Source organism: Rhodococcus sp. IEGM 1372, assembly GCF_030056835.1.
Taxonomy (GTDB): Bacteria; Actinomycetota; Actinomycetes; order Mycobacteriales; family Mycobacteriaceae; genus Rhodococcoides.
Window position 1 is genome coordinate 400,505 of sequence record NZ_JASHKS010000002.1, and the last position, 57,671, is coordinate 458,175.

49 protein-coding genes and 4 tRNA genes (2 of these 53 running past the window's edge) are annotated in these 57,671 nt (G+C 64.8%); 23 read left to right on the forward strand and 30 right to left on the reverse strand.

Annotated features, from left to right (window positions below; translation table 11 throughout):
- Together QM590_RS04395 and QM590_RS04400 are read right to left on the reverse strand one after the other, a co-directional pair.
- A protein-coding gene (locus QM590_RS04395) for a sugar phosphate isomerase/epimerase and 4-hydroxyphenylpyruvate domain-containing protein (protein ID WP_269593766.1) crosses the window boundary here: on the reverse strand, positions 1–1,300 show its 5' portion. The gene continues 590 nt to the left of window position 1, outside the view; the window shows 1,300 of its 1,890 coding nt (coding positions 1–1,300); it begins with the start codon at positions 1,298–1,300; its stop codon lies beyond the left edge, outside the window.
- The gene (locus QM590_RS04400; RefSeq protein ID WP_269593765.1) at positions 1,297–2,184 is read right to left on the reverse strand and encodes a shikimate dehydrogenase; all 888 of its coding nucleotides are present in this window, start codon (positions 2,182–2,184) and stop codon (positions 1,297–1,299) included. The genes QM590_RS04395 and QM590_RS04400 overlap by 4 nt, the downstream gene beginning before the upstream one ends.
- Positions 2,185–2,293: 109 nt before the next feature.
- Here QM590_RS04400 and QM590_RS04405 point away from each other — a divergent pair, with 109 nt between their 5' ends.
- The 3 genes from QM590_RS04405 (at position 2,294) to QM590_RS04415 (ending at position 5,329) form a co-directional block, all read left to right on the forward strand.
- Positions 2,294–2,971 carry a TetR/AcrR family transcriptional regulator gene (locus QM590_RS04405; protein WP_068052526.1) on the forward strand — a complete coding sequence of 226 codons (678 nt, stop codon included), beginning with the start codon at positions 2,294–2,296 and terminating at the stop codon, positions 2,969–2,971.
- A 178-nt stretch (positions 2,972–3,149) separates the two neighbouring features.
- A complete protein-coding gene (locus QM590_RS04410) occupies positions 3,150–4,508 on the forward strand; it encodes an MFS transporter (protein ID WP_149406248.1) in 1,359 nt (452 codons plus the stop codon).
- Between the two features lie 8 nt (positions 4,509–4,516).
- Positions 4,517–5,329 (forward strand): N-acyl homoserine lactonase family protein, encoded by an 813-nt coding sequence (locus QM590_RS04415; RefSeq protein WP_269593764.1) that lies wholly within the window; start codon positions 4,517–4,519, stop codon positions 5,327–5,329.
- 79 nt (positions 5,330–5,408) lie between these two features.
- Here QM590_RS04415 and clpX read toward each other — a convergent pair whose 3' ends face one another.
- The 5 genes from clpX to QM590_RS04440 all read right to left on the reverse strand — a co-directional run bounded on the left by clpX (position 5,409) and on the right by QM590_RS04440 (position 9,975).
- On the reverse strand, positions 5,409–6,689 hold the full coding sequence (clpX, locus tag QM590_RS04420; RefSeq protein ID WP_032394600.1) for an ATP-dependent Clp protease ATP-binding subunit ClpX: 1,281 nt from the start codon (positions 6,687–6,689) through the stop codon (positions 5,409–5,411).
- A gap of 297 nt (positions 6,690–6,986) precedes the next feature.
- A complete protein-coding gene (locus QM590_RS04425; RefSeq protein WP_269593763.1) occupies positions 6,987–7,628 on the reverse strand; it encodes an ATP-dependent Clp protease proteolytic subunit in 642 nt (213 codons plus the stop codon).
- Positions 7,629–7,675: 47 nt separating this feature from the next.
- Positions 7,676–8,326, reverse strand: coding sequence for an ATP-dependent Clp protease proteolytic subunit (locus QM590_RS04430; RefSeq protein ID WP_082898933.1), 651 nt, complete (start codon positions 8,324–8,326; stop codon positions 7,676–7,678).
- A gap of 83 nt (positions 8,327–8,409) precedes the next feature.
- Complete coding sequence (tig, locus tag QM590_RS04435) at positions 8,410–9,789, reverse strand: trigger factor (RefSeq protein WP_094640229.1); 1,380 nt, start codon at positions 9,787–9,789, stop codon at positions 8,410–8,412.
- Between the two features lie 112 nt (positions 9,790–9,901).
- Positions 9,902–9,975: transfer RNA gene (locus tag QM590_RS04440), tRNA-Pro, on the reverse strand.
- A 170-nt stretch (positions 9,976–10,145) separates the two neighbouring features.
- Here QM590_RS04440 and QM590_RS04445 point away from each other — a divergent pair.
- Together QM590_RS04445 and QM590_RS04450 are read left to right on the forward strand one after the other, a co-directional pair.
- Positions 10,146–10,219 (forward strand) — tRNA-Gly (locus QM590_RS04445).
- 108 nt (positions 10,220–10,327) lie between these two features.
- Positions 10,328–11,101: a DUF1542 domain-containing protein gene (locus QM590_RS04450; protein ID WP_269593762.1), complete on the forward strand. Its 774-nt coding sequence runs from the start codon at positions 10,328–10,330 to the stop codon at positions 11,099–11,101.
- On the opposite strand, the gene QM590_RS04455 is transcribed toward QM590_RS04450, so the two are convergent.
- Positions 11,098–11,892 carry an Fpg/Nei family DNA glycosylase gene (locus QM590_RS04455; RefSeq protein ID WP_094669414.1) on the reverse strand — a complete coding sequence of 265 codons (795 nt, stop codon included), beginning with the start codon at positions 11,890–11,892 and terminating at the stop codon, positions 11,098–11,100. The two genes, QM590_RS04450 and QM590_RS04455, sit on opposite strands and share 4 nt — an antisense overlap.
- Complete coding sequence (locus QM590_RS04460; RefSeq protein ID WP_068052539.1) at positions 11,893–12,372, reverse strand: ribose-5-phosphate isomerase; 480 nt, start codon at positions 12,370–12,372, stop codon at positions 11,893–11,895.
- A gap of 16 nt (positions 12,373–12,388) precedes the next feature.
- On the opposite strand from QM590_RS04460, the gene QM590_RS04465 reads away from it, so the two are divergent.
- Positions 12,389–13,051, forward strand: coding sequence for a DUF429 domain-containing protein (locus QM590_RS04465; protein WP_269593761.1), 663 nt, complete (start codon positions 12,389–12,391; stop codon positions 13,049–13,051).
- A 63-nt stretch (positions 13,052–13,114) separates the two neighbouring features.
- Here the strand turns inward: QM590_RS04465 and QM590_RS04470 are convergent, their stop codons facing one another.
- On the reverse strand, positions 13,115–13,732 hold the full coding sequence (locus QM590_RS04470; protein WP_068052542.1) for a mycothiol-dependent nitroreductase Rv2466c family protein: 618 nt from the start codon (positions 13,730–13,732) through the stop codon (positions 13,115–13,117).
- Positions 13,733–13,890: 158 nt separating this feature from the next.
- On the opposite strand from QM590_RS04470, the gene pepN reads away from it, so the two are divergent.
- Positions 13,891–16,464, forward strand: a complete 2,574-nt coding sequence (gene pepN, locus QM590_RS04475; protein ID WP_269593760.1) for an aminopeptidase N — start codon at positions 13,891–13,893, stop codon at positions 16,462–16,464.
- A gap of 89 nt (positions 16,465–16,553) precedes the next feature.
- Here the strand turns inward: pepN and QM590_RS04480 are convergent, their stop codons facing one another.
- The 3 genes from QM590_RS04480 to QM590_RS04490 all read right to left on the reverse strand — a co-directional run bounded on the left by QM590_RS04480 (position 16,554) and on the right by QM590_RS04490 (position 18,012).
- Positions 16,554–17,030 carry a DUF5130 family protein gene (locus QM590_RS04480; RefSeq protein ID WP_149406254.1) on the reverse strand — a complete coding sequence of 159 codons (477 nt, stop codon included), beginning with the start codon at positions 17,028–17,030 and terminating at the stop codon, positions 16,554–16,556.
- A complete protein-coding gene (gene ctaJ / locus QM590_RS04485; protein WP_068052560.1) occupies positions 17,017–17,268 on the reverse strand; it encodes an aa3-type cytochrome oxidase subunit CtaJ in 252 nt (83 codons plus the stop codon). The genes QM590_RS04480 and ctaJ overlap by 14 nt, the downstream gene beginning before the upstream one ends.
- 81 nt (positions 17,269–17,349) lie before the next feature.
- The gene (locus QM590_RS04490; protein ID WP_176460278.1) at positions 17,350–18,012 is read right to left on the reverse strand and encodes an HNH endonuclease; all 663 of its coding nucleotides are present in this window, start codon (positions 18,010–18,012) and stop codon (positions 17,350–17,352) included.
- 264 nt (positions 18,013–18,276) lie between these two features.
- Here QM590_RS04490 and QM590_RS04495 point away from each other — a divergent pair, with 264 nt between their 5' ends.
- Together QM590_RS04495 and QM590_RS04500 are read left to right on the forward strand one after the other, a co-directional pair.
- Positions 18,277–19,203 (forward strand): mechanosensitive ion channel family protein, encoded by a 927-nt coding sequence (locus tag QM590_RS04495; protein WP_269593981.1) that lies wholly within the window; start codon positions 18,277–18,279, stop codon positions 19,201–19,203.
- Positions 19,204–19,253: 50 nt separating this feature from the next.
- Positions 19,254–19,649: a globin gene (locus QM590_RS04500; protein WP_094640235.1), complete on the forward strand. Its 396-nt coding sequence runs from the start codon at positions 19,254–19,256 to the stop codon at positions 19,647–19,649.
- Between the two features lie 21 nt (positions 19,650–19,670).
- Here the strand turns inward: QM590_RS04500 and QM590_RS04505 are convergent, their stop codons facing one another.
- The gene (locus QM590_RS04505; RefSeq protein ID WP_094640429.1) at positions 19,671–20,138 is read right to left on the reverse strand and encodes a cupin domain-containing protein; all 468 of its coding nucleotides are present in this window, start codon (positions 20,136–20,138) and stop codon (positions 19,671–19,673) included.
- 211 nt (positions 20,139–20,349) lie between these two features.
- Between QM590_RS04505 and QM590_RS04510 the strand changes: the two genes are divergently transcribed.
- Positions 20,350–21,933 (forward strand): glycoside hydrolase family 13 protein, encoded by a 1,584-nt coding sequence (locus tag QM590_RS04510; protein WP_269593759.1) that lies wholly within the window; start codon positions 20,350–20,352, stop codon positions 21,931–21,933.
- On the opposite strand, the gene QM590_RS04515 is transcribed toward QM590_RS04510, so the two are convergent.
- From QM590_RS04515 to QM590_RS04550, 8 genes are all read right to left on the reverse strand, one after another.
- Complete coding sequence (locus QM590_RS04515; protein ID WP_269593758.1) at positions 21,930–22,619, reverse strand: DUF8010 domain-containing protein; 690 nt, start codon at positions 22,617–22,619, stop codon at positions 21,930–21,932. The two genes, QM590_RS04510 and QM590_RS04515, sit on opposite strands and share 4 nt — an antisense overlap.
- Positions 22,612–23,076, reverse strand: a complete 465-nt coding sequence (locus QM590_RS04520) for an acyl-CoA thioesterase (RefSeq protein ID WP_068052572.1) — start codon at positions 23,074–23,076, stop codon at positions 22,612–22,614. Before QM590_RS04520 ends, QM590_RS04515 begins: the two co-directional genes overlap by 8 nt.
- A gap of 64 nt (positions 23,077–23,140) precedes the next feature.
- On the reverse strand, positions 23,141–27,979 hold the full coding sequence (locus tag QM590_RS04525) for an NAD-glutamate dehydrogenase (protein ID WP_269593757.1): 4,839 nt from the start codon (positions 27,977–27,979) through the stop codon (positions 23,141–23,143).
- Positions 27,980–28,106: 127 nt separating this feature from the next.
- Positions 28,107–28,517, reverse strand: coding sequence for an acyl-CoA thioesterase (locus tag QM590_RS04530; RefSeq protein WP_269593756.1), 411 nt, complete (start codon positions 28,515–28,517; stop codon positions 28,107–28,109).
- 1 nt (position 28,518) lies between these two features.
- Positions 28,519–30,198 carry an energy-dependent translational throttle protein EttA gene (ettA, locus tag QM590_RS04535; protein ID WP_032402531.1) on the reverse strand — a complete coding sequence of 560 codons (1,680 nt, stop codon included), beginning with the start codon at positions 30,196–30,198 and terminating at the stop codon, positions 28,519–28,521.
- A gap of 115 nt (positions 30,199–30,313) precedes the next feature.
- Positions 30,314–30,787, reverse strand: coding sequence for a single-stranded DNA-binding protein (locus QM590_RS04540; protein WP_269593755.1), 474 nt, complete (start codon positions 30,785–30,787; stop codon positions 30,314–30,316).
- Positions 30,788–30,953: 166 nt separating this feature from the next.
- Positions 30,954–31,586: an IMPACT family protein gene (locus QM590_RS04545; RefSeq protein WP_269593754.1), complete on the reverse strand. Its 633-nt coding sequence runs from the start codon at positions 31,584–31,586 to the stop codon at positions 30,954–30,956.
- A 10-nt stretch (positions 31,587–31,596) separates the two neighbouring features.
- Positions 31,597–33,345: an ABC transporter ATP-binding protein gene (locus tag QM590_RS04550; RefSeq protein WP_283278821.1), complete on the reverse strand. Its 1,749-nt coding sequence runs from the start codon at positions 33,343–33,345 to the stop codon at positions 31,597–31,599.
- Between the two features lie 130 nt (positions 33,346–33,475).
- Between QM590_RS04550 and QM590_RS04555 the strand changes: the two genes are divergently transcribed.
- A complete protein-coding gene (locus QM590_RS04555) occupies positions 33,476–33,901 on the forward strand; it encodes a MarR family winged helix-turn-helix transcriptional regulator (protein WP_231893809.1) in 426 nt (141 codons plus the stop codon).
- A 12-nt stretch (positions 33,902–33,913) separates the two neighbouring features.
- Here the strand turns inward: QM590_RS04555 and QM590_RS04560 are convergent, their stop codons facing one another.
- The gene (locus QM590_RS04560; protein ID WP_269593980.1) at positions 33,914–35,827 is read right to left on the reverse strand and encodes a bifunctional copper resistance protein CopD/cytochrome c oxidase assembly protein; all 1,914 of its coding nucleotides are present in this window, start codon (positions 35,825–35,827) and stop codon (positions 33,914–33,916) included.
- A 209-nt stretch (positions 35,828–36,036) separates the two neighbouring features.
- On the reverse strand, positions 36,037–37,194 hold the full coding sequence (locus tag QM590_RS04565) for an XdhC family protein (RefSeq protein ID WP_269593752.1): 1,158 nt from the start codon (positions 37,192–37,194) through the stop codon (positions 36,037–36,039).
- 146 nt (positions 37,195–37,340) lie between these two features.
- Here QM590_RS04565 and QM590_RS04570 point away from each other — a divergent pair.
- The 3 genes from QM590_RS04570 (at position 37,341) to QM590_RS04580 (ending at position 39,750) form a co-directional block, all read left to right on the forward strand.
- Positions 37,341–37,413: transfer RNA gene (locus tag QM590_RS04570), tRNA-Arg, on the forward strand.
- A gap of 70 nt (positions 37,414–37,483) precedes the next feature.
- Positions 37,484–38,626, forward strand: coding sequence for a N(5)-(carboxyethyl)ornithine synthase (locus tag QM590_RS04575; RefSeq protein ID WP_149406282.1), 1,143 nt, complete (start codon positions 37,484–37,486; stop codon positions 38,624–38,626).
- 14 nt (positions 38,627–38,640) lie between these two features.
- On the forward strand, positions 38,641–39,750 hold the full coding sequence (locus QM590_RS04580; protein ID WP_269593751.1) for a methyltransferase: 1,110 nt from the start codon (positions 38,641–38,643) through the stop codon (positions 39,748–39,750).
- A 63-nt stretch (positions 39,751–39,813) separates the two neighbouring features.
- Here QM590_RS04580 and QM590_RS04585 read toward each other — a convergent pair whose 3' ends face one another.
- The 3 genes from QM590_RS04585 to QM590_RS04595 all read right to left on the reverse strand — a co-directional run bounded on the left by QM590_RS04585 (position 39,814) and on the right by QM590_RS04595 (position 42,431).
- Entirely contained in the window at positions 39,814–40,047 is a 234-nt protein-coding gene (locus tag QM590_RS04585) for a hypothetical protein (protein ID WP_032394788.1), read from the reverse strand.
- A gap of 23 nt (positions 40,048–40,070) precedes the next feature.
- Complete coding sequence (locus QM590_RS04590) at positions 40,071–41,255, reverse strand: fatty acid desaturase family protein (RefSeq protein WP_068050025.1); 1,185 nt, start codon at positions 41,253–41,255, stop codon at positions 40,071–40,073.
- 63 nt (positions 41,256–41,318) lie between these two features.
- The gene (locus tag QM590_RS04595) at positions 41,319–42,431 is read right to left on the reverse strand and encodes a ferredoxin reductase (protein WP_094670061.1); all 1,113 of its coding nucleotides are present in this window, start codon (positions 42,429–42,431) and stop codon (positions 41,319–41,321) included.
- Positions 42,432–42,626: 195 nt separating this feature from the next.
- On the opposite strand from QM590_RS04595, the gene QM590_RS04600 reads away from it, so the two are divergent.
- Together QM590_RS04600 and QM590_RS04605 are read left to right on the forward strand one after the other, a co-directional pair.
- Positions 42,627–43,253, forward strand: a complete 627-nt coding sequence (locus QM590_RS04600; protein WP_149406285.1) for a TetR family transcriptional regulator — start codon at positions 42,627–42,629, stop codon at positions 43,251–43,253.
- Positions 43,254–43,282: 29 nt separating this feature from the next.
- Positions 43,283–44,107, forward strand: coding sequence for an alpha/beta fold hydrolase (locus tag QM590_RS04605; RefSeq protein WP_269593979.1), 825 nt, complete (start codon positions 43,283–43,285; stop codon positions 44,105–44,107).
- Here QM590_RS04605 and QM590_RS04610 read toward each other — a convergent pair.
- A complete protein-coding gene (locus QM590_RS04610) occupies positions 44,104–45,426 on the reverse strand; it encodes an MFS transporter (protein ID WP_269593750.1) in 1,323 nt (440 codons plus the stop codon). The two genes, QM590_RS04605 and QM590_RS04610, sit on opposite strands and share 4 nt — an antisense overlap.
- Before the next feature lie 83 nt (positions 45,427–45,509).
- Between QM590_RS04610 and QM590_RS04615 the strand changes: the two genes are divergently transcribed.
- Genes QM590_RS04615 through cmrA form a run of 3 tightly spaced genes read left to right on the forward strand, consistent with a single transcriptional unit; the run spans position 45,510 to position 48,906 of the window.
- Positions 45,510–46,037, forward strand: coding sequence for a PadR family transcriptional regulator (locus QM590_RS04615; RefSeq protein WP_269593749.1), 528 nt, complete (start codon positions 45,510–45,512; stop codon positions 46,035–46,037).
- Positions 46,034–48,079 (forward strand): NADPH-dependent 2,4-dienoyl-CoA reductase, encoded by a 2,046-nt coding sequence (locus QM590_RS04620; protein ID WP_269593748.1) that lies wholly within the window; start codon positions 46,034–46,036, stop codon positions 48,077–48,079. Before QM590_RS04615 ends, QM590_RS04620 begins: the two co-directional genes overlap by 4 nt.
- Positions 48,080–48,102: 23 nt before the next feature.
- A complete protein-coding gene (cmrA, locus tag QM590_RS04625) occupies positions 48,103–48,906 on the forward strand; it encodes a mycolate reductase (protein WP_068050011.1) in 804 nt (267 codons plus the stop codon).
- Positions 48,907–48,954: 48 nt separating this feature from the next.
- Here the strand turns inward: cmrA and QM590_RS04630 are convergent, their stop codons facing one another.
- On the reverse strand, positions 48,955–50,679 hold the full coding sequence (locus QM590_RS04630) for a helicase HerA-like domain-containing protein (protein WP_269593747.1): 1,725 nt from the start codon (positions 50,677–50,679) through the stop codon (positions 48,955–48,957).
- A gap of 94 nt (positions 50,680–50,773) precedes the next feature.
- On the opposite strand from QM590_RS04630, the gene orn reads away from it, so the two are divergent.
- The 3 genes from orn (at position 50,774) to QM590_RS04645 (ending at position 52,613) form a co-directional block, all read left to right on the forward strand.
- The gene (orn, locus tag QM590_RS04635) at positions 50,774–51,385 is read left to right on the forward strand and encodes an oligoribonuclease (protein ID WP_082898768.1); all 612 of its coding nucleotides are present in this window, start codon (positions 50,774–50,776) and stop codon (positions 51,383–51,385) included.
- Positions 51,386–51,463: 78 nt separating this feature from the next.
- Positions 51,464–51,539, forward strand: a tRNA-His gene (locus QM590_RS04640).
- A gap of 312 nt (positions 51,540–51,851) precedes the next feature.
- Positions 51,852–52,613, forward strand: coding sequence for a M23 family metallopeptidase (locus QM590_RS04645; protein WP_283278828.1), 762 nt, complete (start codon positions 51,852–51,854; stop codon positions 52,611–52,613).
- A 20-nt stretch (positions 52,614–52,633) separates the two neighbouring features.
- Here QM590_RS04645 and QM590_RS04650 read toward each other — a convergent pair whose 3' ends face one another.
- Positions 52,634–53,827 carry a L,D-transpeptidase gene (locus QM590_RS04650; protein WP_094670058.1) on the reverse strand — a complete coding sequence of 398 codons (1,194 nt, stop codon included), beginning with the start codon at positions 53,825–53,827 and terminating at the stop codon, positions 52,634–52,636.
- 259 nt (positions 53,828–54,086) lie between these two features.
- On the opposite strand from QM590_RS04650, the gene QM590_RS04655 reads away from it, so the two are divergent.
- Positions 54,087–57,671 carry the 5' portion of a bifunctional nitrate reductase/sulfite reductase flavoprotein subunit alpha gene (locus QM590_RS04655; RefSeq protein ID WP_269593745.1) on the forward strand. Its footprint extends 549 nt past the window's final position, so the window shows 3,585 of its 4,134 coding nt (coding positions 1–3,585); it begins with the start codon at positions 54,087–54,089; its stop codon lies off the right edge, out of view.

Here is a 57,671-nt window from a genome sequence, read left to right on the forward strand (position 1 = left end):
CCACCTTGGGTGCCAGGTCGAATGCCGATTGCCAGGCACCCGCGCTGTGGCGGGTACGGAGGTCCAGCGACGTCGCGCCGGTCACGGCCAGACGTACCACTGCGTCGGTGGCGTCGGCCACGCCGGGCATGGAGACGGTGGACGCGGTGACTCCCAGCGCACGCGCTCGGGTCAGCCACAGATCCGGCCGCTCGCTGCGAATCCCGATCTGGGCCAACGCCGGTAGGTGAGCCGGGACGCCGGGCGCGGTCCACAGCGTGTCTACGGTGGTGTCGACGGCGACCGCCAGCGGCCCCTGGGTGAACAGGCTGAGTCCGTGTTCGCTGTGTGCTGCGGTCAGATCGAAGCCCAGGTGTCGCAGTGTCGTACCCAGTTGCGCTGCCTTCGCAGGCCCTGCCGCGATTCGCAGGGAGACGACGTTCTCGATCGGACCGGGCGGTGGCGGCGCGAAGAGTTCGTTACCGGCAGAGGGTGTTTCGACGTCGCGCACCTGCTCCTGGAGGTACAGCAGCGATCGATGCGCGTCGGATGCCGTGCGGCCGGTGTCGGAGTGACGGAAGACGTCGTTGAAGATTTCGAGCGACCACGGGCCGGAGTACCCGGAGGCAGCGACATCGGCACCGAACCGCGCCAGATCGAAGCTGCCCTGCCCGGGAAAGCACCGGTGGTGCCTGCTCCACTGCAGTACGTCCATCACCAGGTGCGGCGCGTCGGCCAACTGGAGGAAGAAGATCTTCTCGCCGGGGATCTCGCGGATGCCTGCGGAATCGTCTCCGCGGGACAGGATGTGGAAGCTGTCGAGGCACGTTCCCAGTGCAGGATGATCGACCTGCCGGACGATGTCCCAGGCATGGCGGTAGGTGTTCACGTGGGCACCCCACGCCAACGCCTCGTACGCCAGTCGCATTCCGCGCCGATGCGCACGCTCGGCGAGGGTTGCCATCTGTTCGACCAGCAGGGCGTCGTCGCGGACGGCACCGGCCAGCGGCGAGGAGCAGACCAAAAGCAGATCGCACCCCAACTGTTCCATGACGTCGAATTTGTGCTCGGCGCGAACGAGATTGCGGGCGAACTGTTCGGGATCGGCCGAGTCGGCGTCGCGAAAGGGCTGATACAGATCGAGGGTCAGACCGAGGTCGGCTGCCTTCTTCGCAATGTCCGCGGGAAGATCCGGAGAGCTGATCAAGTCCGGCTCGAACACCTCGAAGCCGTCGAATCCTGCATCGGCGATGGCACGCATCTTCTCGTCCAGCGAACCACTGAGCGATACCGTTGCCACCGATGTGGCGATGCGCGTCATGCGAGAACACCTGCGGCGGCGCGATCCTCCAGCGCGATCAACGCGCCCATGTGGGCGATCATTCGATCGGCGTCGGCGATGCGTCCGGTGAATATCTCGAATGCGTCGGCGGCCTGAAACACTGCCATTCCGGTTCCGCTGAGCGTTCGGCACCCGACTCGGGATGCGGCAGCGAGCAACTCGGTCTCGGCCGGTCGATACACGACCTCGGCAACCCACATCCGCGGATGCAGGAGTGCCTCGGGCACAGCAGATCCGGGGTGTTCGACCATTCCGATCGGGGTGGCGTGCACCAGGCCGGTTGCGGTGTCGAGGACGGCGGCGAGCCGGTCGAGTCCTGCCGAGACAATGTCGACGTCCGGGAACATCACCGACAGGGAATCTCGGAGTTGTCGAGCCCGAAGCGGATCGGCATCGACGAGAGTGAGCCTGCCTGCGCCGCGTCGGGCCATCGCGTAGGCAACGGCCGCCCCTGCTCCCCCGGCACCGAGTTGCACCACGTCACCGATGTCGGCACCGGGTAATCCGCGACCGAAGTTGCGGTCGAATCCGGACCAGTCGGTGTTGTGGCCGACGGCACGGCCGTCGGCGAACAAGACGGTATTGACGGCTCCGAGTCGGGCGGCGTCCTCGGAGAGCCCGTCGAGAGTGGAGATGACGCGCTGCTTGCACGGGTGCGTGATGTTGAGTCCTCGAAATCCGAGGTCCGCGGCGGTCGAGACGAGACGGGGCAGATCTTCGACGGTCAGTCCACGGCTGTCCAGATCGATGATCCGGTACTGGTAGGTCAGCCCGTGCTCGGCACCCTCCCGTTCGTGCATCGCGGGAGTGAGCGACTTGCCGATGCCCGTCCCGATCAGTCCGCAGAGCAGGGATTCCGGCATGTCGATCTCCTCGGGCCTAATGTACGAATTGGTGAATTAGCTCGACGGTACTACGCCTCCGCCTCGCGCCCAACCCTTTTGCCGCAATCGGTGCCGATAGAGTTGATCCATGGCTCCGCGCGCAACCGACACGTCCGACGACAGCAGTGGACCCACCGTCAAGCGTCGACGCAACAGCGACCTGACCCGGCACAACATCCTCGAGGTGGCCACCGAGGAGTTCGCGGACAAGGGCTTCGCCGGGGCGCGCATCGACGAGATCGCCGAGCGTACGCATACGACGAAGCGGATGCTGTACTACTACTTCACCGACAAGGAAGGCCTGTACAAGGCCGTGCTCGAACGGTCGTACCTGCGCATTCGCGAGCGTGAACGAGACGTCGACGTCGAGGGCCTGGGACCGGTCGAAGCCATTCGGGCCATCGCCTCTCTGACGTTCGACCATCACGAGGAGAATCCCGACTTCATCCGTCTGGTCTCCACCGAGAACATCCTCCGCGGCGAACACATCTCCAGATCCGAGGCATTGAGCAACCTCGGCAATCCCGCTGCAGAACTGCTGTCGAGCATCCTCGAGCGTGGACAGGCCGACGGGGTCTTCCGCACGGACGTCGATGCCCTCGACGTGCACATGACGATCAGCAGCTTCTGTGTGTTCCGTCTGTCGAACCGGTACACCTTCGAAGCCCTCTTCGGTCGCGACCTCACCGATCCCCGGCATCGAGAGCGCCTGCGCGCAATGCTCGGCGACATGATCATCGCGTTCCTGACCTCGCCTTCTCGCTGATTTTCGCGTTTGCGCGGTAGGTCTCGTCACTTCAGGGGTTGACACGTGGCATGGATCACGTTCAGTATTCAGGGGCACCCGGTGTTAACCATTTAGTACATTAGCGGTCCGATCGCCGAGAAAGCGTCGTCGACCAGCGCCCGAGCTCCCCCGCCTCACGAAGAGAGACACGAGAACGATGGATTCGCACACCCCTGGCTCCCACCCGACGCCGCTTCGCCCCGGGGCGAACCCGCGCAAAGCGGCGACCGCCGCATGGGTCGGCAGCGCCCTCGAGTACTACGACTTCTTCATCTACGGCACCGCAGCCGCACTCGTCTTCGGCCGCGTGTTCTTCCCGGGCTCCAACCCGGCGACCGGAACCCTGCTGGCCCTGGCCACCTTCGGCGTCGGATACCTCGCACGGCCGCTCGGCGCACTGGTCCTCGGCCACATCGGTGATCGCTACGGACGCAAGAAGGTCATGGTCGCCACCGTCCTGCTGATGGGTATCGCCACCCTCGGCGTCGGTGTCCTGCCCTCGTACGAATCCATCGGCATCGCCGCGCCCATCATCCTGGTGCTGCTTCGCTTGTGCCAGGGATTCTCGGCCGGCGGTGAGCAAGCCGGGGCCAACTCGATGACGCTCGAACACGCCCCTGACGACAGGCGCGCGTTCTTCACCAGCTTCACCCTCAGCGGCACCCAGGGCGGGCAGATTCTCGCCACCGCAGTGTTCCTGCCCGTCGCCATGCTCCCCGAGGAAGCACTGCTCAGCTGGGGTTGGCGAATCCCGTTCTTCCTCAGCGCTTTCGTCGTCGTCGCCGCCTTCGTCATCCGCCGCTCGCTCGACGAGACCCCGGTCTTCGAGGAAGAAGTGGCGTCTACCGAACCGCAGCGCCTGCCCGTGACCGAACTGCTCAGCGAGCATCGACCGGCCGTGGTTCGCGTCATGCTGGCCGCCATGATCGCCTCGGTCAGCACCATCTTCACCGTCTACGCGCTGTCCTACGCCGTCAACACCGTCGGCCTCGAGCGCACCCCGATGCTGTGGGTGGGCGTTCTCGCCAACGTCGTCGCCCTCTTCGCATTGCCCTTCTTCGGTGCCCTGTCGGATCGCATCGGCCGCAAGCCGGTGTTCTTGTTCGGCTCCATCGGTTGCGCGATCCTGATGTTCGGCTACCTGTGGTCGATCTCGAGCGGCAACTACGTCCTGATCTTCGTCTTCGGCATCGTGATGTTCGGCTTCGTGCACAGCGCCACCGGCGGCGTCTGGCCCTCGTTCTACGGTGAGATGTTCCCGGCCCGGGTTCGCCTGACCGGAACCGCACTGGGAACCCAGATCGGCTTCGCCATCGCAGGATTCGCGCCGACCATCGCAGGAGCGATCGCCGGAGCCGAGGTCGGGGCCTGGCTGCCCGTCGCGATCGTCACCGCGGTCTTCTGCACCATCAACGTCGTCATCGTCGCCACGTCGAAGGAGACGTTCCGTACCCCCACCGACGAGCTCGGTCTTCGGACTCGCACCACCGACAGCGCACGCGCCGCGTCGGTCTGACCGAGATCGTGATCGACGCACTTCGACCTGCAGCGGCGGGCACCTGGACGGTGCTCGCCCTGCAGTATGCCAGTCGAACGGCATTGCGCAGCAATCTCTTTCACCAACGCGACGAGCGCAGCACCGAAAGCCAGACGGTCGCCTACTACGTGTGGCTCGCTGTCTCGAAGACCCGCACGGTGCTGATCGACGCCGGAATGTCCCGGTCCACAGCCGAATCGATGGACGGGCTCGACTATCACGGGTCACCCATCGATCTGCTCGGCGAACTGGGGCTTACACCGGATCACATCGACACGTGCATCCTGACCCACCTGCACTACGACCACACCGGGGTCGTCGCGGATCTCCCGTCTGCGCGATACGTGGTGCAGCGCCGAGAACTCGAATACTGGACCGGGCCGTGGGCCGCCCGCATCACCCGAGAACAGTGGTTGCACTCGCAGGCCGACACCGAGCACATCCGAACCGCCGATCGCGGCACTCGGCTCGACCTCGTCGACGGCGATCTCGACCTGTTCCCAGGGCTGTCGGTACACGCCGTCGGCGGACACACCGCAGGCATGCAAGTGGTCAGAGTGCACACCGACCGCGGCCCGGTGGTGTTGGCCTCGGACGCCAGTCATTTCTACGAGAACATCGAGGACGACAGCCCGTTCGCGATCCTGCACGCGCTGCCGGACATGTACGGAGCCTTCGATCGAATCCGTGAGCTCGCCGCCGACCCCGGCATTTTCGTACCCGGCCACGACCCGCTGGTATCGAGCCGATTTCCCGCAGTGACCGCCGCCCCCGGTGCGCACGCCGTGATCATCGGCTGACTACGACGAGAACGAAAAATCCCCGACCTCGCGGATGAGGTCGGGGATTCGTCGTTGTCCAGCAGGTCGATCGGCCGTATCAGGCGGACTTGTCGCGGCGCTCCGGACGCTCGGGCTTGCGCGGCACGATGGTCGGCAGCACGTTGTCGTTCACCGTCTCGGCAGTCACGACGACCTTCTCGACGTCGTCGCGGCTCGGGATGTCGTACATCACCGGCAGCAGAACTTCCTCCATGATGGCGCGCAGTCCACGGGCACCGGTTCCGCGGAGAATCGCCTGGTCGGCAATTGCTTCGAGGGCCTCGGTGGTGAACTCGAGCTCGACGCCATCCATGTCGAACAGGCGTCGGTACTGCTTGACCAGCGCGTTCTTCGGCTCCGACAGAATCGTCACGAGCGATTCCTTGTCGAGATTCGTCACCGACGCGATCATCGGCAGTCGACCGATGAACTCCGGGATCAGACCGAACTTGATCAGATCCTCGGGCATGACCTCGGCGAAGTGATCCTGGGTGTCGATCTCGGCCTTGGAGCGAACCTCGGCTCCGAATCCGAGCCCGCGCTTGCCGACCCGATCGGACACGATCTTCTCCAGTCCGGCGAACGCACCGGCCACGATGAAGAGCACGTTGGTGGTGTCGATCTGGATGAACTCCTGGTGCGGATGCTTACGACCGCCCTGCGGCGGCACGCTGGCCTGCGTTCCTTCCAGGATCTTGAGCAGCGCCTGCTGCACGCCTTCGCCGGACACGTCGCGCGTGATCGACGGGTTCTCGCTCTTGCGAGCGATCTTGTCGACCTCGTCGATGTAGATGATGCCGGTCTCGGCGCGCTTGACGTCGTAGTCCGCGGCCTGGATCAGTTTCAGCAGGATGTTCTCGACATCCTCGCCCACGTATCCGGCCTCGGTGAGGGCGGTGGCGTCGGCAATGGCGAACGGCACGTTGAGCATCTTCGCCAGGGTCTGCGCGAGGTACGTCTTTCCGCACCCCGTCGGTCCGAGCATCAAGATGTTCGACTTCGCCAGTTCGACGGATTCGCCGCGCACGTCGCGCGCCTTGTCACCGGCCTGGATGCGCTTGTAGTGGTTGTAGACCGCAACGGCCAATGTGCGCTTGGCAGCGTCCTGACCGATCACGTAGTTCTCGAGAAAATCCTTGATCTCGGAGGGCTTGGGGAGGTCGTCGAGCTTGACTTCGCTCGATTCGGCCAATTCCTCTTCGATGATCTCGTTGCACAGGTCGATGCACTCGTCGCAGATGTACACCCCTGGTCCAGCGATGAGCTTCTTGACCTGCTTCTGGCTCTTACCGCAGAAGGAGCACTTCAGCAGATCGCCACCGTCACCGATGCGTGCCATTCGGAGGTTCCTACTTCCTTGTCCGCGTACGACCCACGCCGACCGGGTGTGGCCGAAACCTTCGTGGGCTACTTCTCGGTCTGTCGTCATGCCGACTTCGGTCGACCGAGTTCTTGGATGCGACGGTACCCGTGTTCGCCGAACATGGGCGGGTTGTTTCCGGTGATTCGCCACCCGATTTCACCGATTGCGCCATTCGGGTCGCCGATCGCGACCGCCGGGTGGAGTTCTGCACTCACACCCGGCGTCGGATAGTTCTGCCGGACCTACACGGTCCGACCGGTGGTAGTCGCTCTGCTACTTCTGGGCAGAGAGCTTGCGGTACTCGAACACGGTGTCGATGACCCCGTAGTCCTTGGCCTGTTCCGCGGTGAGGATCTTGTCGCGATCGGTGTCCTTGCGGATGACGTCGGGATCCTTGCCGGTGTGGCGGCCGAGGGTGGTCTCCATGAGTCGACGCATGCGCTCGATCTCGGCGGCCTGGATCTCCAGGTCGGACACCTGGCCCTGAATTCCACCGCTCGACGGCTGATGAATCAGCACGCGTGCGTTGGGCAGTGCTGCACGCTTACCGGGAGTGCCGGCGGCGAGCAGGACGGCCGCGGCAGACGCAGCCTGGCCGAGGCAGACGGTCGCGACATCGGCACGGACGTACTGCATCGTGTCGTAGATCGCCATCAGCGAGGTGAACGATCCACCGGGCGAGTTGATGTACATCGTGATGTCTCGATCGGGATCGAGGCCCTCGAGCACCAGCAGCTGCGCCATGACGTCGTTGGCGGACGCGTCGTCGACCTGGACGCCGAGGAAGATGATGCGCTCCTCGAACAGCTTGTTGTACGGGTTCGATTCCTTCACGCCGTAGCTGGAGTGCTCGACGAAGGAGGGCAGGATGTATCGGGAGGACGGCAGCTGATTGGGGTCGAACAGGTTTGTCATCGTTTCTCCAAGATGTAAGTGATCGAGGGTCGCCGGGAGCGGCCGAATTACTCGCCGATTCCGCCGGCCTGCCGCGCACGGCTGACGACGTGATCCACGAACCCGTATTCCTTGGCGGCCTGCGCCGTGAACCAGCGGTCACGATCGGAGTCTTCGGTGATCTGCTCGACGGTCTGACCCGTGTGCAGGGCGATCAGCTCTGCCATCTCGCGCTTGGTGTGCGCGAACTGCTCGGCCATGATGGCGATGTCGGAGGCGCTGCCGCCGATACCGGCCGAGGGCTGGTGCATCATGATGCGCGCGTGAGGCAGGGCGTAACGCTTGCCCTTGGCACCGGCCGAGAGCAGGAACTGACCCATCGAGGCCGCCAGACCCATTCCGTAGGTCGCGATGTCGCACTCGGCGAATTCCATCGTGTCGAAAATGGCCATACCCGCGGTGACCGAGCCACCGGGCGAGTTGATGTACAGCGCGATGTCGCGAGTGGGGTCCTCGGCCGAAAGCAGCAGGATCTGAGCGCACAACTTGTTGGCGATGTCGTCGTCGACCTGGGTACCGAGGAAAATGATGCGGTTTTGAAGCAGACGCTCGTACACGGAGTCGCTGAGATTCAGCCCTGCTGCAGCCGAAGTCATGACGGGACTCTGCTGGTGCGAAGCCGCCGGATTCTGAACAGTCACGGTACCTGCCTTTTCCATAACAAATCGTTGGTTCCTGACACAGACACTAACGAAAGACGGCGGCTCCGGAGTCCCGGAACCGCCGTCGTTCGCTGTGAGCGTTACTTCTCTTGTTCGCCCTCGGAAGAATCTGCTGCTTCGACCTCGTCGGGAGCGTCGGCGGGGCTGCCGAACAGCTCTGCGGTGTCGACGGTCGCGCCGGTGGTGTCGGTCACGTTGACACGCTCGACGACCGAAGCCAGCGCCTTACCGCGCTTGACATCGGCGAACACGGCACCGAGCTGGTTGGCCTGCTGCACCTGCTGAATGAACTGCTCGGGCGGCATGCCGTAGCGCTGCGCCTGGAAGATGATCCGCTCGGTGAGCTCTTCCTGCCCGACCTGCGTGTTCTCGGCCTCGGCGATCGCATCGAGAAGGAGCTGGGTACGTACCGACTTCTCGGCACCTTCCTTGACGTCCTTGTCGAATTCCTCGCGGCTCGAACCCTGCGACTCGAGCAGCTCGGCCAGTGCTTCCTCGTTGTGGTCGAGACCGTGGATGGCCTCGTGCACCTGGGAATCGACCTCGGCCTTGACGACGGCCTCGGGAGCCGGAATCTCGAGCGTGTCGAGCAGGGTCTCGAGCACCTTGTCGCGGATCTGACCGGCCTGCTCGACCTTCGCGACTCGCTCGACGCGCGTCTTCAGATCGGCGAGCAGTTCGTCGAACGTGTCGAACTCGCTGGCCAGCTGGGCGAACTCGTCGTCGGCCTCGGGCAGCTCGCGCTCCTTGACGGACACGACCTTGACCGTGACGACGGCTTCCTTGCCTGCGTACTCACCGGCGACCAGGGTCGAGGTGAACTCCTTCGACTCGTCTGCCGAGACGCCGATGATCGCGTCGTCGAGTCCGTCGATGAGCTGGCCGGAGCCGACCTCGTGGGACAGTCCGCTCGCGGTTGCCTCTTCGACGTTCTCGCCGTCGACGGTGGCCGAGAGATCGATCGAGACGAAGTCGCCCGACTGGACGGGACGATCGACACCGGTCAGGGTGCCGAAACGCTGGCGCAGCGACTGCAGCTGCTCGTCGACGGCCTCGTCCTTGATCTCGAGCGGATCGACGACGACGCTGATGGTCGAGTAGTCGGGCAGATCGATCTCGGGACGAACGTCGACCTCGGCGGTGAACGTGAGCTCGGTGCCGTCCTCGATCTTGGTGATCTCGATCTCGGGCTGGCCGATGACCTTGACCTTCTCGTTGGTCACGGCCTCGGAGTAGCGGGCGGGAAGAGCGTCGTTGACGACCTGCTCGAGAACTGCCCCGCGGCCGACGCGCGCTTCGAGCAACTTGGCCGGAGCCTTGCCGGGACGGAAGCCGGGGAGGCGGATCTGCTGAGCCAAAGCCTTGTACGCGCGGTCGAAATCAGGCTTGAGCTCCTCGAAGGGCACCTCAACGTTGATACGGACTCGCGTCGGGCTCAGCTGCTCGACGGTGCTCTTCACGGAACATGCTCCTTTGGGTAATTCTTGCTTGCTGGTGGTGCTTACGGTGCTGGCTTGCGGTCTTACCTCGCTCGCCGCGAACACGGCGAACCGTGCCTGCGGCCCTCATTTGTCGGGGTGACAGGAATTGAACCTGCGACCCTCCGCTCCCAAAGCGGATGCGCTACCAAGCTGCGCCACACCCCGTCGTACCCACACCATTGAACAGCAACCGATAGTAGCCCCCCATGGGCGCCCCACCGATGACGTTCGGCGCAACCGGTCGCGGCAGGCCGGTTTGGAATCCTGCGTCGGCGTTGGGTACAGTCTTGAAACGCAGGCGACGGAACTGGCGATCCCACGACTGTTGTTTGCACGCCGATGTAGCTCAATGGTAGAGCCCCTGTCTTCCAAACAGGCTACGCGAGTTCGATTCTCGTCATCGGCTCCATCGAGAAGCCCCGCACTGTCAGTGCGGGGCTTTTTCGTGTCCGCGTACTCTGGACGGTGTCCGAATTGTCCGTAGAACCGGGCATGCACCGTCGGAGGAAGGCCCGCAGTGGAAATAATCCTGATCGTCATCGTTGTCGCCGCAGTGGCCCTGTTGGTCCTGCGCAGCAAGAAGAACTCGGCTGCGGCCGCCGAAACCGCGCTGGCCGACGCCAAGGCCGACGCCCGCCAGTCGATCGAACGCCTCGGCGGTCAGGTCTACAACCTGATCGGCACCGACACACCGTCCAAGCAGGCCCTGGCCGATGCATCCGAACGCAACATCGCTGCCGGTTCGCAGATCGACCAGGCCACCACCCCCGAACAAGCCAGACTGGCCAAGCAGACCGCGCTCGAGGGCCTCTATTACATCCGCGCCGCACGACTGGCCATGGGCATGGATCCCGGCCCGGAGGTGCAGGGCATCGACGGCCAACAGCAGGCAGGTCGCGTCACCGAAGAACGCAAGGTCGACTTCGAGGGCCGTGAGATCGCAGCATCACCGGATCCGTCCGATCGCACCCCCAACTACTACCCGGGTGGCCGTGTCGCGGGCCGTCCGGTGCCCGCGGGCTGGTACTCCGAGCCGTGGTGGCGTCCCGCCCTCGTCGCCGGTGCATGGGGAATGGGATCGATGTTCCTGTTCTCGGCGATGTTCTCCGGCATGGCCGGCGTTCCGGCCGAGACCGCGGCCGGCGGCGAGACGGGAGCCGACGGTTCGGACGGCGGTAGCGGCGACGACCTCGGCGGCGATACGGAATACGGTGCCATGGACGACGGTGGCGGCGGCATGTTCGACGGCGGAGGCGATTTCGGCGGGGGCGGCGACTTCGGCGGCTTCTAGGTCGCCTGACAGACCGGGCACCAGAACAGGTTTCGCGCCTGCATCACCGAGTGCAGGATGTCGGCTCCGCACACCCGGCAGGGATATCCCTGCCTGCGGTAGACGTACGAGCGCGGTCGTCGCGCACCGTAGGTGTCGCCGTGATCGTCCTCGGGCCGGATGGTGATGATGCGACCGCGTCGAACACCGATCTTCATCAGTTCCACGAGGTCGAGCCAGATCGCGTCCCACTCCGCTCGATCGAGGTCCTTGCCCGGTCGCATCGGATTGATCTCATGCCGGAACAGAATTTCGGCGCGGTAGACGTTTCCGACGCCGGCGAGCACCTTCTGATCCATCAGCAAAGTTCCGATTGCCGTGCGCGACTTGGAGATTCGTGCCCATGCCCCGTCAGGGTCGGCGTCCTTGCGCAGGGGGTCCGGGCCCAGTCGCGCCACCAGGGCGTCGACCTGCTCCTCGGTGTAGATCTCGCAGGCCGTGGGTCCGCGCAGGTCGGTTCCGTACTTCTCCCCCACCATGCGCAACCGCACGGCACCCACCGGATCGCTCAGCGGCACAGACTGTTCGGTGAACTTCCCGTACAGGCCGAGGTGGATGTGCACGATCAGATCCGACTCGTATCGGTGCAGCAGATGCTTGCCCCAGGCCTCGGCCTTCTCCAGTACGAGACCGTCGATCAGCGCGGCACCGGAGGTGAAGCGCCCCTGCGGACTACTCGCCTCGACCGGTGCCCCGCCGAACCGACGTTGATGCAACCGAGCCAGTCGGTGCAGAGTGTGCCCCTCGGGCACCTACTCGGGCTTTCCCGGCACGACGGGTGCCTCGCCGCTGCGTTCGTACTCGGACAGGATGTCGACGCGGCGCTGGTGGCGCTCCTCGCCCGAGAACGGAGTGCCGAGGAAGGCGTCGACGATGGCGAGGGCCTCGGGAAGGGTGTGCATGCGGCCACCGATGCCGATGAGCTGAGCGTCGTTGTGCTCGCGGGCCAACTTGGCGGTCTCGACGCTCCACGCCAGCGCGCAGCGAGCGCCCGGCACCTTGTTGGCTGCGATCTGCTCGCCGTTGCCGGAACCGCCGAGCACCAGGCCGCGGCTACCCGGGTCGGCGACGACGCGGCGTGCTGCGTCGATGCAGAATGCCGGGTAGTCGTCGACGGGGTCGTAGTCGAAGGCACCGCAGTCGACGGGCTCGTGGCCGGTCGCCGTCAGGTGTTCGATGATCTGATTCTTGAACTCGAGGCCGGCGTGGTCGGCACCCAGGTATACGCGCATGCCTAGAGTCTGACAGGTGAACTCCGAAGCCGAGAAATTCGCCGGTGTGGACGGTGCGAAAGGCGCGTGGGTGGTCGCGGTTCTGGCCGAGACGACGTTGACGTGGACCGCGTGCGCGTCGGTGACGGAGGTGCTCGAGGTGACACGGGACTGCGCACGGGTGGGCGTCGACATGCCGCTGTCGCTGCCCGAGCACGGCTATCGCGTCAGCGAACTGGAGGCGAAGACGTTTCTCGGGACGGCGCGCAGCTCCATCTTCCACACGCCGGTCGCAGGCGTACTCGACGCCGAGTCGTATCCCGAAGCGTGTGCCGTTTCTCGGCAGCTCACCGGCAAAGCGATCAGCAAGCAGACGTGGCACATCCTGCCGTCGGTGAAGGCGTGGCGGGATGCGGACGTCGATCGGGACAGGTACATCGAGGTACATCCCGAATGCTCGTTCCGGGCCATGTCCCCGGCGACGGTCTTCTCGTCGAAGAAGACCGGCCGCGGTGTCGGACAACGACTGGCCACGATCATGCGATGGAGCGAACACGTCGATCTGGCGGATCTACCGCCAGGACCCGCCGTCGACGACTTTCTCGACGCGGCCGCAGCGGCGTGGTCGGCGCGACGCTTCCACCTGGGCGAGCACCTGACGTTCGGTACCGAGGACGGCTCGGATCGAATCGTGGCCTAGCACCCCCTCGTGCGTGAAAGCTGTACTCCTGCTACGAGTTTCCACGCACGAGGGGAAGTGCGATCAGTCGAACTGCGGGTCCTCGTTGCGGCTGCGCTTGAGCTCGAAGAAGTGCGGGTACGACGCGAAGATCACCGATGCGTCCCACAGTTTGCCTGCCTCTTCGCCACGTGGGATTCGGGAGAGCACAGGGCCGAAGAAGGCCACGCCGTTGACGTGGATGGTCGGGGTGCCGACATCGGGTCCGACCTTGTCCATGCCTGCGTGATGGCTGGTCCGCAGGTCCTCGTCGTGGTCGGTGCTCTCGGCTGCCTTCGCCAGGTCACCGGGCAGGTCCAGTTCGGCCAACGACTCCGCGATGACGACGTCGAAATCCTTGTTGCCCTCGTTGTGAATTCGCGTTCCCATGGCCGCGTACAGCGGGTCGAGGATCTCGTCACCCTTCAGCTTGGCTGCGGCGATGGCAACGCGGACCGGCCCCCAGGCCTTCTTCATCATCGCGGCGTACTCCTCGGGCAGATCGCGGCCCTCGTTGAGCACTGCCAGGCTCATGACGTGGAAGTTCACATCGATGTCTCGCACCTGCTGCACTTCGAGAATCCACCGCGAGGTGATCCAACACCACGGGCACAGTGGGTCGAACCAAAAATCCGCAGTGTCTTTCTGTCCTGAACCGGCCACTGTCCTACTCCTTGGAAGTCGAGGTCATCGTGTCTTCATTGCGTAACAACCGCACACCGCGCAGACATTCCGCACGGCCCGTCGGCCAGCGCGGGGTACGCGTGACGTGATGGGATGGACGGCACTACCCATAACTACACGAAGAGGTGTCGACTGAAGTGGTTGCTCCCAACCTGACGCGTGACCAAGCCTCCGAGCGTTCGGCGATCATCGGAGAAACGAAGTACGCGATCGTTCTCGATCTCACCGACGGCGAGGGCAATCCGGGCGAGAAGACGTTCCGCTCGCTCACCACCATCACGTTCGCGGCCACCGCCGGGGCGTCGACTTTCGTGGACATCATCGCGAGCACGATCCGCTCCGCGACGCTCAACGGCACCGGTATCGATACCGCGAACTACGACGAGTCGACGGGCCTCGCGCTCGAGAATCTGGCCGAGCACAACGAGCTCGTCATCGACGCCGATTGCCTCTACTCGCACACCGGAGAGGGTCTGCACCGCTTCGTCGACCCGTCCGACGATTCGGTCTACCTGTACTCGCAGTTCGAGACCGCCGATGCCAAGCGCATGTTCGCCTGCTTCGATCAGCCCGATCTCAAGGCCACCTTCGATGTGAAGGTCACCGCCCCGGAGAGCTGGGCCGTGATCTCCAACGCCGCGCACGCCGCCGAGCCTGCAGCGGGCGAGCACGTGTTCGACACGACCCCGCTGATGAGTACATACCTCGTCGCGCTGATCGCCGGGCCGTACGCGGAGTGGACCGACTCGTACACCGACGACCACGGCACCATTCCCCTCGGAATCTATTGCCGCGCATCACTTGCCGAGCACATGGACGCGGAACGCCTGTTCACCGAGACCAAGCAGGGCTTCGGTTTCTACCACGAGAACTTCGGCACTCCCTATGCCTTCGGAAAGTACGACCAGCTGTTCGTGCCCGAGTTCAATGCCGGCGCGATGGAGAATGCCGGTGCCGTCACGTACCTCGAGGACTACGTCTTCCGGTCCAAGGTGACACGCGCCTCGTACGAGCGTCGCGCCGAGACCGTGCTGCACGAGATGGCACACATGTGGTTCGGCGACCTGGTGACCATGACGTGGTGGGACGATCTGTGGCTCAACGAGTCGTTCGCGACGTTCGCTTCGGTGCTGTGCCAATCCGAGGCAACCGAGTACACGAACGCGTGGACCACCTTCGCCAACGTCGAGAAGGCCTGGGCGTACCGCCAGGACCAGCTGCCGTCGACGCATCCCATCGCCGCCGACATTCCCGATCTCGCGGCCGTGGAGGTCAACTTCGACGGCATCACCTACGCCAAGGGCGCGAGTGTGCTCAAGCAACTGGTGGCGTACGTCGGTAAGGAGGACTTCCTCGCCGGCTTGCGGGCGTACTTCGTCGATCACGCCTTCGGCAATGCCACGTTCTCGGATCTTCTTGCAGCACTGGAGAAGTCGTCGGGACGCGATCTGTCCGATTGGGGCGCCCAGTGGCTGCGCACCACCGGCCTGAACACCCTGAGTCCGGACTTCGACGTCGACGCCGACTGCAAGTTCACCCGCTTCTCGGTGCTGCAGACCGGTGCGGCCCCGGGTGCAGGAGAGCATCGCGTACACCGCATCGCGGTCGGCATCTACGACGACGTCGACGGCAAGCTGGTGCGCACCGACCGCGTCGAACTCGACCTCGATGCCGCCGAGTCGACGACTGTCGACGCGCTGGTGGGTGTCTCGCGCGGCAAGCTCGTTCTGGTCAACGACGACGACCTGACGTACTGCGCGGTGCGTCTCGACCCGGATTCACTCGAGGTCCTGCTTTCCCGAATCGGCGACATCGCCGAACCACTCCCCCGCACCCTTGCGTGGTCGGCGGCCTGGGAAATGACTCGATCCGCCGAGATGAAGGCGCGAGACTTCGTTGCCCTCGTCCAGCGCGGAATCGGCGGTGAGACGGAAGTGGGTGTGGTGCAACGTCTTCTACTTCAAGCACAGACCGCCATCACCAGCTACGCCGATCCGGCGTGGGCAGCCGAACACGGTACCCCCGAGTTCGCCGACGCTCTGCTCGAGCTGGCCCGCAGGGCCGAGGCAGGCTCGGATCACCAGTTGGCCTTCGTCAACGCCCTCACCGGCATCGAACTCGGCGATCGCCACATCGACGTGCTCAAGGCACTGCTCGACGGTGACATCGACGGCCAGGGTCTGTCCGGTCTGGGAGTCGACACCGATCTGCGGTGGCGCATCGTCACTGCCCTGGCCGGTGCCGGGGCGATCGACGCCGACGGCCTGGACTCGCCGGTGATCGACGCCGAGGCGGGCAGGGACAACACTGCCGCCGGAGCCCGGTCGGCTGCGGCGGCACGTGCCGCACGCCCGAGCGCGGAGGTCAAGGAGCAGGCCTGGACGACGGTCGTCGACGACGACGCAGTTCCCAACATCACGGCGCGCTCGATCATCGGTGGCTTCGCCGGCCCAGGTCAGGGCGAGCTGCTCGAACCGTACGTCGCCCGCTACTTCGACGCTGTCGAAGGTGTCTGGGCGCGCCGTTCGAGCGAGGTCGCGCAAACCGTCGTGGTGGGGCTGTACCCATCCTGGTCGATCTCGGAGGAATCCCTCGCTGCGGCGGACGAGTTCCTCGACGGTGATCTGCCGCCCGCCCTTCGGCGATTGGTGATCGAAGGACGGGCCGGCGTCGTCCGGGCTCTCGCTGCGCGGGAGTTCGACGCGAGCTGATCTCGACGGCATCGTCGACGAGGGCCGGTTGCCCACCGCGAGGTGGACAACCGGCCCTCGTCGTGGAAGCGCGGTCTGGAGGTGGAGAGTTACGGGCTGAGGATGGACGCGGTCATCACCCGGACGGCCGTGACCAGACCGTCGATGAGATTGCCGTCGCGGAACGGACCGAGCGCGGCGGTGACACCCAACTGTGCAACCCGGTCGGTCGCACGGTTGGACACTCGCCTGCCGGTGCGGATCTCGAGAGCATGCCGATTGGGGTCGACGGCGATCAGGACCGAACGGATGGCATCGGGTGTGCCGGGGAACACCGAATCCGCACCCGCAGCGGGATCGACGCCGAGATCACCGATGTAGACGTTGAACCGGATCTTGGTCTGTCGAATCGCCTGCGTGAGTGCATCGTCGAGTGCAACCAGGTCCTGCGTCGCGAACGGCAGGTGCTCTGGGTTGGTCGTCCCGAATTCGTGAGCAGCCGAGATGCGGCCGCTCGCGGTGAGGGCAGCACCGACGGGCAGGTCTTCTTCTCTGACGTCACTGCGGACGAGTTCACCACTTGCCACTTGCGGAACCTCCGATCGAGTCGGCTGTGTCGGCACCGTGCGAACCGTGACCTCCGAAAGGAGTCACCTCGTCCGTAGCAGTCCACAGCAATGGCTCGCGCGTCCACTCGTCCGTCAGTCGGTAGGGCGGAACGTCCATACCGGGCTGCTTGTCGGTCAAGTAGGACAACGCGCCGAGGAGTCCGATCACCGCAACCGGAATCACCCCGAATATCAGCGTGGTCTCAAAAATGCTCACAGGGTGTGACGTTAGTCGACAAATGCGCGTCGGACCACGTCGGGGCCGGTGTTGTGACCGAAAAGTGCAGGCGCGCCCGCGTCAGGCAGCGCCCTCACCGAGGTACGCGAGCCAACTGGGATCCAGCTCCTTCGTCGTCGCCAACAGTCGCCAGTGCGGACCCTTCGGCGGCACCAACTGGGCGCGTAACGTCCAGCCGATCTCACTGAGCAGTTTGTCCGCCTTGCGATGGTTGCACGAGGCGCAGCAGGCGACACAGTTCTCCCACGAGTGGCCACCTCCGCGGCTACGCGGAACCACGTGGTCGACGGTCTCGGCCTTGCTTCCGCAGTATGCGCACCGGAACCGATCGCGGTGCATCAGCGCCTGTCGTGTCATGGGTACCCGGGCTCGATACGGAACACGGACGAACGTCCGCAGTCTGATCACCGACGGCACCTGCACCGAGCGGTCGGCCGACCGGATGAACGGCCCCTCCGGATCGTCGTGCACCACGTCGGCCTTCCCACAAACGAGAAGAACCACCGCCCGGCGCATCGGAAGCGCGGTCAGTGGTTCGAAGGTGGCGTTGAGGAGCAGCACACGGCGCTTGACCCACGCCGGTACGGCGTCGTCGCCCGTGGCACTGTGGGCCGTCGGCACCACACGCAGCGGAGAAGCCCCCGAGGCCGTCTCACGCTGGTCGTGCGTGGTGCGGCCCTCAGTGGGCGGGAGTTGTCGATGGCGGTGTTGCGAGTTCTTCATGCGTTGCTCCAGAAACAGTCGGCGCCCGCGCATGGCTTGCGTGGAACACGAGACACAGTGGAACACGAATGCACCCTTCTCGCACAGCCTTTTTCCCGGCATTTTCTGTTGCCGATCGGTGAACATCTCGCATCCTCGCGTTCACGAACGACGAACGACGGCTCCATGCGCTGCGTGACTGGCAAGATTTCTGCGTCTCCGTAGACTTTTCGGGTGTCTGTATCAACCTTCCTGTCCGCATCGTCCCTCTCCGAACCGTCGCTGTTGCGAGATTTCGACACCCGAGCGTTCGAGCTGACGGAGACCGGACGCGACTGGTTGGTCGATCGTCCGCTGCAGGCTCTGGGCTACCTGGCCCTCGCCATCGTGCTGCGCCTCGTCCTGCACAAACTGATCGATCGATTCACCCGCAACAACGTCGGGAAGGCTCCGACGCTGCTGCGTCCGCTGCGCGAGCGTTCGTCGAGCACCGTCAAGGGCGCGATTCTCAACGAGCGACGCAAACAGCGTGCCAACACGATCGGCTCGGTGCTCAAGTCCGCAGTCTCGGTCATGATTCTCACGTGGTTCGTGCTGTCGGTGCTCGACGTCGTGGGGGTCAACGTCGCTCCGTTCATCGCCTCGGCCGGGATCGTCGGCGTCGCCCTCGGCTTCGGTGCGCAGAACCTGGTCCGAGACTTTCTCTCGGGCATCTTCATGCTCCTCGAGGACCAGTACGGAGTGGGCGACGTCGTCGACCTCGGTGAAGCGACCGGCACGGTCGAGAGCGTCGGGCTACGCGTCACGACGATCAGGGACGTCAACGGCACCGTGTGGTACTGCCGCAACGGCGAGGTGCTGCGCGTGGGCAACATGAGTCAGGGCTTCGCGGTCGCCGTGTTGGATCTGCCCGTCTCCCACACGGCCAACATCGACGAGGCCCGCGCAGTCGCCGAACGCACCACGCTGACGGTGGTGGAATCGAAGGACTTCGCCGATGACATCCTCGAACCGCCCGAAATGCTCGGTGTCAACGCGGTCAGCGCCGACACCGTCACCATCCGCATCACGATCAAGACCCGCCCCGGACGCCAGTGGGCCGTACAGCGCAGACTGCACCAGGAGATCCTCCAGGCGTTCGACGATGCCGACATCAAGGCACCGTATGCACTGGGTCGCCCGGGTGGGGTCGTGGCCGAGCGAGGCAGCTGAGGGACAATGGACGTGACCGACGCCGACCAGGAACGAACAGAGAGAGTGTGATGACCGAACCGCAGCAGACGTTCTACGACGCGGTAGGCGGTGCCGAGACGTTCCGGTCACTCACGGCGAAGTTCTACGAGGAAGTCGCCAAGGACGAGATAGTGCGGCCGTTGTACCCCGAGGAGGATCTGGCACCGGCCGAACGGCGGATGCGGATGTTTCTCGAGCAGTACTGGGGCGGTCCGCGAACCTACTCCGACGAGCGTGGCCATCCTCGACTTCGTATGCGCCACAACCCGTTTCGGATCGGACCGATGGAGCGAGACGCGTGGCTCCGCTGCATGCACATCGCGATCGCGTCGATCGCCCCCGAGGTCATGGACTCCGCGCACCGAGCCCAGTTGATCGACTACATGGAGATGGCCGCCAATTCGATGATGAACTCGGCGATCTGACGGCCCCGACAGCGCAGCGGGCTACAGCGATCCGACGCGCTGCGGGCTCTTGCCGCCGACGGCGACCTTGAGCTTGCCCACCCGCGCGCGAACGGAGCCGGCCACCTTGAGCGCGAAGCTCATGGGAGCGGGTAGGTGTTGGCGCAGGATGGCGTGCTTGCGTACGTAGTTCTCCACGTGCCACTCCGACCAGGTGCCCGCACGGAACAGTGCGGCATCGCCGGGAAGCAGGGTGCGCGGTGCGTGGTCGTCACTCGAGACGGTCACCGAACCGTCCATGATGTGCACGATCTCGTCGACGGCGAAGTACCACCGGAAGCGTCCTGCCGTGCAGTCCCACACGTTGGTGGTGGTGGTTCCGTCGATGCTCTTCGACCACTCGGCGAGGCGAGCCTGCGGGTTTCCTTCGAGAATCCAGGTCGGCTCGATGGGGCTGTCGTTCAGCGCGATGTCGCCGAGTCGTACGGCTTCGATGGTCGAAGTGATCATGGTTTCCGTCGCGTCCTCACCGTCGGGCGCGGCTTCCGCCGCTACTGGTTCCAGGAGCAGAACATACAACACTTTCCCAACGAACCGGCAGGAGTCGGTCATGTGAATGAGCACAAAGCTTTACTGTTCGTTGACCTACGAGGCTGCCTCCTGTCGTGCCCGAACGCCCCTGAATCGTTCTGCGGCCGATCGTTTGGCACTATTGCCCCTTGTGACCGATCCGATCGAAAGCTCCGAGCTGTTGTGGTGGCAGGACGCCGTCTTCTACCAGATCTATCCCCGCTCGTTCGCGGACTCCAACGGTGACGGCATCGGTGACCTCGACGGAATTCGCGACAAGCTCGGCTACCTGGAGCTGCTGGGAATCGACGCAGTCTGGATCGGACCCATCACCCGGTCGCCCATGGCCGATCACGGGTACGACGTGTCGGATCCGCGTGACATCGACCCCCTGTTCGGCAACCTGGAGATCTTCGACGCGTTGGTCGACGAAGCTCATGCGCGCGACATCAAGGTCACGATGGACCTGGTGCCCAATCACACCAGCAGCGAGCACCCGTGGTTCCGATCGGCCCTGACGGCGGCCCGCGGTAGCGCCGAGCGAGCCCGCTACATATTTCGAGACGGACGAGGTGACGACGGCGCGCAGCCGCCGAACAACTGGCCGAGCATCTTCGGTGGCCCGGCCTGGACCCGGATCACCGAGCCCGACGGATCCCCCGGCCAGTGGTACCTGCACATCTTCGCGCCCGAGCAACCGGATCTGAACTGGAACAACCCGGAGGTGTTCGACGACTTCGCGCGCACCCTGAGATTCTGGCTTTCCCGCGGCGTCGACGGCTTCCGGCTCGATGTGGCACACGGTATGGCCAAACCCGTCGACCTGGCCGACATGAGTCTCGAACTCAACGCGTTGATGAAGAACGACGACGACGATCCCCGGTTCAACAATCCTCGGGTCCACGACCTGCATCGACGCATCAAAGCCGTCATGGACGAATACCCCGAAGCGGTGACCGTGGGCGAAATCTGGGTGCAGGACAACGTGCGCTTCTCCGAGTACATCAGGCCCGACGAGTTGCACCTGGGTTTCAACTTCCGGCTGGCCAGTGTCGATTTCGACGCCGCAACCATCCGCGACGCCATCTCCAATTCCCTTGCCGCAGTAGAACTGGTCGACGGAACTCCGACGTGGACGCTGTCGAATCACGACGTCGAGCGTGAGGTCACCCGGTACGGCGGTGGGGACCTCGGTCGGGCACGCTCGCGCGCCATGATCCTCGTCGAATTGGCGCTTCCCGGAACGATTTTCGTGTACAACGGTGCCGAACTGGGGCTACCGAACGTACAACTGCCCGACAGTGCGTTGCAGGACCCGGTGTGGGAGCGATCCGGGCACGCAGAGCGTGGCCGCGACGGCTGCCGAGTGCCGATGCCGTGGGAGGGGCACACACCACCGTTCGGGTTCTCCTCCACCGATCGAACCTGGTTGCCGATGCCACCGGAATGGGACGGGTACACCGCCGAGGCGCAACTCGAAGACGTCGATTCGATGCTGAGCCTCTATCGGACGGCGTTCGAGCTGCGGGCTCTACGTCCGGAATTCACAGGTAGCGGAGTCGATTGGTACGGATCTCCTCCCGGCTGCCTGGCATTTCGTCGACGCGGTGGCCTGATCTGCGCCTTGAACGCGTCGGAGGAGTCGATCCCGCTGCCTCCCGGCGAGTTGCTGCTGGCCAGTGCGCCGTTGGTGGACGGCAGGCTTCCGGCGAACGCCGCTGCGTGGCTCGTCTAACGCTCGACGTGGAGCGACAACTGTTGTCCCGCGCGACGAGCGAAGACGGAGCCGTAGCGGGCATCGAGACGTAGCCAGACCTTCGACACCCGCACACGAACCACCTCATCGGGCGCGATCCGATCCGGGTCGACGTCGACGGTCAACGGGTCGCTGCCACTGTGCGGCACGAAACCCATTGCGGTCAAAGCGAATACCGTCCGCATCGAGATCGAGACGTCGTCGTTCTCGCCCGCGACGTGCAGCACCTCCTGTTCGAGCAACGAACTCGGCGGGCCGTGACTGCTGCCGTGCTCCTTGGCCAGTGCCACGCCGCGTTGCGCGAGCCCCACGAGCACCCTGGCCGGCACATCGTCGAGATGGCCGAAGCCGCCGTCCGGTGGCAGGGCTCCGCGCCAGGCGGAATCCATCGAAAATCCCGGGTCGATCACGCCGTCGGTCGCCTGCTGCACAGCCGCGACCAACACGTCGGCACCGGCACTGGTGTCGTCGGGCACCACGGTGCCGGTGATGACCCGAGCCGCGAGAGCATCGAAACCCGTTGCAGCCCAGCAGGACACACCGCCGCCCGCTCGGGTCCGCATACGGATCACCGCAGCTTCGTCCAAACGCAGCGCCCTGGTGCAGAACGTCGCCAGGTTCTCCCGCTCGACCGCATCGGGAACGGTCAGTACGCGCTCATACACGCTGCCAGCTCACGAGAAACTCACGCTCTTCGGGAGTGAGCCGGCGCAGCCGCTGCGCATCGATGTCGAACGCCGCAATCTGCGTCGAGGCCACCACGGCCGCGGGAGTGTCCAACGACGCTCCCCGGGCTCGTACCTCGTATCCGACGACGAAGTCCACCGCCCGCACCGCGTCGATCCACATGAACACATCGAGGGGGCCGTCCTCGTGCCGGAGCTGGCCTCGATACTTCACGTGCAGATCCGCGATCACCGCGCCGTGGCGCAGGTTCGCCGTCGGCCTCCCGTCCACCAACAGCCAGGGAATGCGTGCCTCTTCGAGGAGAGTGACCATCCGGGCATGGTTGATGTGTTGATACACATCCATGTCCGACCACCGCACGTCCACGGTGGCATGAAAGCCCACTCGCTCGGTTTCAGGTCGCTTGTCGGACAGATGGGCGTCGGGCACACTCACGTGGTCGTTTCCTCTTCTCGGTCGAGTATCGGCGGTATCGCCCGTGGCGATGTGGTGCTGAAGGTCAGGGCACCATGTTGCGGACCTGTCGGGCAGCGACCGACAGGGTGGCCAGGTCGAGGGTTCCCGACTCGGCGATTTCGGTCAACGCCGCACGAGACCTCGCCAGACGAGACGAGTTGGTCGACTCCCATTCGGCGATCTTCTCCGCGACCGACTCGTCCGGCTCGCCGCCCGCAAGCACCGCCTGCGTGATTCCCCGCAACGAGGAATACAGATCGTCGCGAAGAGCCAAGCGCGCCAAGGAATGCCAGCGGTCTCCGCGGGCCAGCTTGGACACCGCGGTGAGCAACCAGTCGATACCGATGTGCGCATCGAGGGCGAAGTAGAGCTCGGCGACCTCGGCTCCGTCCCGGTCGACGATGTCCGCGATATCGATGATGTCGAGTAGGCAGTACACATCGAGCAAGCCGTAGATCCGGCGCGCCAGCTCGGCCGGCGCGCCGCGTTCGATCGCCGCAGCCGATCGGGAGTCCAGGTCGCTGGCTTGATGCCCGGAGATCCACCTGGACACCGACGGTTGCAGTGCCCGAACCTGACCGGCGTACCGACTGATCTCGGCACCGACGGCCAGCGGCTGCGGACGGTTGGCGAGCAGCCAGCGCGAGACACGGTCGAGCATGCGGCGAGACTCGAGCAACAGTTCGGCCGAGACCGCAGTCGGCACGTCCGCGGCCCTGATCGAGTTCCACACCTCGTCGAGTCCGAATATCTCGGTGGCGGCGGCGAAGGCACGGATGGCATCGGTGCCTGCCGCACCCGAATCCTCGGTCAATCGGTAGGGGAACGTGATGCCGCCGCAGTCGATGGCCTCGTTGGCCAGCGTCGTGGCCACCAGCTGCCGCCGGAGAGGATGCGTGGTGATCGCGGCGGCATACGGCTCTCGCAGCGGCTCGGGGAAATACTTGGGCAGCCGCGGAGCGAAGACGTCACTGTCGGGCAGTTCACTGTCGAGCAGTTCCGCCTCCAACGCCAGCTTCACGTGAGCCATCAACGTCGCGAGTTCCGGCGAGGTCAGCCCGCGGCCGTCCTGCTTGCGACGCCGTAGATCCGCCTCGGTCGGTAGCGCCTCCAGCTCGCGGTCGAGACCTCGGCGCACTTCCAGATCCTCGATCACCCGACTGTGCACGGTGACCAGGCTCGGTGCGTCGAACCTGGAGGTGCCGAGCAGTTCGTTCTGCATGATGTTGTCCCACAACACCAGCCGGCCCACCTCGTCGGTCATGGACGCGAGCAGCTCGTCCCGATCCTCGCGCGCGAGGTTGCCGTTGGTGATGGCCGTCTCCAACAGGATCTTGATGTTGACCTCGTGATCGGAGCAGTCGACACCCGCGGAGTTGTCGACGGCATCGGTGTTGATCTTGCCTCCGGCAGCGGCGTATTCGATGCGGCCCAGTGCGGTGGCTCCGAGGTTGCCACCCTCCCCCACCACGGCGGCGCGCACGTCGATTCCGTCGACCCGCACCGTGTCGTTGGCCTTGTCACCGACCTCGGCATTGGTTTCGGTGGACGCCTTGATGTACGTACCGATTCCGCCGTTCCACAGCAGATCGGCCGGGGCCCGAAGGATCGCGTTCACCAGCTCCGGCGGTGACAGCGCGACCACGGAATCCCCCAGCCCGAGGGCAGCGCGCGCCGCCGCACTGATCGGGACCGACTTGCGCGTCCGCTCCCACACGCCGCCGCCCGCACTGATGAGCGAGGTGTCGTAGTCCGCCCACGACGACCGCGGCAGTGCGAACAACCGCTCCCGTTCGGCGAACGAGGACTCACGCTCGGGGTCGGGATCGAGAAAGATGTGCCGGTGATCGAACGCGGCGAGCAGGCGAATGTGCCGGCTGAGCAACATGCCGTTGCCGAACACGTCCCCGCTCATGTCGCCGACGCCGACGACTGTGAAATCCTGGCTCTGCGTGTCGATTCCGAGCTCACGGAAGTGGCGTTTGACGCTCTCCCACGCACCCTTGGCGGTGATGCCCATGGCTTTGTGGTCGTAGCCCGCCGAACCACCGGACGCGAAGGCGTCGCCGAGCCAGAAACCGTATTTCGCGGCAACGTCGTTGGCCATGTCGGAGAATGTCGCGGTGCCCTTGTCCGCGGCAACGACGAGATAGGTGTCGTCTCCGTCGCGGCGCACGACGCCGGCGGGAACCGTCACCGTTCCGGTAGCGCGGTCGAGGTTGTCGGTGATGTCGAGCAACCCGGCGATGAACAGTCGGTAGCAGGCCTTGCCTTCCTCGGCATGGGCCTGACGATCTCGATCGGCGTCACCGGTCACCACAGGCGGCCGCTTGACGACGAATCCACCTTTGGCTCCGACCGGCACGATGACCGCGTTCTTGACCATCTGGGCCTTGGCGAGCCCGAGGATTTCGGTCCGGAAGTCCTCACGTCGATCAGACCAGCGCAGTCCGCCGCGGGCCACGGCCCCGAACCGCAGGTGCACACCTTCGACGCGGGGCGAGTACACGAAGATCTCGAATTTCGGCTTCGGCTTGGGCAATTCGGCGATCGACTGCGGATCGAACTTGAGCGAGAGGTACTCGCGATGTTCGCCGTCGACCCCCACCACGAAGTAGTTGGTGCGCAGGGTCGCGCGGATCAACTCGAACATGCTGCGCAGAATTCGGTCGGCGTCGAGACTGACGACCTCGTCGATCAGTTCACTCAGCTGGGTGCCGATCGACTGCGCGTTCTCCTCCGAACTCGCCTCGGGATCGAACTGCGCCTCGAACAACCCGACGAGCAGCCGCGCAGTGCGCGGGTGTGTCAGCAGCACACCCTCGATGTTGAACTGGCTGTAGGGAAAACCGGCCTGGCGCAAGTACTTCGCGTACGCGCGCAACACCACTGCCTGCCGCCAGTGCAGGCCGGCGCGCATGACCAGCTCGTTGAACCGGTCGGCCTCCGCCTCGCCGCTCCACACTGCCGCGAACGCATCGGTGAATCGGTGCTGCACTCGACTCTCGCGATCGGCGGTGCCCGCCTCGGACAACTCCGCGTCGATGTCACCGTCGATTGCCGAACGCAGCATCTCGCGTGAGGCCGAGAGCCCGAAATCGTATATCCAGCACGACATTCCGTCCGGCCGCACCACCGGGTACGGTCGTTCGTCGTCGACCTCGACGCCGAGACTCTGCAGGATGGGCAGCACCTGCGACAGCGAGACACCCGCGCCGCCGATGTACAGCGAGAACCGCCAGCTACCCACGGCCGACTGCTCGTTGCGGTAGAGCTGCATGTCGATCGACTCGTCGCCGAGCCCTTCGAGGCGAGCGATGTCGGTCACGGCCCGAGCCGGGCTGAAGTCCTGCTTGTAGGCCTCGGGGAACGCCTCTGTGTAGCGCTGGATCCGCAGCGGGTCCACGGTGCGGTCCAGCGAGACCGCGTCGCCGAGCGAGTCCTCCCAGGTTCTGGTGGTCTCGGTGAGAGCCGCCTCGATCCGGGTGATGTCCTCGGCGGCCAGCTCCGTCGATGCCGTTCCCGGCGTGCGGCGGACGGTCACGTGCAGCAGCGCCAGGTCCGACTCCGTCACGCGCGCCGTGTAGTCGAGAGAAGTGCCGCCGAGCTCGCGGAGCAGCCGATCCTGAATAGCCAGCCGAACACGAGTGGTGTAGCGATCTCGCGGCAGATACACCAGGGCGGAGACGAAAGACCCGCCGGCATCGGGCCGCACGAACAGCTTGACCTTGCGCCGACGGCCCAGTGCCAGAACAGCACTCGCGGTCTCGAACAGCCAGGCCGCCGAGGTGGCGAACAGTTCCGAGCGCGGCATCGACTGCAGCACTTCGAGCATCGCCTGACCCGAGAACGACCCGAGATCATGGCCGGCCCTGGCGATCACCGAGCGCACCCGACGCTCGATCACCGGAATGTCGAGCACGTTCTCGTGCAGCGCCGTCACGGTGAAGACGCCGACGAAACGGTGTTCGGCGGAGTTCTCGGCGTCGAGAACACTGACGAAGTAGGGGTAGACGGCCCGGTGCACCGTCGCCGGACTCGCTCCCTGCGTCAGGGCGACCAGGTCGCGCTGACCGAGCGGCTCCGAACCGTGCACGTCGTGGACCGCGTCGCGCAACACCCCGAGGCTGCTCGACTCGTCCCCGGTGGCCGTCCGTGCACCGTCGACGCCGCCGAGCCGGTACCGGCGGTAGCCGAGGAGCGTGTAGTGACCGTCGCCGAGCCAGCGCAGCAACGCAGCTGCGTCGCGATGTTCGACGGCGATGTCGGACTCCGCATCACCGGCCCGCTCGGCCGCTCCGTCGAGGAGATCGGCGACCTCTGCCTGTACCCGACGCATGCGATCGGTGTCGCCGACCACCTGACGCACGTCGGCCAACACCCGGCTCGCCTCCGACTCCACGCGGTCGAGGGCCTCCGCGGACGTGGACGGATGCAGCTGGACGTGAATCCAGGATTCGCGTCGACCGTCGGCGATCGGACCTGTCAGCTCGCCGTCCGCGTCGCGGGCGACCGACAGAATGGGATGGACAACGTCGGTGTACTCGATGCCGAGTCTGGACAGCAGCGAGATGACCGACTCGACGAGGAGCGGCATGTCGTCGGTGACGATCTGCAGATAGCTGCCCGCGGCCTGATGGGCGGCCGAACTCGACTCGCTGGGGCGGTGCACCGCTACGTTTGCGGTCTCGGGCAGCCGCTGAGCGGCCAACCGGACGTGCCGGTGAAAGGACGTGGTGTCGGGAGTGTGCGCGGACGCCCCGACGGCCGTCGTGTCCACATGCTCGAAGTATTCGGTACGCAGTGTCGCCAGCTCGGCCAGGAGTCGGTCGTCGAGGCCGTCGGCCCAGTCGTTGTCGGGCAGGTCCAGCGAGCGTGGCATGGTGTTCGAGTACTCCCTCGTGAGGATTTTCCCGACGCCCGCCGATCGCCGGTCGTCGATGACTCCTCGACCTTAGTGTCGAACACCCTTTTACCGCAGTGACCTCGCTGAGCCGGCGCGTGGCGAACTACTTCGCGACGAGATACTCCGCGAGAAGGTTCCTCTCGTCCTCCGACAAAGGACGAGAGGAAGACGTCGCGAGATCGAAGGCGACCATCAGTGCTTCGGCATCCGCGCAGACTTTTCCGTCCCGGTCGGTCACCACGTGCCGGACGCCGTACGAGGTGGTCCCGATGCGGGTGATCCACAGCTCGATCGTCAGCGGACCCGAGTCGTCGAGAATCGGATGCAGAAAATCGGTGGTGAGTTTCCGCACCACCGCTGCGCCGCGCACACCCGGACCCCCGAAGACCGCGTTCAGGAACCGAACGCGGCCCTCCTGGAGGTATTCGACGAACCGGGTGTTGTTGACGTGGCCGAGACGGTCGGAATCACCCCACCGCACCTGAAGTGTGCAGGTGAAGGTTTTCGCCGACATGTCAGTCTCTGGTCAGCTTTCGGTGCGTGACGCGATGCGGGCGAGCCGCGTCGGGTCCGAGGCGTTCGACCTTGTTGGCCTCGTAGCCCTCGAAGTTGCCCTCGTACCAGTACCACGCGGCCTCGTTGTCGCCGAAGCCACCTTCCCACGCCAGGATGTGCGTGCAGGTGCGGTCCAGGAACCACCGGTCGTGCGAGATGACCACGGCGCAGCCCGGGAATTCTTCGAGAGCGTTCTCGAGAGATCCGAGCGTTTCGACGTCGAGGTCGTTGGTCGGTTCGTCGAGCAGGATCAGGTTGCCGCCCTGCTTGAGCGTCATCGCCAGGTTCAGACGGTTCCGCTCACCACCGGAGAGCACTCCGGCAGGCTTCTGCTGATCGTGGCCCTTGAACCCGAACGAGCTGATGTACGCACGCGACGGGAACTCGGAGCTGCCGACGGTGATGAAGTCCAGACCGTCGGAGACCGTCTCCCACACCGTCTTCTTCGAGTCGATGCCCGAGCGGTTCTGGTCGACGTAGCTCAGCTTGACGGTCTGACCGATCTTGACCTCGCCGCCGTCCGGCTCCTCGAGCCCGACGATGGTCTTGAACAGCGTCGTCTTACCGACGCCGTTGGGGCCGATGACGCCGACGATGCCGTTGCGGGGCAACGTGAACGAGAGATCCTTGATCAGCACGCGGCCGTCGAAGCCCTTGTCCAGGCTCTTGACCTCCACCACGACGTCGCCGAGGCGCGGCGGGTTGGGGATCTGGATCTCGTCGAAGTCGAGCTTCCTGGTCTTCTCGGCCTCGGCCACCATCTCGTCGTAGCGAGCCAGACGAGACTTGCTCTTGGCCTGACGTGCCTTGGCACCGGAACGAACCCAGGCGAGCTCGTCCTTGAGGCGCTTCTGCAGCTTCTGGTCCTTCTTGCCCGAGACCTCGAGACGCTCGGCCTTCTTTTCCAGGTACGTGGAGTAGTTGCCCTCGTACGGGTACAGGTGTCCGCGGTCGACCTCGGCGATCCACTGCGCGACGTGGTCGAGGAAGTACCGGTCGTGAGTGACGGCGAGAATAGCGCCTGCATATGCGGCCAGGTGCTGTTCGAGCCACAGCACACTCTCGGCGTCGAGGTGGTTGGTGGGCTCGTCGAGCAGCAGCAGGTCGGGCTTGCTCAGCAGCAGCTTGCACAGCGCCACGCGGCGCTTCTCACCACCGGAGAGGTTGGTGACGGGCGACTCGGGCGGCGGGCAGCGCAGCGCGTCCATGGCCTGTTCGAGCTGGGAGTCGATCTCCCAGGCATCGGCATGGTCGAGCTTTTCCTGCAGCTCGCCCATCTCTTCCATCAGCTCGTCGGAGTAGTCGGTTGCCATCAACTCGGCGATCTCGTTGTAGCGCTTGAGCTGGACCATCGTCTCGCCCAGACCGTCCTCGACGTTCTCGCGAACGGTCTTGGTGTCGTCGAGGACCGGTTCCTGCATGAGGATGCCGACCGAGGCACCGGGAGCGAGGAATGCCTCACCGTTTCCGGGCTGATCGATTCCCGCCATGATCTTGAGGATGCTGGACTTACCGGCGCCGTTGGGGCCGACGACGCCGATCTTCGCTCCTGGATAGAAGCTCATCGTCACGTCGTCGAGGATGACTTTGTCGCCGTGCGCCTTGCGCACCTTCTTCATGGTGTAAATGAATTCAGCCATGAGGGCCAGCTTATCGGTGCGAGTGGGTCTCCGGCACCACCGCCCGAGCGCGCAGCCGCCGCCCGCACTCGATCGAGGTTCCGATGCAGCGCGGACGGCGGATACCGGGAGACCGTCAAGCCGGAACGGACTCGCGCACGTCGTCCTCGATGCGATCGTGGTCCCGATCCTCGTCCACAGGTTCGGTAGCTCCCGGATCGCCGTCCGTCGCAGCCTCCGGTGCCACCGCTTTCGTCCGATGGATCGAGACATTGCAGCGCGCGAGATCCGGTCCGACGGCGCTGGCCCGCATCTCCAGATCGGCGCGTTCGACCCCGTCGCGGTTGGTGTACTCGTTGGTCCGCAGCTGCCCGTAGGCGATGATCGGGTCGCCTTTCATCAGCGATGCTCCGACGCCGCGCACGAGGCGACGCCAGCACGTGACCGTCAGGTAGAGGGTTCCGCCGTCGGTCCACTCGCCGGTGTTGCGATCCTGACGTCGGGCGTTGCTGGCCATCCGGAAGCTGAGGACCTCGTCGCCGGTGGGTGTGGAGCGCTTTACGGGATTGGTGATGACCGTTCCGACAACTGCGCACTGTGCTTCGTACATGGTGTGTTCCCCCTCGATCGATGTCGCGTGGTTGCGATCGATATCGACACTGCTACGCGGAAGACGTCCGTGGTGAACGAGTCGGCGAAATGTGGACAACCGGCCGGCCTGTGGATGAAGCACCCGAATCGGGGCCCGTGCGACCCGAGAATGTCGGGACCGTGTGCTAGTCGGGAATCTCGGCGTACATGTGGCCGTCGAGCTCGGGGATCACTCGCCCCGCAGTGAGCGAAGCAACCAGCGCCGCAGTCGAATCGGCGTCCGGAACCGCGACGGTCAGTACCGCGGACGCGCCGTAGGAGGTGCCGACCACGAAAACCCCGTGCCCGCGTAATTCCGATTCCACACGACCGACCTCGGCGTGGTCGAGTTCGAGAGTCATGATCTCGCGTCGTTCCCGGGTCAGGAACATCGCTCCGGACAACGCCTCGGTCACCGCGCCGCCGTAGGCACGGGCCAGTCCGCCGGTGCCCAGCTTGGTTCCGCCGAAATATCTGCTGACGACCGCGACGACGTTGGTCAGGTGATGCCCGCGCAGCACGTCGAGCATCGGTGTACCTGCCGTACCGCTCGGTTCGCCGTCGTCGTTGGATCGCTCGATGCGCGGATCCGGCGGCGACACATCGACGATGAACGCCGAACAGTGATGTCCGGCAGCAGGATCGGCCTTGCGGGACGCCTCCATCACAGCTCGCGCCTCGGCTTCCGTGGCCGCGCGATCGACGACCGCGAGAAACCTCGACTTCTTGACCTCGATCTCGCACTCGACACGACCGGCGATGGTACGCAGTGGGATCACCCGATCTCACTCATGCGGCAACACTGTCCACCACATCGTCTGCGGCTCGGACCAATTGGGCGTACATGCCGTCGTTCTCCAACAGGGATTCGTGGCTTCCGACCTCACGAACGACGCCGTGATCGAGTACTGCGATGCTGTCCGCGGAGCGCACCGTGGACAGTCGATGCGCGATGAGGATGGTCGTTCGCCCGTTCATCAGGCCGTCGAGCGCGGTTTGCACTGCGCGTTCGGTGCGATTGTCGAGGGCGCTGGTCGCTTCGTCGAGCACCAGGATCGGTGGATTGCGCAACACCGTTCGGGCAATGGCGATGCGTTGCTTCTCACCGCCCGAGAAGCGGTATCCGCGTTCGCCGACCATGGTGTCGTACCCGTCGTCGAGGCCGTCGATGAAATCGTGGATCTGTGCCGTTCGGGCCGCCGCGAAAATCTCCTCGTCGGTGGCGTCGGGTTTGGCGAATCGTAAGTTCTCTCGAATGGTGGCGTGGAACAGGTACGTCTCCTGGGAGACGACGCCGACCAGGTCGGCGATGTTCTCCGACGCCATCTCCCGCAGGTCGATGCGGTCGATCGTCACCGATCCGGCCGTCGGATCATGCAGCCGCGCAACGAGATAGCCCAGAGTCGTCTTGCCGGACCCGGTTGCGCCGACGAGAGCGAGCGTGCTGCCTGCCGGGACCTCGAGGTCGATGCCGGTCAAAGTCGGAACCGTTGCCGAGGTGTAGGTGAAGTCCACGGCGCGGAAGGCGACGTCTCCGCGGACGGACTCGCGAGGCAGCGCCACCGGATGGGCGGGCTCGGCCACGTCGATCGGCAGATCGAGGTACTCGAACACTCGCCCGAACAGGGCGAGCGAGGCCTGCACCTCGACGCCGGTGTTGAGCAATTGCATGGTGGGCCGGAACAATTGGGTCTGCAGAGCGGTGAACGCGACGAGAGTTCCGATCGTCAGTGCGCTCCCCTGCCCGATGGTGATGCCGGCGAACCAGTACACCAGAGCAGGCATGACGGCGAAACTGATCTGGATCGTGGCCATGCGCCACTTCCCTGCCATCATCGCCGCGAGTTCGACGCCGGCCACTTCGTGGGATCGGTCGGCGAACTTCTCGGTCAAGACCTGTGCGGAACCGGTGGTCTTGCCCAGCAGAATGCCGCTGACCGAGAGTGATTCCTCGATCTGCACCGACAGGTCGCTGAGCAGCTTCTGTCGCTTGGTGGAGATCTTGCGCCGCTCGTCGCCGATGCGGCGAGCGACACGGACGAAGACCGGCAGGATGATCAACGAGAACGTGGCGAGCTTCCAGTCGAGCAGGAAGAGTGCGACCACCGTCGCGGCAACGGTCGTCGCGTTCTGCGCGATGGACGTTGCGGTATTGGTGACCACCGATTGCATGCCGCCGATGTCGTTGGCGATGCGTGATTGCACCTCGCCGGTGCGGGTGCGTGCGAAGAATCCGAGGGATTGGCGTTGCAGGTGCGAGTAGACCTGGACGCGTAGATCGTGCATGAGTCGCTGACCGACGCCGTTGGACATCCAGGTCTGCACGACGCCGAGAGTGTTGGTGGCGACTGCGACTGCGATCATGCCGAGTGCGATCAGGCTGACGAGCGTGACGTCGCGGTCGGGTATCGCATGATCGAGGAGTTCGCGGAGGAGTAAGGGGGACGCGAGCGCGATGATCGCGCTGACGACGATGATCGCGCTGACGACGGCGATCTTGCGGCGGTAGGGCGTGAACAGAGCCAGGACTCGGCGCACGGGTGCTGGATCGGACGCGAGGAGAGAACGTTCGGGTCGGCTTTCCAAGTAGACCTCCGTGATAGCTGAAGTAATATGCAGAGGCTACCTCACTATGAGGTGGTGAGCAACCGTCGCTATGATCCCGTACATGGAAACCGGACACTCGCCCAACCTGAGCGAGCAGTTCATGGCCGTCGCGCGGCAGATCCGGCGCAGCCACATGACTGCGTTGGAACCGTTCGGCCTCAATCCCTCTCAGAGTCGGGCCCTGCACGTGTTGGCGCGCGAGCCGGAGTCCGTGCGACTACGCGATCTCGCCGAGCACCTGCGCATCGTCGCGCGATCGGCCACCGACATCGTCGACTCCCTCGAGGCGGCGCACCTGGTGATCCGGCAACAGGATCCGAGCGATCGGCGAGCCGTCCTGGTCGAGCTGACCGACACCGGCCGCGCGCTGTTGGACAGAATCGACGACGCGCGCCGTCAGGTGTCGTCGGAAATGTTCGACGGCCTCGAGCCCGCGGAACGCGACGAGCTGAACCGACTGTTGAGCAAGATCGCCGAGACCGGCTGAACCGACCGAGTACTACTGCTCACCGGTCCGTTCGCGTCGTGCGAGCTCGGCGAACATCGCGTTGTGCGCGGCCAGGTCGGCATCGTGATCGCGCTCGGCGGCGCGGTCACTGCGCCTGGCATCTCGATCGTCGCTGCGGGTCCATTGGATCAGCAACGCCAGCATGACGAGCACCAGTGGAACCTCGCCCGTGGCCCAGGCGATTCCGCCGCCGAGCTTCTGATCTCCGAGCAGGTCGGAGTTCCAGTCCAGCCCGAGCGTCCGGTAGAACCAGCCACCCATCACGGTGTGCATGCTCATCAGAGCCACTCCGAAGAAGGCATGGAACGGTAGCGAACCGAACACGACGGCGAGTTTGGTGACCGGAGCGATCTTGCGCGGAGACGGATCGACTCCGATGACGGTCCAGTAGAACAGGTAACCGCTGAGCACGAAGTGCAGGTTCATCAGAAGGTGCGCGCCGTGACTGTCCAGTACCGCCCCGAAGATTCCGCCGAGGTAGAGCACGTAGAAGCCGCCGACGAAGATCAGCGCCGCGACGAGCGGGTGGGTGACGAACTGCGAAAGTCGACTGTGCAGGCCCATCAGCAACCACTCGCGCATCCCGGGGACGCCGTCCTTGCCTGCCGCAGGCAGTACCCGCAATGCCAGCGTCAGCGCGCCACCGAGCGCGAGGAGGACGGGGGCCAGCATCGAGAGCATCATGTGTCCGGTCATGTGCACGCTGAACACGGCCGTGGAGTAGCGACCGATTCCCGAGGACGTGCTGATCAGCAGCGTGAGGCAGCCCAGCACCCACGCGACAGTACGGCCGACGGGCCATGCGTCGCCGCGCAGCCGCAGACGGCGGACTCCGATCAGGTACACCACGGCCATGACGATTGCCGCGGTGCCGAAGATCAGATCGAAGCGCCAGTCCAGAGCCATGCGCGCGAACGTCGGCGGGCCACTGAGGTTGTACCCGAGTGCCGCTTCCGTGGTCGTGAGGTTGGGGTCGATCTCGGCGGGGGGCGGTGTGCGGCCGAGCCCGACGGCCAGGCCGATGGTCGCAGCGAGGACCAGCACCTCGGCACCGGCGAACCGGAGCAGCGGCCCGCGGGCCGTGGGATCGGCGATCAGGGCCGGTAGGGCGCGGCGGCGCTGCATCCAGCCGAAGCCACCCAGCACGATCAGGGCGACGATCTTGCCCACGATCAGCAGGCCGTAGGTGGTGGTGAACAGGTCGGCGAGCGAAACCCGGACCAGGGCGTTGATGACGCCGCTGATGCCCATGACCACGAAACAGACTCCGGCGATCGTGGAGAATCGGCGAGCCGCGACATCGGCGTGTGCACCGCGCCTGCGAACGTGCGCCAGCAGCGCGAACAATCCGCCCGCCCACAGCGACGCGGCCCCGAGGTGCAGGATCAAGCTGTTGGTGGCGATGTCGTGCGAGCCGCCCGCCGAGGAGTGTCCGCTGAGCGCGATCGGCAGCAGCGTCGCGAGGGAGAACCCGAGCAGTGCGGGCGTCCAGGCCCACCGCAACACCGTGCGCGACGCGATGGCGAGCACAACGGCCATGATGGCGGTCCAGCGCCAGGCACTGGCGATCTCCACCTGGTCGAGCGCAATCCACAGGTTCGCCGGTTTGATGGCCTCGGCGAACGGCTGCCCCGAGGTGTCGGACAACGTCAAAGGCACCAGAAGCAGGGCGCAGACGGCCCAGATGATCGACGCCACCGAACCGGTCCGGACCGCGCGGTAGCCGTCGACGTCGAGAATCCCGTTCTTCTGCGGCGGTACGAGGAACGCGGCCAGCAGAAAGGATCCGATGGCGATGACGGCGGCGATCTCGCCGATGGCCCTCAGCGCAGGCAGACCGTACGTGGTGGCCGGGCCCGGATCCGGGATTCCGAGCAATACCAGCGCATCGGAGGCGGAGAGCATCACGATGAGTGCGGCGACCACACCGGCGATGACGCCTGCGGTGGCGAACACCGTCGTCGTGGTCGACCGTGGATCGTCGTTCGTCGAACCGTCGTTCGCCCGGACATCGTCCGCCGGGAGTTCAGCGGTCGAGGGTTCGGGCTTCTCGAGATCCGGTGTTGCCATACCACCAGAGTAAGAGGTGATCGGGAGTACTCGAAACGCGAGTCCTACACAGCGTCGTACTTGTCCGTGCTCGCGGCCTCGGTCGCGTCGTGATGGATGCGACCGTGTCGGGCGCGCAGCGGTTCACCGGTACCGCCCCAGCGGTGGGCGATGATCTCCGCTGCGATCGACACGGCCGTCTCCTGCGGGGTGCGCGCGCCGAGATCGAGACCGATCGGGCTGGCCAGACGAGTGAGTTCCGTCTCCGTCAGACCGGAAGCCCGCAACCGAGCCATGCGGTCGTCGTGGGTTCGGCGCGATCCCATCGCGCCGACGAACGCCAGCGATGGAATGCGTAACGCCACCTCGAGCAGTGGCACGTCGAATTTGGGGTCGTGGGTCAACACACAGACGACGGTGCGTTCGTCCACCTCCCCCGCCGCGATCTGTGCGGATAGATAGTCGTGCGGCCACGCGACCACGACCTGCTCGGCTGCGGGGAACCGCTGCGGAGTCGCGAAGACTGCCCGTGCGTCGCAGACCGTGACGCGGTACCCGAGGAATGCGCCCTGCTGCGCCACCGCGGCAGCGAAATCGATGGCTCCGAACACCAGCATCCGCGGCGGCGGAGCGTGGCTCGAGACGAACACCTCCATCCCCTCGCCCCGTCGCTGGCCGTCGGGCCCGTAGGTCAGGACAGCCGAACGGCCCGCGGCGAGAAGCCCTTTCGCATCGTCGGCCACGGCAGCGTCGGCACGCTCGCTGCCGAGCGAGCCTCGGGTGCCCGATTCTCCGACGACGATCCTGCGGCCGACCCGTTCCGGATCGCCGTGCGCGACGACTGTCGCCATCGCCACGGGCACATTGGCACGAACGTCCGCGACGAGGGCCTCGAATTCGGGAAACGTCTGTCGGGTGAGCACTTCGACGAACACGTCGAGCGTTCCGCCGCAGGTGAGCCCGACGGCGAACGCATCGTCGTCCGATACCCCGTATCGGGTGAGCACCGGAGCCCCGGTGCGCATGACGTCCTGCGCGAGTTCGTAGACCGCGCCTTCGACGCAGCCGCCGGAGACCGAACCGGCCACCGCACCGTCGGAACCGACGAGCATGGACGCTCCGACCGGACGCGGCGCGGAATCGAAGGTGCGGACCACCGTCGCGACCGCTGCCACGTCGCCGGACTGCCAGGTGCGCAGCGCGTCGTCGAGGACGTCGTGCACAGCACCTCCTTCGACCTGGGGTCGGAACGATTCCGAAACCACCGCTTTCCCGCTGCGACCATCGCCCAACCCATGCCGGCGCGATCGGCGTATACGGAAAGGTACACTCGTCAACCGTGCTCGAGCGGGTCCGCCCGCACGTGCCAGCCTCCGTAGCTCAGGGGATAGAGCAAGGGCCTTCTAATCCCTTGGTCGCAGGTTCGAATCCTGCCGGGGGCACCCTCTGACCAGCAGAAACGTAAGTCCGTTCGGCTCACTGTGGTTGACTTCGCATAACGAAGGGTCACACGTGCATCAGCTCACTCTCGGAGTCCTCTCACGTTCGCGCAAGCCCGATGAGCGGCGACTACCGATTCACCCACTGCATTTCGATCGAATAGATGCCGATATCCGCGCCCGAATGTTCCTCGAATCCGGCTACGGCGAGCCGTTCGGAATTTCGGACGAGCACCTGGCCACCCAGGTGGCGGGCATTCGCACGCGCGACCAACTCATCGCCGAGTGCGATGTGATCCTGTTGCCCAAGCCCCAGGCCGAGGATCTCGCATCCTTGCGCCCAGGGCAGACACTGTGGGGCTGGCCGCACTGCGTACAGGACGAAGAGCTCACCCAGATCGCCGTCGACCGCAAGCTCACGCTGATCGCCTTCGAGGCGATGAATCACTGGACCCACGAGGGCTCGTTCAATCTGCATGTGTTCCACAAGAACAACGAGTTGGCCGGCTACTGCTCGGTGCTGCACGCACTGCAACTGATCGGGTCCACCGGTGATTACGGTCGCCGGTTGCGGGCTGCGGTCATCGGTTTCGGTGCCACCGCTCGCGGTGCGGTCACTGCACTCAATGCCCATGGCATTCACGATGTGGACGTTCTCACCCAGCGCGGCGTCACTGCGGTGAGTTCGCCGATCCACTCGGCCAACATCGTCAACTTCGATCTCGACGACGCCGATCCACGCCAGAGTCGGGCCCTCACCCCCGACGGCCGCGTACCACTGTCGAGCTTCCTCGCCGACCACGACGTCATCGTCAATTGTGTTCTGCAGGATACTAATTCACCACTGACATTCTTGACGAACCAGGACCTGCCGACTCTCGCGCCTGGCACCCTCGTGGTGGACGTCTCGTGCGACGAGGGCATGGGGTTCGAGTGGGCCAAGCCCACGTCGTTCGCCGATCCCATGTTCACCGTGGGCGACAACGTGCGCTATTACGCCGTCGACCACAGCCCCTCGTACCTGTGGAACTCTGCTACCTGGGAAATCAGCGAATCTCTGCTGCCGTACCTTCGGATCGTGCTCGACGGCCCCTCGGCGTGGAGTACCGATTCCACCATCGAGCGTTCGATCGAGATCAGGGGCGGCATCATCGTGAACCCGAATATCCTTGCCTTCCAACATCGCAGTGCGGAGTACCCGCACACCGCAGCGTGAACGAAGCGCACGGCATGAGCATCACGTGGATCGAGGACGGTAGCGAGCGGACGTGCCGCTGGCAGTCGGAGAACGGCGCTCCCGCACCCCGCACGGTACGCATCGTCGACGATTCGACGACGGCAGACGTGGCATACAAGCTGGCCACGATCGGCGAGGCTCTGTTGTGGCGCGGCGATTACAACAATGCTCGGCAGCTGCTGTCGGCGATGACCCGGCGGGTACCAGCGGCCAAACAGACTTCCGACGCGTCACCTGCGGAGCAGTTTCATCTGCATCGTCAACATCAAGCCAGACGTGCCCGCGTGCTGGGAATGCTTCTGGTGGAACTCGATTCGAGCTTTGGACTCGACCTGGGCCGAGCTCCGGAAGTCCGTGCAGCCGTAACAGAGGCGCTCGGCCCCGACGCCGCGCCGTGCGTGCTGTCGTTGCGCGAGCTGCTCGGCATGGTCGGCGCACACGAATGGCGTCGCAAGGGTGTCTTCGTGCCGGCGCTGAATGCCTCGATCCACCCGCACTACGGCGTCTTCTCCCCCGTCCGCGGCGAGTACATCCAACTCGTCGCCGACGCACCGCTGCCGGACACGGACCGAGCGTTCGACATCGGCACCGGCTCGGGCGTTCTGGCGGCAGTGCTCGCCCGCCGCGGCGTGACCTCGGTGGTCGCGACCGACAAGGATCCGCGGTCGATCGCGTGCGCACGAGCCAACGTCGATGCTCTCGGATTCGCCGATCGGGTCGAGGTGGTGCAGGCCGACATCTTCCCGTCCGGGCGTGCGGGACTGATCGTGTGCAATCCGCCGTGGATTCCCACGAAACCCACGTCGGGCATCGAACATGCGGTGTACGACCCCGGGTCGCGAATGCTCAAGTCCTTCCTCAGCCGACTCCGCGGGCACCTGACGCCGAACGGTGAGGCGTGGCTGATCGTGTCCGACCTCGCCGAGCTGCTCGGATTGGTCACGCGCGCAGAACTTCTCACCGCCATCGACGCGGCAGGCCTGGCCGTCCTCGGCCGAACCGACACCACCCCGACGCATTCGCGCGTCACCGACAGCTCCGACGTGCTGCACACGGCACGCTCACGCGAAACCACGTCACTGTGGCGGCTCCGCGCACGCTGACAGTGGGCACACGACAGCGCCGCCCGAGCATTGCTCGGGCGGCGCTGGTGGATCCGGTACTTCTTACCGTTCGCGGGTCTCGAACTCGCCGTTGATCACGGTGCCCAGCGGCGCGTCACGCTCCGCCTTCTTCGCCGCCTCACGCATTTCGATTCCGTCGGTGATCAGATCACCGATTTCACGAGTGACGTCGCGGACGGCTCCGGCGATGATCACCACGATCCGGCCGACGTGAGTCGCGGCCGATTCGGTGAACTCCTGCACGGTGTCCTTGTTGCGCTCGAACTTTCCTACCAACAGGACCGCCCCCTTCGAAGTCGTCACGCTGCGCTGGTCTTCTTACGCTCGACGATAACACCGGCCGGAGCCGCCGATCCTGTGAGCGAGTTGGGCAGGGCGAGCTTGAAGATCTTGCCCCACACGGTGCCGATCTGGTGAAAGAAGCCGCCGGTGTTGTAGGGCAGGTCGTACTTCTCGCACAGGGCCTTGACCTCCGGCGCAATCTGCGGGTAGCGGTGCGCGGGCAGATCGGGGAACAGGTGGTGCTCGATCTGGTGCGAGAGGTTGCCCGACATGATGTGGAACAGCGGAGTTCCCTCGATGTTGGCCGATCCCAGCATCTGTCGCACGTACCATTCGCCGCGGCTCTCCTCGGCGGTCTCTTCCTTGCTGAAGGTCTGGACTCCGGTCGGGAAGTGGCCGCAGAAGATGATCGAGTAGGTCCACACGTTGCGGATGAGGTTGGCGGCGACGTTGCCGACCACGGTGGACGCGAAGAACGGGCCGGTCAGCGCGGGGAAGATCACGTAATCCTTGAGGGCCTGCTTACCCGCCTTGCGCCACATGCCCTGCAGCAGCGGCTTGACGTCGTGCCACTTGCGCTTGCCCGCGACGATGTTCTCCGTCTCGAGGTCGTGCAGCATGACGCCCCACTCGAAGAACGTCATCAGCAGGAACGCGTACACCGGGTTGCCGAGGTAGTACGGGTTCCACTTCTGGTCCTGATCCATACGCAGGATGCCGTAACCGATGTCGCGGTCCATGCCGACGATGTTGGTGAACGTGTGGTGCATGTAGTTGTGCGAGTGCTTCCACTGGTCTGCCGGGCAGACGGTGTCCCACTCGAACACCTCGGAGTTGAGGCCGGGCTCACGCATCCAGTCGTACTGGCCGTGCATGACGTTGTGGCCGATCTCCATGTTGTCGAGAATCTTCGCCACTCCGAGGGCACCGACGCCTGCGAGCCATGCAGGCGGAAGGAAGGGCAGGTACATCAACGCGCGTCCGGCGACCTCGAGGCCGCGCTGCGCCTTGATGATCTTGTAGATGTATTCGCGGTCCTCGTCACCGAGCTTGGCGACGGTGCGGGCGCGCAGGTCGTCGAGTTCGCGGCCCAGTTCCTCGACCTGTTCGTAGGTCAGCACGGTCGGCTGATCCGGCAGGGTCTCGTCACGTCGGAAGGGCAGGACGGTGGTGGGCAGGATCGAGAGAATCGTTCCGAGCATCTGATGATCTCCAATTCGATCGGGTCGAGATGGGTCTTGGGGTTGTCGCTGTTCGAGGTGGATCTAGATGTCGATGTCGACGTCGCCCACGGCAACGGACACGCACAGCTGGATCTTCTTGTCCGATTCGGTGTCGGTCTCACCGGTCTTGATGTTCTTGGTGCAGCCGGACTTCTTCACCGAGGTACAGGTGAAGCAGATACCCATCCGGCAGCCGTTGGCCGGTGAGAGTCCCGCTGCTTCGGCCTGTTCGAGCAGCGTCTCGCCGTCGTTCTCCGAGGACACGTCGCTGCCGGAGAACGTGGTGGTTCCGGTGACGTCGTCGCTGACGGTGGCGAACGAGGGTGTGAACTCCTCGAGGTGCAGCCGCTCGCTGAGACCTGCGTCGTCGAAGTAGGACGTCACGCTCTTCATCAGTCCGGGAGGTCCACACAGGAAGGTGTCGGCCTCGGCGAACCACGGGGCCACCGCATCGAGATGTTCCTGGCCGAAGAACCCGTGCAGGTCGCCGCCGGTCTTCTGCTCGGTGTACGCGAAGACGATGTTCACGTTCTCGTGCTGGGCGGCGATCTTCTCGAGGTCCTTCTTGTACGCGACGTCGTTTTCGGTGAACGCGTAGTGCAGGAAGGTCAGGTCGCTGCTGTACCCCTCGTCCAGCAGCGACCTGAGCATGGACAGCACCGGCGTGATACCGCTGCCACCGCTGATCAGCAACGTCTTTGCCGGGCGTGGTTGGGGAAGCTCGAACGTGCCGTCCGCCTGCGACAGGCTGACCACCAGGCCGACGTACGCGTTCTTGTGCAGGTACTGCGACACCAGACCCTCGGGATGCGCCTTGATCGTCAGTTCGATCCGGCCGTCCTTGCGGTACTGCGAGCACGCGGGCGAGTAGCAGCGGGTGTGGCGTACTCCGTCGATGACGACTCCGACCTGAACGAACTGGCCGGCCTTGAAACCCTTCCACTGACGCGTGGGACGGATGGTGAGCGTCAACGAGTCTTCGGTGGACCGGTGTATCTCGGTCACTTCGCCGCGAAGGTCACGAACGGTCGTCATCGGGTCGACGAGTTCGAGGTAACGATCGAGCGCGTGGGGCGTGGCCATGGCCTCGAACAGGGAAAGAAGCGAGAACTTGCGCGAACCCGAGGCCCGCGACGGACGTTCTTGAAGCGTCATTCCATCCTCCCTTACCGGATCGAAACCTACGACCCATTCAGTGAACGATTGTGCACTAACATGAGTGTGGCAGAGCGACACCGGTACCTGTCAACGTTTATGTGACCGCCGTTACAGAGCGAATCGACAGTTCTGTGGGTGCCGGGGAGGAACCGGAAGGGAGATCACAGAGTGCGCGCCCATAAACTGGACGTTGTGACAGAACCGGGGACCCGCGCCGAGCGCAAGGAGCGCACGCGGCAAGCACTGATCGAGGGCACCCTGGACCTGCTCCGCGAGCGTTCCTTCGCCAGCGTCAGCCTCCGTGAGGTCGCTCGATCCGCCGGCATCGTCCCCACCGCGTTCTATCGACACTTCGCTTCCATGGAGGACCTCGGCGTCGCTCTCGTCGAGGACAGCATGCGGATGCTGCGACAGATGCTGCGCGACGCCCGACGCAACCCCAGCACCAAGACGGCCACCGAGTCCTTCGGCATCCTGGTTCGCCAGGTTCGCTCTCACGAGGATCAATTCCGCTTTCTCAGTCGCGAACGGTACGGCGGCGTGACCGGAGTGCGCCGCGCCTTCGCCACCGAACTACGACTGTTCGTCAGCGAGCTGACCATCGACCTGTCCCGCATGCCCGGGCTCGAGCAGTGGGACGTCGCCGATCTGGAGATGACCGCCGACCTGCTCGTCTCGACGATGCTCACCGCGGTGGTCGGCCTGTTGGAAATCGACAGACCGGGTAGTCAGAACGAGAAGGATCTGATCGAGCGGACCGAGAAGCAGATCCGCATGATCATGCTCGGGATGAGCCGATGGGAACCACGACGGGCTTGACCGTTCGAGAACGAGACGGCCGCGAAGGGATGTTCATGACCGAGGTAAATGTCGGCGAGTACGTGTTCGAGGTCGAGATGTCTGGACCACCGGACGGCGTTCCGGTGGTTGCGCTGCACGGCTTTCCGCAGACCAACGCGTCGTGGACCGCGGTAACGCCCGGCCTGGTCGCCGTAGGCTGTCGCGTGATCGCCCCGAACCAGCGGGGCTACTCCCCCGGTGCGCGTCCGGTCGGCGTCGAGCACTACCGCATCGAACATCTCACCGGCGACATCCTCGGATTGCTCGACACGCTCGAGCTGCCGTCGGCGCATCTGGTCGGACACGACTGGGGTGCGGTGGTCGCCTGGCATCTCGCAGCCGAACATCCGGATCGCGTACGTACTCTCACGGCGGCGTCGGTCCCGCATTCGGCCGCGTTCAACTGGGCCATCCGCGAGGATCCGGATCAGCAGGAACGGTCGACGTACTTCGGTCTGCTCCGAGAACCGGAGAAGGCCGAGCGAGTTCTGGTCGAGAACGACGCACAGCGGCTGCGCGCGATGTTCGGTGCGGACAGCCTCGACGACGAATACGTTCGGCATCTCACCGTCCCCGGCGCGCTGACGGCCGCATCGAGCTGGTACGCCGCGATGACCAGGGAGTTCGCAAACCTTCCTCCGGTGACCGTGCCCACCACCTACGTCTGGAGCAACGGCGACACCGCCATCGGTCGAGCTGGAGCGGAGCGCTGCGGCGAATTCGTCGATGCGCCGTACAGATTCGTCGAATTGGACGGCATCTCGCACTGGATCCCGGAAGAAGCGCCCGAGGAACTGACGGCCGAGATACTGGCCCGTATCGAGTCTGTCTAGACCTGTTCGGGTGCGCGTACCTTCAGCAGCGCCAGCAGGCCGGCAGCGAGGACGATGATCAGCCCGGCGATACCCGCGCGATCGGCGTCGAACATCCACACGAACAGACCGAACAGCGACGGCGCGAGGAACGAGGCGGCGCGTCCCGTCGTAGCGAACAGTCCGAAGAATTGACCTTCGCGTCCCGGTGGAGCCAGCCGAGCCAGGAAGGTGCGGGCGGACGACTGCGCCGGCCCGACGAACAGGCACAGGATCAGCCCGAAGATCCAGAACATCGTCGGTCCCGAGACGAACAGCAGAATCGTCCCGGCGGCGATCATGCAGGTGAGCGAGAAGACGATCACCTTCTTCGGGCCGATTCTGTCGTCGAACCGTCCGGCCACGATCGCTCCGAGCCCGGCGATGACATTGGCAGCGACACCGAACAGCAGGACATCGCCTGCTCCGATGCCGTAGACGCTGACAGCGAGAACGGCACCGAAAGTGAAGACCCCTGCCAGCCCGTCCCTGAACAGTGCACTGGCGATGAGGTAGTAGACGGCGCGGCGGTCTGCACTCCACAGCTCACGGACATCACGGAACAAGACGCGGTACGAGGCCGCGAAGCCGGCCTCTGCGGCCTTCGGATCGGCGACGGCGCGGGGTACCTCGGGAACGGCGAGCAGCACCGGGATGGCCGAGACGGCGAACCACACGGCAGCGAGTAGAGCGACGAGTCGGATGTTCAGTCCGCCGTCGGTGCTCAGCCCCAGAACTCCGCGGGTGTCACCGTCGCCGGCGATGAAACCGACGTAGCACAGGAGCAGCAGTACGATTCCGCCGAAATAGCCCATGGACCAACCGAACCCGGATACTCGGCCGATGTTCGCCGGAGTGGAGACCTGCCGCAGCATCGAGTTGTACGGGATGCTCGCCAGCTCGAACATGATGGATCCGAGACCGAGCAGCAACAGGCCGAGCCACAGATAGTGGTAGTCGTCCTCGACGAAGAACAGGCCGGCCATGGCGACGACCGTCAGCGCGGTCAACACCCCCAGCAGCCACTTACGTTTGCCGCGCGCGTCGAAGTACTGCCCGCAGACCGGCGCGAGTAGTGCGATGACAACGCTGGACACGGCAATCGACCAGCTGAACCAGGTGGTGGCCGAGATGGAACCGGGCAGATCGTCGCCGACGGCGTCGGTGAGATACACCGAGAACACGAACGTGAGAATGACGGCGTTGAACGCGGCCGAGCCCCAGTCCCAGAACCCCCAGGCGGTGACCTGCTTACGCGTTGTGGCGACTCCGACGACAGCGGCCTCCGGCTGGGTTCCCATGGTTGCCAACACTAGACCGCGGCATCCGAATTCATCGGTGCACCTAGTTGCATAGTCACCGTGTTGCATACATACTCTCGGGTGTGGCTTTGGAACACGCGATTCTGGTTTCCCTCACCGAGCTCTGCGGCTCGGGGTACGAGCTCGCCCGCCGCTTCGACAAGTCGATCGGATTCTTCTGGAGCGCAACGCATCAGCAGATCTACCGGACGCTGACGCGGATGGACGGGGCTGGGTGGATCACCGGAGAGGCAGTCGCGCAGGACGGCCGGCCGGACAAGAAGGTCTACTCCGTCAGCGCTGCGGGTCGCGCGGAGCTCGATCGCTGGATCGCCGCTCCGACCGATCCTTCGCAGCTACGCGAGGAGCTCGCGGTCAAGATCCGCGGGGCCGCCAACGGTGACATCGATGCTCTCAAGATCGAAGTCGCCCGCCATCGCGATGTTCATGCCACCCGCCTCGACGTCTATCGACTGATCGAGAAGCAGGACTTTCCGGCCCCCGCTGCCCTCACCGGCACCGCGTTGCATCAATACCTGGTGCTGCGCGGCGGAATTCGCGTCGAAGAAGGATTCACCGAGTGGTGCACCGAGGTATTGGAGAAGCTGTGAAGACCGAGCAGACTGCTGGCCCGTATCCGATTCTGTTGTCTCCGTTGGATGTCGGCGCAACCACGCTGAAGAACCGCGTGATCATGGGATCGATTCACACCGGCCTCGAAGATCGCGCCCGCGACACCGGCCGCCTGGCGGCCTACTTCGCCGAGCGTGCCCGCGGCGGAGTCGCGCTGATCATCACCGGGGGCTATGCCCCCAATCGCACCGGTTGGCTGTTGCCGTTCGGAGCCAAGCTGACCAACCGCATCGAAGCCCGTCGGCATCGCCGGATCACTGCTGCCGTCCATGACGAAGGCGGCAAGATCGCACTGCAGATCCTGCATGCCGGGCGCTACTCCTACCAGCCGCTGAGCGTGTCGGCGTCGTCGATCAAGGCTCCCATCAATCCCTTTCGGCCGCGGCGACTGACATCGAGGGGCGTCCGCTGGCAGATCCGCAACTACGTACGCTGCGCCCGGCTCGCGCAGAGCGCCGGCTACGACGGCGTCGAGATCATGGGCGGAGAGGGTTACTTCATCAACCAGTTCCTCTCCGAGCGCACCAACAAGCGACGTGACGAGTGGGGCGGTTCGGCGAAAAACCGTCGGCGGATGGCCGTGGAGATCGTGCGGCAGACGCGAGCGGCCGTGGGCCCCGACTTCCTCGTCGTGTTCCGGCTGTCGATGGCCGATCTGGTCGAACAAGGCCAGAGCTGGGACGACATCGTCGCGCTGGCCGAGGACGTCGAAGCTGCGGGTGCGAACATCATCAACACCGATATCGGCTGGCACGAGTCGCGGGTGCCGACCATCGTCACCTCGGTTCCCCGCGCCGCATTCGCGGACATCACCGGCAAGCTCGAGAAGCACGTGTCCATCCCGGTCGCCGCGTCCAATCGCATCAACATGCCCGAGATCGCCGAGAACATTCTGGCTCGCGGCGACGCGCAGTTGATCGCGATGGCCAGGCCGATGCTGGCCGATCCGTTCTGGGTCGAGAAAGCCGCCACCGACTCCGCCGACCGGATCAACACGTGCATCGCCTGCAATCAGGCCTGCCTGGACCACGCCTTCGTGCACAAGAAGGTCTCGTGCCTGGTCAACCCGCGTGCCGGACGCGAGATCGACCTGCAACTGCTGCCGACGAAGATGACCAAGAAGGTGGCGGTCGTCGGAGCCGGACCCGCAGGCCTGGCCGCCGCGCTCAATCTCGCGCAACGCGGACACGCCGTCAGCCTCTTCGAGGCCAGAGACGAGATCGGCGGGCAGTTCGGAATCGCGCGACTCATACCCGGCAAGGAGGAGTTCGCCGAGACGATCCGGTACTTCTCCAGTGCACTTCGCAGCGCAGACGTCGCCGTTCACCTCGACACCCGAGTCACCGCCGCCGAACTCGTCGCAGGCGAGTTCGACGAGGTGGTGCTGGCCACCGGCGTCACTCCCCGAATGCCGAGTATCCCCGGCATCGAGCACCCCTCGGTCCTGTCGTACGCAGAACTGGTGCGCGACGGCAAGCCCGTCGGCGATCGGGTCGCGGTCATCGGTGCAGGCGGTATCGGTATCGACATCTCCGAGTTCCTCACCACCGACGCCTCCCCCACCTTGGATCTGAAGGAATGGAAGCAGGAGTGGGGCGTCACCGAGCCCGAGGCCGCGCCGGGGGCGTTGACGACTCCGGTACCCGCACCCTCTCCGCGTGAGGTGTATCTGCTGCAACGCAAGCCGGGACGCATCGGCGCAGGACTGGCGAAGACGACCGGCTGGGTTCATCGAGCTGCACTGAAAGCCAAAGGCGTGCATCAGCTTTCGGGTGTCAACTACGAGAAGATCGACGATGCGGGCCTGCACATCTCCTTCGGTGACAAGCACGAGCGTCCCCGCGTTCTCGAGGTGGACACCATCGTGATCTGCGCCGGCCAGGAATCGGTACGCGACTTGGTCGACGACCTGAAGGCCGCGGGCACCACCACGCACATCATCGGCGGTGCGGACGTCGCTGCGGAGCTCGACGCCAAGCGGGCCATCGAGCAAGGCACCCGGCTCGCGGCCACGATCTGATCTGTCCGCTAGCCTGTCTCACCGTGAGCCTGCCCAAGCCCAGCCCAGATGCCCGCGCCGTCGTCACCGGAGCCTCTTCCGGAATCGGTGAAGCCCTGGCCACCGAACTCGCCGCCCGAGGTCATTCACTGATCGTGGTGGCTCGACGCGGCGAACTGCTCGAGGCACTGGCTGCGAAGCTCACGGCCGAGTACGGCGTCACCGTCGAGGTGCGTCAGTCGGATCTGTCGAACCGTGAGCAGCGACAGGAACTGGTGACAGAGCTGTCCGAGCGCGAGATCTCGATCCTGTGCAACAACGCAGGGATAGCAACATTCGGGCCGCTGTCCGGTCTCGATCCTGCGTACGAGCGCGACCAGGTCGAGCTCAATGCCGTTGCGGTGCACGACCTCACACTGGCGGTCATGCCCGGCATGATCGGTCGCGGAGCGGGCGGCATCCTGATCACCGGTTCGGCGGCGGGCAACATGGCCATCCCCAACAACGCGACCTATGCCGCGACCAAGGCCTTCGTGAACACGTTCTCGGAGTCACTGCGCGGTGAGCTCGCCGGCACCGGAGTGAACGTCACCCTCCTCGCTCCCGGCCCGGTCCGCACCGAGACACCGGACCCGGCCGAGGCCTCGATCGTCGACAAGATGGTTCCCGATTTTCTGTGGATCGACAGCGCCTACACCGCGAAGGTGTCTCTCGAGGGCCTCGAGAAGAACAAGATGCGCGTCGTACCGGGTCTGCTGAGCAAGGGCATGTCGGCGGCCGGCCAGTACAGCCCGCGCAGCATCTCCGCACCGATCATCGGCAGCTTCTACAAGAAGCTCGGCAACTGATACCCGAATTTTGGTCGTTCCGCGGGCTCCACTCCCGACTGAGCAAGCTCAGCGTCGGCGGCGACGTCCGGTTCCGAAGATGCTGCGCGAGATCTCCCGTCCGGCAGCCGAGGCGGCCGATCGAAGGAAGCTCTTGACGGCAGGGTTGCCCATGATCCGCTCTGCGGCCGACGGCCCCTCCGGCTCGCTCGGCGGTAGATCCGGCAGATCCGCAGGCAGGGGCGGGATATCGAACTTCTCGGCCGGGGCCGGTACGTTCGCCACCCGCGCGTTCATCCGCTCGTAGGCCGACTCGCGATCGATCGTTTCTCGGTATTTCGAGGACAGAGTGCTCGACGACGCGGCCGCCGCGATGGCGTCGTTGCCGATGGTGTCCATCAGAGAGCGGGGCGGCCGAATCTTGGTCCACGCCACAGGAGTCGGTGCACCCTTCTCCGAGAGCACCGTCACGATCGCTTCGCCGGTACCCAACGAGGTCAGCGCCTTCTCCAGGTCGTAGGCGTCGGTCTTGGGGTACGTGCGGACCGTCTTGTTCAAGGCCTTCTGATCGTCGGGTGTGAAGGCGCGCAGGGCGTGCTGAATCCGCGCCCCCAGTTGCGAGAGAACATCGTTGGGGACGTCGGTGGGCAGCTGCGTGCAGAAGAAGACACCGACACCCTTGGAGCGGATGAGCTTGACGGTCTGCTCCACCTGCTGCAGAAACGCCTTCGAGGCGTCGGCGAACAGCAGGTGTGCCTCGTCGAAGATGAAGACCAGCTTGGGCTTGTCCACGTCTCCCACCTCGGGCAGCGTCTGGAACAGGTCGGCCAGCACCCACATCAGGAACGTGGAGAACATCACCGGCCGCGAAGCCTGCGCCCCGAGCTCGAACAAGGTGACGACGCCTCTGCCGTCCGGCCCGACGCGTAGCAGGTCCTCGGTCTCGAGCTCGGGTTCACCGAAGAAGGTGTCGCCGCCGTCTGCTTCGAGGTTGACCAGCGCGCGCAGAATCACTCCTGCGGTGGCCGAGGAGACGCCGCCGATGCCCTTCAGATCGGCTTTGCCCTCGTCGCTGGTCAGGTGCATGATCACCGACCGCAGGTCCTTCAGATCGAGCAGGGCGAGCCCCTGCGAATCGGCCCAGTGGAAGATCAAGCCGAGAGTGGATTCCTGAGTGTTGTTCAGCCCCAACACCTTACTGAGCAGAATCGGCCCGAACGCGGTGATGGTGGCGCGCACCGGGACGCCGATTCCGTCGGTGCCCAGGGAGAGAAACTCGACCGGATGGCCGGTGGGAGCCCAGTCCGGAATTCCGGTGTCCGCCGCTCGGCTGCGGATCTTCTCGTTGTCCGCTCCCGGCTGCGACAGGCCGGACAAGTCACCTTTGACGTCGGCCATGACCACGGGAACGCCTGCGGCGCAGAGCTGTTCGGCAATGCCCTGCAGCGTCTTCGTCTTTCCGGTTCCGGTGGCCCCGGCCACCAGACCGTGCCTGTTCAACGTGGCCAACGGAATTCGGATACGAGCGGACGGATCGGTGACGCCGTCGAGCACCACGGTTCCCAATTCCAACGCGGCACCCTCCGACGCGTATCCGGCGGCGATCTCGGCGGCCTTGCCCGTCGATGCCTGCGGCTGCCCCTGTTCCGCGGCCAACGCCTCGGCTTCGGCGGCGTCCGCTGCAGCCAGAGCTTCGGCGGCAACCCGTGCCGCTTCGACGGCGGCGGCCTTGGCAGCCTTCGCCTTCTCTGCCGGGCTGAGCGTGGGTGCCGGCTGCGTCGGGTCGACTGTCATGTCCGCGTCCTCCATGAACGTGTGCTGATGCTGAACTGGCTCGATCGCCACCGCAAACCCTAGTGGCACAGCAGCTCGCACTAGTGTGGTGCGAGTGCAGGACAAACTTGTGTGGATCGATTGTGAAATGACCGGCTTGGACCTGAGCAAGGACAAGCTGATCGAAATTGCGGCGCTGGTGACCGACAGCGAGCTCAACATCCTCGGGGAGGGTGTCGACATCGTCATCCATGCCGACGACGACGCGTTGGCGAACATGCCTGCCGTCGTCACCGACATGCATGCCAAATCGGGCTTGACCGACGAGGTGCGCGCGTCGACGGTGACGCTGGAGGAAGCCGAGCAGCGCGTCCTGGCGTACATCAAGGAGCATGTCCCGGTGGCCGGGACCGTTCCCCTCGCGGGAAACTCCATCGGCACCGATCGCGGCTTCATCTCTCGCGACATGACCGCGCTCGACACCTACCTCCACTACCGCATGATCGACGTCAGCTCGATCAAGGAACTCGCCCGCCGGTGGTACCCGCGGATCTACTACGGACAGCCACCCAAGGGCCTTGCGCACCGCGCCCTGGCGGACATCAAGGAGTCGATCAAGGAGCTGCAGTACTACCGCCGGACTGCCTTCGTAGCGCAGCCGGGGCCCTCCACCAGCGATATTGCAGCTGTCGTTCACGATCTAGACACGCAGTCAGGGGCGGATTAGCAACCCGGGATTCAACCCGCTAGTATTGTCGACGCTGCTGATGGAGAGTCCGAAAAGGTTCTGCGGATGCGTGCAATGGTGGGCGTAGTTCAGCTGGTAGAGCACCAGGTTGTGATCCTGGATGTCGCGGGTTCGAGTCCCGTCGCTCACCCCATACGAACAAGGCCGGTCTCCTCGTGAGGCCGGCCTTTTTCGTGTCTCCATTCCCCGAGCGACGAGCCCTCCGGTGCCGCCGCGACCACGCTGACCTCGAATTACGTTGTTGTAATTCAACTTTCAGGTTTCTTGTGGGGTTAATGTGACGTACGGTTACCAATGGCACTTTTGGGGAAGAAAAGTACCAATGTGATTCATGTGTTTTTTGCTACGTGAGTTCAGCGTGCCCCGAAGCGTCACCGAACATGTTCTTACGTCCTGCGCGCACCCATCCGACGGTGCGCGGAGGACGCAGACGAGGAGGCTTTTCGTGGGTCGCAGAATGCACAGAGTCATAGCGGGTTCGATCTTGTCGGCAGCACTGTGCATCGGCACAACCGGCTTGCTCAGCCCAGCGGTGGCCACCGCTCAACCCACCATCGAACTCCCCCAGATCCCGATACCGCAGCCCGACGCGCAGCAACGGGCCGCGATTCTCGCGGCCGTTCTGGACGCCACCGGCGTCCTCATCAACCAGGTAGCAGCGATCGTTCTCGACAGCGACGTGCTCTCCGCACCGGACTCACCGGACGCTCCGAGCGCCGCGGAAGTACCCGAGATCGAACTCCCGACCGCTCCGCCGACCATCGGGCTCGGTGGAGCAGTGCTGCCCATCGATGCAGGCGACTACCGCATCACCTCCGGCTACGGCGGGCGCAACAACCCGACCGGCAACGGCGCGCAGTTCCACCAGGGTGTCGACTTCGCTGCGGACAGCGGAACTCCGATCCACGCGGTCACCGGCGGAACCGTCGTTCAGGCCGGAGATGCAGGCGACGGATACGGCAAGCTCGTGCGGGTCAAGAGTGGCAACACCGAGACCTACTACGGCCACCAGTCCAGCATCGCGGTCTCGGTCGGCGACGAAGTGGCACCGGGCGATGTACTCGGCGCAGTCGGCAGCACCGGAAACTCGACCGGACCGCATCTGCACTTCGAGGTGCGCAACAACGGTTCGAGCGTCGAACCGGTGGCCTACCTGAAGACGCTGGGTATCGATCCCTCGCTGTACCAGACCCGCGACCGAAGCTGATCGGCCGAACTCCGGTTCGATCAGACCGTAGTGGCGTTCCCGGCCTTCCACTCGTCCCACGGGACGTTCCAGTCACCGAGGCCGTCGGTACCCGACAGCGTCCCACCGACGGTGTTCTTCACGACGACGATGTCGCCGCGCTTGGTGTTGTCGTAGACCCACTTCGCGTTGGTGGGGCTCAGGTTCAGGCACCCGTGCGAGGCGTTGGAGTAACCCTGCTGTCCCACCGACCACGGTGCGGAGTGGAAGAAGATGCCGCTGTAGGACATCCGCGTCGCCCAGTCGACCGGGGTGCGGTATCCGCTGGACGAATTCACCGGCACACCGTAGGTCGAGGAATCCATCACGAGATGCTCGAAGCGGTCGCCGATGATGTAGACGCCGTTGTCGGTGGGCGTGCTGTCCTTGCCCATCGATGTCGGCATGGTGATGACGTCCTGACCGTTGACGTTGAACGTCACCTGCTTGGTGTTGTCGTCGGCGGTGGCGATGACCGCATCACCGATCGTGAACGAGGTCGTGGCGTTCTCCTGACCGAAGATATCGTCACCGAGATCGCGTCCGTACACGTTCACCGCCACGTCGACCTTGGTGCCCGGTGCCCAGTAGTTCTGCGGACGCCAGCGAACTTCCTTGTTGTTGACCCAGTAGAACGCGCCCTCGACGGCAGGCGTCGTGGTGACGGTGATGGCGTTCTGTGCGGCCACTTTGTCGGTGATCGGTTCGTCGAACTGAACCGCGACCGGCTGACCGATTCCGACGATGTCGCCGGGGTTCGGCAGAACGTAGGGCTTGGTGAAGTTGCCGGGCTGGCTGGTGGTGAAGCTCGATACCGTGCTCGACGCTCCCCCGAGTCCGTACGCGTCGGCCTGGACGCGGTATTCGCGGTCGTAGCCGAGCGGTTCGGTGTTGGTCCACGACAATCCGTCGGGCGAGATCGCGCCCGAGACCGGCTCGCCCTCCGGGTTGAGCATCGTCACCGAGGACAACTTGCCGTCGGCGACCGAGACGGTCACCGGGTCCGCCGGCGAGAATCCGACGGCTCCGTCGAGGACGCTCGAGGTGAGCTTCGGCTTCATCAGCTCGGTCATCGGGTTGGAATCGATCGGCACCGACGGTTCGGAGACGTCCGATGCAGAACTACATCCCGACAGGACTGCCACCGAAGCAACCACTCCCACCGCGGCGAGTACGAATCCGCGATACACCCTCATGAATCACACCACTTCCCACTTCGAGCCCGACCCGGACGATTGTGCCAGCGGAAAATCGGACACTCCACTCGACAGCCCGTTCGATGAGTAACGTTCGAGTACCAATCGCAGACCAGGAAGTTCGTGTTACCTCCCATCCGCCTCTCACCAGCTCCCGAGCGGACATCACCGCTCCTGGCGGGGCACGGTGAGGACAACGTCATATCCGGCTAACTGACGTGTAATGACGGCGCACCCTGGGCCGGGCACTGTGGAATCCATGGTCACCACGGTGAAGACACTCTGCGCGTACTGCGGCGTGGGATGCGGCATAGTGCTCGAGATCGGCGGCCGAACCGCGTCCTCCGATGCGACCCCGACCAGGCCAGTCGTGACCAAATCCGTCGGCGACAAGTCCCACCCGGCCAACTTCGGCCGACTGTGCACCAAGGGGACCACCACCGCGGACATGCTCGCGGGGCCCGGGCGGCTCGAGAAGGCCCAGATTCGCCATCGCCGCGGCGAGCAACCGGAGAGCACGGACACCGCGGTGGCGATCCACGACACCGCTCGGCGGCTGCGCACAATCATCGACGAACACGGGCCCGATGCGCTCGCGTTGTACGTGTCGGGGCAGATGTCGATCGAGGCCCAGTACCTGTCCAACAAACTGGCCAAGGGGTTCATCGGCACCAACCAGATCGAATCCAATTCCCGACTCTGCATGGCGAGCGCAGGAACCGGATACAAGCAATCACTGGGAGCCGACGGCCCGCCCGGGTCGTACCAGGACTTCGACCACGCCGACGTGTTCTTCGTCATCGGCTCCAACATGGCCGACTGTCACCCCATTCTGTTCCTGCGGATGATGGACCGCGTCAAGGCAGGGGCGAAGCTGATCGTCGTCGATCCCCGTCGCACCGCCACAGCGGACAAGGCCCACCTGCATCTGCAACTCGAGCCGGGGTCGGACCTGGCGCTGCTCAACGGTCTGCTGGCGCTCATAGCGGAGAACGGCGACCTCGACACCGAGTTCATCGCGGAGTTCACCGACGGCTGGGACGCGATGCCGGAGTTCCTCGGCGACTACACCCCGGAGAAGGTCTGCGCCGCAACCGGTCTCGACGAGAAGGACCTACGAGCCGCGGCCGCGATGATCGGCGGTGCAGAGAACTGGATGAGCTGCTGGACGATGGGTCTGAACCAGTCGACGCACGGAACGTGGAACACCAATGCGCTGTGCAACCTCCATCTGGCGACCGGTGCCATCTGCAAGACCGGCAGCGGCCCGTTCTCCCTCACCGGGCAACCGAACGCCATGGGTGGTCGGGAAATGGGATACATGGGCCCCGGGCTGCCGGGACAACGAGCGGTGGTCAACGACGCCGACCGCGCATTCGTCGAGGATCGATGGGGCGTTCCGCGCGGAACGCTGCGCACCGACGTCGGCGGCGGAACCATCGAGATGTTCTCCAAGCTCGCTGCCGGGGAGATCAAGGCCTGCTGGATCATCTGCACCAATCCGGTTGCCTCGGTGGCCAACAGAACGACGGTGATCGACGGTCTCGAGCGCGCCGAGTTGGTCATCACTCAGGATGCGTTCGCCGATACCGAAACCAACGACTACGCCGACGTGATGCTGCCCGCCGCGTTGTGGACGGAAGCGCACGGAGTGATGGTCAATTCCGAACGCAATCTCACGCTGTTCCAACCGGCGCTCGAGGCACCGGGCGGTGCACTACCGGACTGGAAGATCATCGCCGACATGGCGTGCGCGCTCGGATATGCAGATGCCTTCACCTATGCGAGCGCCGAGGAGGTGTTCGAGGAGATCAAGCAATTCTGGAATCCGAACACCGGCTACGACATTCGCGGAGTCACCTACGAACGGTTGCGCGAGAGTCCCATCCAGTGGCCGTGCCCGCCCGACGCGACCACCACCCGGCATCCGATCCGCTACCTCAACGACGGAGTCAGCCAACGGCAACGAGTGTCCGACGACGGTTCGATCCCCGCACTGTCCTTCCCCACTCCGAGCGGTCGGGCCCAGTTCTTCGCCAGGCCTGCGATGGCACCCGCGGAGATGCCCGACGACGACTACCCGTTCGTGCTCAACACCGGACGCCTGCCACACCAGTGGCACACCATGACCAAGACCGGCAAGGTCGCCAAGCTGAACAAACTCGATTCCGGCCCGTTCGTCGAGGTACACCCACTCGACGCCGACCGGCTCGGCGTGATCGACGGCGACAGTGTCGAGGTCGCGTCCCGCCGAGGCCGAGCCGTCCTTCCTGCCGTCGTCACCGATCGAGTGCTCCCGGGCAGCTGCTTCGCGCCCTTCCACTGGAACGAAAAATTCGGTGAGTACCTCGCCATCAATGCCGTCACCAACGACGCCATCGATCCGTATTCTCAGCAGCCCGAGTTCAAGGCGTGCGCGGTCACTCTCACCAGAGTTGCTGCAGCCCAATCACCCTCACCCGTGGGCGACGAGCCTTCCCACGATCCCGTCGAGGCGCTCGCCACGATCGTCGGTCTCCCTGCGCGTCCTTCTCAGCCGCTGACGACCGTCGAACAGCGTTATATCGCAGGGCTTCTCGAAGGTCTGGGCAGTGAGGCCGGCCGCAGCGCCGCCGGAACGCCCACTCTGCCGTCGCGCACTCCCCTGTCCCCCGAGACCCACGCATGGCTCGACGGCGTTCTCGCGGGCCTGTTCTCGCGCGGACCCGCCACCGGCGGTGCTGGTGCCGATGTACCGGCCGAGACAGCCGATCCGGGGCGACGGCCGGTGCTGTTGCTCTGGGCCTCGCAAACCGGCACCGCCGAGGAGTACGCCCAGGCCTGCCTGTCCCACCTGCGGGGAGCAGGCGTGTCGATCGCAGAGCACTCGATGGAGACGTTCACCGTCGATTCTCTGCCCGCCGAGGCCGATGTGCTGATCGTCAGCAGTACCACCGGTGACGGCGAAGCACCCGACAACGGAACGACGTTCTGGGACAGTCTCGTCGCCGAGCCCGCCACGGAGCTTCCGGGAATCCATTATGCGGTACTCGCTTTCGGCGACTCCAGCTACGCAGACTTCTGCGGCCACGGACGCAGGATCGACGAGCGCCTCACCGAGTTGGGTGCCCGGCGACTTCTCGAGCGGGTCGACTGCGAGCCCGACTACGAGAACGAGGCGGCGGCGTGGCTCGATGCGGTGGTCGAGCGGCTTCGACGCGATGACGACACCACCACCGAAGCAGCGGTGGAGTCCCCTGCACGCACCGTTCCGCAGACCCCAGCGGAACCGGAACAGTACAGCAAGAAGTCACCGCTGGTGACGACTCTCGTACGTAATCGAGTACTGACCGCACGCGGATCCGTCAAGGACGTACGCCAATTCGGATTCCATGTACCCTACGGGACTCTCGAGTACGAGGTCGGTGACGCACTCGGAGTGTGGCCGCGCAACAGCGATGCCTACGTCGACGAGTGGCTCGAGGCCACCGGACTGGACCGGGACACCGCTGTCGACCTCGCTGGACACGGTTCGATGTCGCTGCGCACGGCGCTGAGCCGCCACCTCGAAATCGCCCGTGCAACACCAGATCTCCTGAAGTTCGTCCACCGACGGACTGCGGACGACGATCTCGAGGCGATGCTGCACCCCGACAACAAGCATGCGCTGTCCGACTGGATGTGGGGTCGTCAGTCGATCGACGTGCTTGCTGCCCATCCGGTTCGAGCTTCGGTGGACGACTGGTTGGCAGTTCTCAAACCGTTGCAGCCACGGCTGTACTCGATTTCGTCGAGCCCGAAAGAGAACCCCAACGAAGTACAGGTGACCGTCTCGGCGGTGCGGTACAACGTGCACGGAGTTCCC

Excerpts from the sequence above, each read along its gene's own strand:
- QM590_RS04650 (WP_094670058.1), bottom strand. The coding sequence starts at position 53,827 with ATGAGGGTGTATCGCGGATTCGTACTCGCCGCGGTGGGAGTGGTTGCT.
- QM590_RS04590 (WP_068050025.1), bottom strand. The coding sequence starts at position 41,255 with ATGCTCGGAACGATTCTCTCGATCCTGCCCACCACCGTCCTGCCCTTC.
- QM590_RS04555 (WP_231893809.1), top strand. The coding sequence starts at position 33,476 with ATGGAAACCGGACACTCGCCCAACCTGAGCGAGCAGTTCATGGCCGTC.
- QM590_RS04595 (WP_094670061.1), bottom strand. The coding sequence starts at position 42,431 with ATGACGCTTCAAGAACGTCCGTCGCGGGCCTCGGGTTCGCGCAAGTTC.
- QM590_RS04605 (WP_269593979.1), top strand. The coding sequence starts at position 43,283 with ATGTTCATGACCGAGGTAAATGTCGGCGAGTACGTGTTCGAGGTCGAG.
- QM590_RS04490 (WP_176460278.1), bottom strand. The coding sequence starts at position 18,012 with ATGAAGAACTCGCAACACCGCCATCGACAACTCCCGCCCACTGAGGGC.
- clpX (WP_032394600.1), bottom strand. The coding sequence starts at position 6,689 with ATGGCACGCATCGGTGACGGTGGCGATCTGCTGAAGTGCTCCTTCTGC.
- QM590_RS04500 (WP_094640235.1), top strand. The coding sequence starts at position 19,254 with ATGACCGAACCGCAGCAGACGTTCTACGACGCGGTAGGCGGTGCCGAG.
- QM590_RS04425 (WP_269593763.1), bottom strand. The coding sequence starts at position 7,628 with ATGACAAACCTGTTCGACCCCAATCAGCTGCCGTCCTCCCGATACATC.
- QM590_RS04630 (WP_269593747.1), bottom strand. The coding sequence starts at position 50,679 with ATGACAGTCGACCCGACGCAGCCGGCACCCACGCTCAGCCCGGCAGAG.
- QM590_RS04410 (WP_149406248.1), top strand. The coding sequence starts at position 3,150 with ATGGATTCGCACACCCCTGGCTCCCACCCGACGCCGCTTCGCCCCGGG.
- QM590_RS04525 (WP_269593757.1), bottom strand. The coding sequence starts at position 27,979 with ATGCCACGCTCGCTGGACCTGCCCGACAACGACTGGGCCGACGGCCTC.
- QM590_RS04560 (WP_269593980.1), bottom strand. The coding sequence starts at position 35,827 with ATGCTCTCCGCCTCCGATGCGCTGGTATTGCTCGGAATCCCGGATCCG.
- QM590_RS04505 (WP_094640429.1), bottom strand. The coding sequence starts at position 20,138 with ATGATCACTTCGACCATCGAAGCCGTACGACTCGGCGACATCGCGCTG.
- ettA (WP_032402531.1), bottom strand. The coding sequence starts at position 30,198 with ATGGCTGAATTCATTTACACCATGAAGAAGGTGCGCAAGGCGCACGGC.
- QM590_RS04580 (WP_269593751.1), top strand. The coding sequence starts at position 38,641 with ATGAGCATCACGTGGATCGAGGACGGTAGCGAGCGGACGTGCCGCTGG.
- QM590_RS04460 (WP_068052539.1), bottom strand. The coding sequence starts at position 12,372 with ATGCGCGTATACCTGGGTGCCGACCACGCCGGCCTCGAGTTCAAGAAT.
- QM590_RS04540 (WP_269593755.1), bottom strand. The coding sequence starts at position 30,787 with ATGTACGAAGCACAGTGCGCAGTTGTCGGAACGGTCATCACCAATCCC.
- QM590_RS04530 (WP_269593756.1), bottom strand. The coding sequence starts at position 28,517 with ATGTCGGCGAAAACCTTCACCTGCACACTTCAGGTGCGGTGGGGTGAT.
- QM590_RS04430 (WP_082898933.1), bottom strand. The coding sequence starts at position 8,326 with ATGGAAAAGGCAGGTACCGTGACTGTTCAGAATCCGGCGGCTTCGCAC.
- QM590_RS04610 (WP_269593750.1), bottom strand. The coding sequence starts at position 45,426 with ATGGGAACCCAGCCGGAGGCCGCTGTCGTCGGAGTCGCCACAACGCGT.
- QM590_RS04400 (WP_269593765.1), bottom strand. The coding sequence starts at position 2,184 with ATGCCGGAATCCCTGCTCTGCGGACTGATCGGGACGGGCATCGGCAAG.
- QM590_RS04405 (WP_068052526.1), top strand. The coding sequence starts at position 2,294 with ATGGCTCCGCGCGCAACCGACACGTCCGACGACAGCAGTGGACCCACC.